At 60.7% G+C, this 56324-nt stretch carries 52 protein-coding genes and 8 tRNA genes (2 of these 60 only partly in view); 47 read left to right on the top strand and 13 right to left on the bottom strand.

What is annotated here, in order from left to right; translation table 11 throughout:
* On the bottom strand, positions 1-819 hold the 5' portion of the coding sequence (locus tag FBY10_RS11935; RefSeq protein WP_145336318.1) for an aldehyde dehydrogenase family protein. The gene continues 573 nt to the left of window position 1, outside the view; 819 of the gene's 1392 nt are visible here — the first part of the coding sequence; it begins with the start codon at positions 817-819; the stop codon falls past the left edge of the window.
* 103 nt (positions 820-922) lie between these two features.
* Here FBY10_RS11935 and FBY10_RS11930 point away from each other — a divergent pair, with 103 nt between their 5' ends.
* Positions 923-1810 carry a LysR family transcriptional regulator gene (locus FBY10_RS11930; RefSeq protein WP_145336316.1) on the top strand — a complete coding sequence of 296 codons (888 nt, stop codon included), beginning with the start codon at positions 923-925 and terminating at the stop codon, positions 1808-1810.
* Between the two features lie 6 nt (positions 1811-1816).
* Here FBY10_RS11930 and FBY10_RS11925 read toward each other — a convergent pair whose 3' ends face one another.
* Positions 1817-2026: a hypothetical protein gene (locus FBY10_RS11925; protein ID WP_074847327.1), complete on the bottom strand. Its 210-nt coding sequence runs from the start codon at positions 2024-2026 to the stop codon at positions 1817-1819.
* Between the two features lie 111 nt (positions 2027-2137).
* Positions 2138-3334 (bottom strand): amino acid aminotransferase, encoded by a 1197-nt coding sequence (locus tag FBY10_RS11920; RefSeq protein WP_145336314.1) that lies wholly within the window; start codon positions 3332-3334, stop codon positions 2138-2140.
* 342 nt (positions 3335-3676) lie between these two features.
* Here FBY10_RS11920 and uvrB point away from each other — a divergent pair, with 342 nt between their 5' ends.
* The 13 genes from uvrB (at position 3677) to FBY10_RS11855 (ending at position 15300) form a co-directional block, all read left to right on the top strand.
* Positions 3677-5692: an excinuclease ABC subunit UvrB gene (gene uvrB / locus FBY10_RS11915; protein ID WP_131699742.1), complete on the top strand. Its 2016-nt coding sequence runs from the start codon at positions 3677-3679 to the stop codon at positions 5690-5692.
* Positions 5693-5891: 199 nt separating this feature from the next.
* Positions 5892-7373, top strand: a complete 1482-nt coding sequence (gene gltX, locus FBY10_RS11910; RefSeq protein ID WP_046068947.1) for a glutamate--tRNA ligase — start codon at positions 5892-5894, stop codon at positions 7371-7373.
* Between the two features lie 147 nt (positions 7374-7520).
* Positions 7521-7596: transfer RNA gene (locus FBY10_RS11905), tRNA-Ala, on the top strand.
* A gap of 78 nt (positions 7597-7674) precedes the next feature.
* A tRNA-Glu gene (locus tag FBY10_RS11900) sits at positions 7675-7750 on the top strand.
* 50 nt (positions 7751-7800) lie between these two features.
* Positions 7801-7876 (top strand) — tRNA-Ala (locus tag FBY10_RS11895).
* An 80-nt stretch (positions 7877-7956) separates the two neighbouring features.
* Positions 7957-8032 (top strand) — tRNA-Glu (locus FBY10_RS11890).
* Positions 8033-8213: 181 nt separating this feature from the next.
* On the top strand, positions 8214-8753 hold the full coding sequence (locus FBY10_RS11885; protein WP_131699741.1) for a TetR/AcrR family transcriptional regulator: 540 nt from the start codon (positions 8214-8216) through the stop codon (positions 8751-8753).
* 14 nt (positions 8754-8767) lie between these two features.
* The gene (locus FBY10_RS11880) at positions 8768-9601 is read left to right on the top strand and encodes an alpha/beta hydrolase (protein WP_131699740.1); all 834 of its coding nucleotides are present in this window, start codon (positions 8768-8770) and stop codon (positions 9599-9601) included.
* Positions 9602-9640: 39 nt separating this feature from the next.
* Positions 9641-10075: a thioesterase family protein gene (locus tag FBY10_RS11875; RefSeq protein WP_042571801.1), complete on the top strand. Its 435-nt coding sequence runs from the start codon at positions 9641-9643 to the stop codon at positions 10073-10075.
* Between the two features lie 55 nt (positions 10076-10130).
* Entirely contained in the window at positions 10131-11090 is a 960-nt protein-coding gene (locus FBY10_RS11870) for a tRNA-dihydrouridine synthase (protein WP_131699739.1), read from the top strand.
* A 481-nt stretch (positions 11091-11571) separates the two neighbouring features.
* A complete protein-coding gene (locus FBY10_RS11865; protein WP_145622921.1) occupies positions 11572-12891 on the top strand; it encodes a hypothetical protein in 1320 nt (439 codons plus the stop codon).
* Positions 12892-13185: 294 nt separating this feature from the next.
* Positions 13186-13956 carry a hypothetical protein gene (locus tag FBY10_RS11860; RefSeq protein ID WP_371920973.1) on the top strand — a complete coding sequence of 257 codons (771 nt, stop codon included), beginning with the start codon at positions 13186-13188 and terminating at the stop codon, positions 13954-13956.
* A gap of 87 nt (positions 13957-14043) precedes the next feature.
* Positions 14044-15300: a hypothetical protein gene (locus tag FBY10_RS11855; RefSeq protein WP_145336310.1), complete on the top strand. Its 1257-nt coding sequence runs from the start codon at positions 14044-14046 to the stop codon at positions 15298-15300.
* A gap of 3 nt (positions 15301-15303) precedes the next feature.
* On the opposite strand, the gene FBY10_RS11850 is transcribed toward FBY10_RS11855, so the two are convergent.
* Both FBY10_RS11850 and FBY10_RS11845 read right to left on the bottom strand, forming a co-directional pair.
* A complete protein-coding gene (locus tag FBY10_RS11850) occupies positions 15304-18582 on the bottom strand; it encodes an EAL domain-containing protein (protein WP_145336308.1) in 3279 nt (1092 codons plus the stop codon).
* Positions 18583-18648: 66 nt separating this feature from the next.
* Complete coding sequence (locus FBY10_RS11845; protein WP_145336306.1) at positions 18649-19539, bottom strand: LysR family transcriptional regulator; 891 nt, start codon at positions 19537-19539, stop codon at positions 18649-18651.
* A gap of 140 nt (positions 19540-19679) precedes the next feature.
* Between FBY10_RS11845 and leuC the strand changes: the two genes are divergently transcribed.
* The 19 genes from leuC (at position 19680) to FBY10_RS11750 (ending at position 38441) form a co-directional block, all read left to right on the top strand.
* A complete protein-coding gene (gene leuC / locus FBY10_RS11840; RefSeq protein ID WP_090406677.1) occupies positions 19680-21098 on the top strand; it encodes a 3-isopropylmalate dehydratase large subunit in 1419 nt (472 codons plus the stop codon).
* Positions 21099-21108: 10 nt separating this feature from the next.
* Positions 21109-21753, top strand: a complete 645-nt coding sequence (gene leuD / locus FBY10_RS11835) for a 3-isopropylmalate dehydratase small subunit (RefSeq protein WP_090406674.1) — start codon at positions 21109-21111, stop codon at positions 21751-21753.
* Between the two features lie 128 nt (positions 21754-21881).
* Entirely contained in the window at positions 21882-22646 is a 765-nt protein-coding gene (locus tag FBY10_RS11830; protein ID WP_131700513.1) for a class I SAM-dependent methyltransferase, read from the top strand.
* A gap of 53 nt (positions 22647-22699) precedes the next feature.
* Positions 22700-23782, top strand: a complete 1083-nt coding sequence (leuB, locus tag FBY10_RS11825; RefSeq protein ID WP_017530190.1) for a 3-isopropylmalate dehydrogenase — start codon at positions 22700-22702, stop codon at positions 23780-23782.
* A gap of 64 nt (positions 23783-23846) precedes the next feature.
* Positions 23847-24959: an aspartate-semialdehyde dehydrogenase gene (gene asd / locus FBY10_RS11820; protein ID WP_027604071.1), complete on the top strand. Its 1113-nt coding sequence runs from the start codon at positions 23847-23849 to the stop codon at positions 24957-24959.
* 162 nt (positions 24960-25121) lie between these two features.
* Positions 25122-26132, top strand: coding sequence for an aspartate-semialdehyde dehydrogenase (locus FBY10_RS11815; protein ID WP_145336303.1), 1011 nt, complete (start codon positions 25122-25124; stop codon positions 26130-26132).
* Positions 26133-26295: 163 nt separating this feature from the next.
* Positions 26296-28857, top strand: coding sequence for a FimV/HubP family polar landmark protein (locus FBY10_RS11810; RefSeq protein WP_131700516.1), 2562 nt, complete (start codon positions 26296-26298; stop codon positions 28855-28857).
* 141 nt (positions 28858-28998) lie between these two features.
* Complete coding sequence (truA, locus tag FBY10_RS11805) at positions 28999-29823, top strand: tRNA pseudouridine(38-40) synthase TruA (RefSeq protein WP_131700548.1); 825 nt, start codon at positions 28999-29001, stop codon at positions 29821-29823.
* Between the two features lie 64 nt (positions 29824-29887).
* On the top strand, positions 29888-30520 hold the full coding sequence (locus tag FBY10_RS11800) for a phosphoribosylanthranilate isomerase (protein WP_131700517.1): 633 nt from the start codon (positions 29888-29890) through the stop codon (positions 30518-30520).
* Positions 30521-30763: 243 nt separating this feature from the next.
* Entirely contained in the window at positions 30764-31684 is a 921-nt protein-coding gene (gene accD / locus FBY10_RS11795; protein ID WP_027604076.1) for an acetyl-CoA carboxylase, carboxyltransferase subunit beta, read from the top strand.
* Positions 31681-32988 (top strand): bifunctional tetrahydrofolate synthase/dihydrofolate synthase, encoded by a 1308-nt coding sequence (gene folC / locus FBY10_RS11790; RefSeq protein WP_145336301.1) that lies wholly within the window; start codon positions 31681-31683, stop codon positions 32986-32988. The genes accD and folC overlap by 4 nt, the downstream gene beginning before the upstream one ends.
* Complete coding sequence (locus tag FBY10_RS11785) at positions 32972-33625, top strand: SPOR domain-containing protein (protein WP_145336299.1); 654 nt, start codon at positions 32972-32974, stop codon at positions 33623-33625. Before folC ends, FBY10_RS11785 begins: the two co-directional genes overlap by 17 nt.
* Before the next feature lie 161 nt (positions 33626-33786).
* Entirely contained in the window at positions 33787-34344 is a 558-nt protein-coding gene (locus tag FBY10_RS11780; protein WP_003192538.1) for a CvpA family protein, read from the top strand.
* Between the two features lie 41 nt (positions 34345-34385).
* On the top strand, positions 34386-35891 hold the full coding sequence (gene purF / locus FBY10_RS11775) for an amidophosphoribosyltransferase (RefSeq protein WP_027604079.1): 1506 nt from the start codon (positions 34386-34388) through the stop codon (positions 35889-35891).
* Between the two features lie 65 nt (positions 35892-35956).
* Positions 35957-37168 carry an O-succinylhomoserine sulfhydrylase gene (locus FBY10_RS11770; RefSeq protein WP_131700520.1) on the top strand — a complete coding sequence of 404 codons (1212 nt, stop codon included), beginning with the start codon at positions 35957-35959 and terminating at the stop codon, positions 37166-37168.
* A gap of 11 nt (positions 37169-37179) precedes the next feature.
* Positions 37180-37944, top strand: a complete 765-nt coding sequence (locus tag FBY10_RS11765; RefSeq protein ID WP_131700521.1) for an SDR family oxidoreductase — start codon at positions 37180-37182, stop codon at positions 37942-37944.
* Positions 37945-38051: 107 nt separating this feature from the next.
* Positions 38052-38127: transfer RNA gene (locus FBY10_RS11760), tRNA-Val, on the top strand.
* Between the two features lie 55 nt (positions 38128-38182).
* A tRNA-Asp gene (locus FBY10_RS11755) sits at positions 38183-38259 on the top strand.
* A 105-nt stretch (positions 38260-38364) separates the two neighbouring features.
* Positions 38365-38441, top strand: a tRNA-Asp gene (locus tag FBY10_RS11750).
* 157 nt (positions 38442-38598) lie between these two features.
* On the opposite strand, the gene FBY10_RS11745 is transcribed toward FBY10_RS11750, so the two are convergent.
* Positions 38599-39882 carry an FAD-binding oxidoreductase gene (locus tag FBY10_RS11745; RefSeq protein ID WP_145336297.1) on the bottom strand — a complete coding sequence of 428 codons (1284 nt, stop codon included), beginning with the start codon at positions 39880-39882 and terminating at the stop codon, positions 38599-38601.
* A 184-nt stretch (positions 39883-40066) separates the two neighbouring features.
* Here FBY10_RS11745 and FBY10_RS11740 point away from each other — a divergent pair.
* A tRNA-Val gene (locus FBY10_RS11740) sits at positions 40067-40143 on the top strand.
* A gap of 163 nt (positions 40144-40306) precedes the next feature.
* Complete coding sequence (locus FBY10_RS11735) at positions 40307-40741, top strand: hypothetical protein (RefSeq protein ID WP_131700523.1); 435 nt, start codon at positions 40307-40309, stop codon at positions 40739-40741.
* Positions 40742-40771: 30 nt separating this feature from the next.
* Here the strand turns inward: FBY10_RS11735 and FBY10_RS11730 are convergent, their stop codons facing one another.
* Positions 40772-42202 (bottom strand): DHA2 family efflux MFS transporter permease subunit, encoded by a 1431-nt coding sequence (locus FBY10_RS11730; RefSeq protein ID WP_145336295.1) that lies wholly within the window; start codon positions 42200-42202, stop codon positions 40772-40774.
* Positions 42203-42550: 348 nt separating this feature from the next.
* On the opposite strand from FBY10_RS11730, the gene FBY10_RS11725 reads away from it, so the two are divergent.
* The 5 genes from FBY10_RS11725 to FBY10_RS11705 all read left to right on the top strand — a co-directional run bounded on the left by FBY10_RS11725 (position 42551) and on the right by FBY10_RS11705 (position 46148).
* The gene (locus FBY10_RS11725; protein WP_145336293.1) at positions 42551-43267 is read left to right on the top strand and encodes a DUF969 domain-containing protein; all 717 of its coding nucleotides are present in this window, start codon (positions 42551-42553) and stop codon (positions 43265-43267) included.
* Positions 43264-44214, top strand: a complete 951-nt coding sequence (locus FBY10_RS11720; RefSeq protein ID WP_065927250.1) for a DUF979 domain-containing protein — start codon at positions 43264-43266, stop codon at positions 44212-44214. Before FBY10_RS11725 ends, FBY10_RS11720 begins: the two co-directional genes overlap by 4 nt.
* 7 nt (positions 44215-44221) lie before the next feature.
* Entirely contained in the window at positions 44222-44827 is a 606-nt protein-coding gene (pcp, locus tag FBY10_RS11715) for a pyroglutamyl-peptidase I (RefSeq protein ID WP_145336289.1), read from the top strand.
* A 63-nt stretch (positions 44828-44890) separates the two neighbouring features.
* Positions 44891-45337, top strand: coding sequence for an anti-virulence regulator CigR family protein (locus FBY10_RS11710; RefSeq protein WP_145336287.1), 447 nt, complete (start codon positions 44891-44893; stop codon positions 45335-45337).
* Between the two features lie 133 nt (positions 45338-45470).
* Positions 45471-46148: an HAD-IA family hydrolase gene (locus FBY10_RS11705; RefSeq protein WP_145336285.1), complete on the top strand. Its 678-nt coding sequence runs from the start codon at positions 45471-45473 to the stop codon at positions 46146-46148.
* A 19-nt stretch (positions 46149-46167) separates the two neighbouring features.
* On the opposite strand, the gene FBY10_RS11700 is transcribed toward FBY10_RS11705, so the two are convergent.
* The 3 genes from FBY10_RS11700 to csrA all read right to left on the bottom strand — a co-directional run bounded on the left by FBY10_RS11700 (position 46168) and on the right by csrA (position 47216).
* Entirely contained in the window at positions 46168-46464 is a 297-nt protein-coding gene (locus FBY10_RS11700) for a hypothetical protein (protein ID WP_145336283.1), read from the bottom strand.
* A gap of 99 nt (positions 46465-46563) precedes the next feature.
* Positions 46564-46809, bottom strand: coding sequence for a hypothetical protein (locus tag FBY10_RS11695; RefSeq protein WP_145336281.1), 246 nt, complete (start codon positions 46807-46809; stop codon positions 46564-46566).
* Positions 46810-47021: 212 nt separating this feature from the next.
* Positions 47022-47216 (bottom strand): carbon storage regulator CsrA, encoded by a 195-nt coding sequence (csrA, locus tag FBY10_RS11690; protein ID WP_003192511.1) that lies wholly within the window; start codon positions 47214-47216, stop codon positions 47022-47024.
* A gap of 263 nt (positions 47217-47479) precedes the next feature.
* Here csrA and FBY10_RS11685 point away from each other — a divergent pair, with 263 nt between their 5' ends.
* A complete protein-coding gene (locus FBY10_RS11685) occupies positions 47480-47845 on the top strand; it encodes an SPOR domain-containing protein (RefSeq protein ID WP_167656391.1) in 366 nt (121 codons plus the stop codon).
* Between the two features lie 30 nt (positions 47846-47875).
* Here FBY10_RS11685 and FBY10_RS11680 read toward each other — a convergent pair whose 3' ends face one another.
* The 3 genes from FBY10_RS11680 to FBY10_RS11670 all read right to left on the bottom strand — a co-directional run bounded on the left by FBY10_RS11680 (position 47876) and on the right by FBY10_RS11670 (position 50101).
* Positions 47876-48565, bottom strand: a complete 690-nt coding sequence (locus FBY10_RS11680) for an endonuclease (RefSeq protein ID WP_145336279.1) — start codon at positions 48563-48565, stop codon at positions 47876-47878.
* A 4-nt stretch (positions 48566-48569) separates the two neighbouring features.
* Entirely contained in the window at positions 48570-48821 is a 252-nt protein-coding gene (locus tag FBY10_RS11675; protein ID WP_178116737.1) for a DUF1654 domain-containing protein, read from the bottom strand.
* Positions 48822-49012: 191 nt separating this feature from the next.
* Entirely contained in the window at positions 49013-50101 is a 1089-nt protein-coding gene (locus tag FBY10_RS11670; protein WP_131700534.1) for an asparaginase, read from the bottom strand.
* Positions 50102-50654: 553 nt separating this feature from the next.
* On the opposite strand from FBY10_RS11670, the gene FBY10_RS11665 reads away from it, so the two are divergent.
* The 6 genes in view from FBY10_RS11665 to rbsD are tightly spaced (at most 57 nt apart) and all read left to right on the top strand, a layout consistent with a single transcriptional unit that may run on beyond the window.
* Positions 50655-51614, top strand: coding sequence for a sugar ABC transporter substrate-binding protein (locus FBY10_RS11665; protein WP_131700535.1), 960 nt, complete (start codon positions 50655-50657; stop codon positions 51612-51614).
* Between the two features lie 57 nt (positions 51615-51671).
* The gene (locus tag FBY10_RS11660) at positions 51672-53225 is read left to right on the top strand and encodes a sugar ABC transporter ATP-binding protein (protein ID WP_131700536.1); all 1554 of its coding nucleotides are present in this window, start codon (positions 51672-51674) and stop codon (positions 53223-53225) included.
* Positions 53222-54199: an ABC transporter permease gene (locus FBY10_RS11655; RefSeq protein WP_131700537.1), complete on the top strand. Its 978-nt coding sequence runs from the start codon at positions 53222-53224 to the stop codon at positions 54197-54199. Before FBY10_RS11660 ends, FBY10_RS11655 begins: the two co-directional genes overlap by 4 nt.
* A gap of 3 nt (positions 54200-54202) precedes the next feature.
* Positions 54203-55225: a LacI family DNA-binding transcriptional regulator gene (locus tag FBY10_RS11650; protein ID WP_145336277.1), complete on the top strand. Its 1023-nt coding sequence runs from the start codon at positions 54203-54205 to the stop codon at positions 55223-55225.
* A gap of 23 nt (positions 55226-55248) precedes the next feature.
* Positions 55249-56166, top strand: a complete 918-nt coding sequence (gene rbsK, locus FBY10_RS11645) for a ribokinase (RefSeq protein ID WP_131700539.1) — start codon at positions 55249-55251, stop codon at positions 56164-56166.
* Positions 56163-56324 carry the beginning of a D-ribose pyranase gene (gene rbsD, locus FBY10_RS11640; protein WP_131700540.1) on the top strand. Its footprint extends 243 nt past the window's final position, so only the first 162 of its 405 coding nucleotides appear in the window; its start codon is at positions 56163-56165; its stop codon lies beyond the right edge, outside the window. Before rbsK ends, rbsD begins: the two co-directional genes overlap by 4 nt.

The following is a 56324-nucleotide window of genomic DNA, read 5'->3' as shown; positions in this document are numbered from 1 at the left end:
CTTGGCGGCGGCGCAGACCTGGCCGCTGTTCTGGAAGCGGCCGATCACGGCGGCCTGCACGGCGGCGTCGAGGTCGGCGTCGTTGAGCACGATGAACGGGTCGGAGCCACCCAGTTCCAGCACGCATTTTTTCAGCGCGGCGCCGGCCTGGGAGCCGATGGCCATGCCGGCGCGTACGCTGCCGGTGAGGGTGACGGCGGCGATGCGCGGGTCGGCGATGGCCTTGGATACGCCGTCCTGTGTCACGTTGATGACTTCGAACAGGCCTTCAGCGAAACCGGCTTTCTGCAACGCCGCTTTCATCAGGTAGGCGCTGCCCATTACGTTCGGCGCGTGTTTGAGCACGTAGGTGTTGCCGGCGAGCAGGGTCGGCACGGCGCCGCGCAGTACTTGCCACACCGGGAAGTTCCACGGCATCACGGCGAGGATCGGGCCCAGCGGGCGGTATTCGATCTGGGCGCTGCCGTTGTCCACCAAGGTGGGTTCCGGGGCCAGCATGGCCGGGCCCTGGGCGGCGTACCACTCGCTGAGCTGGGCGCATTTTTCGATTTCGGCACGGGCCTGGGTGATGGGCTTGCCCATTTCCAGGGTGATCATCTGCGCCATCTCTTCGGCCTGATCGCGCAGGGCGCCGGCCAGGGCCAGCAGCAATTCGGCACGCTGGCTGACCGGCTGGCGGCGCCAGGTGCGGAAGGCTGCGGTAGCACGGTCGAGGGCGGCATCCAGCTGCGCGGCGGTTTCGTAGGGGTAGCTGCCGACGGTTTCGCCGGTGGCGGGGTTGATCGACAGGGCGTGGGTCTGGGGAGAAATAGCGTTCATGGCACCGTCCGGCTGAATGAGTGGAATGGGTTCAGCCTACGGGGATGCATGTTTTCTGGAAACTGAATAATATTGAGCAATACATTCACGATTGGAGAATGATTTGGATTTGGTGCAGCTGGAAATCTTCAAGGCCGTTGCCGAGCAAGGCAGCATCAGCGCCGCCGCGCAGTTGATTCATCGGGTGCCGTCGAACCTGACCACGCGCATCAAGCAACTGGAGCAGGATTTGGGCGTGGAGTTGTTTATCCGCGAGAAGAGTCGCCTGCGGCTGTCGCCCGCCGGGTGGAATTTTCTCGGCTATGCGCGGCGTATTCTCGACCTGGTCCAGGAGGCCCGCGCGACGGTGGCGGGGGAGGAGCCCCAGGGCGCGTTTGCCCTCGGTTCCCTGGAAAGCACGGCGGCGGTGCGGATCCCGGCGCTGCTCGCGGCCTATAACCAGAAGCACACTAAGGTCGAGCTGGACCTGAGCACCGGGCCTTCAGGCACGATGATCGAGGGTGTGTTGTCGGGGCGGCTGGCGGCGGCGTTTGTGGACGGACCGGTATTGCATGCCACCCTGGAAGGCGTGGCGGTGTTCGAGGAGGAGATGGTGGTGATTGCGCCGCTGCACCACGCGCCGATCACGCGAGGGCAGGATGTGAACGGGGAGAGCATCTATACCTTTCGCTCCAACTGTTCCTACCGGCACCATTTCGAGCGCTGGTTCGCACAGGACGGCGCGGTGCCGGGGAGGATCTTCGAGATGGAGTCCTACCACGGCATGCTCGCCTGCGTCAGCGCCGGGGCCGGCCTGGCGCTGATGCCACGCAGCATGCTCGAAAGCATGCCGGGGTTTACCACGGTGAGCGTGTGGCCGCTGACGGACAGTTTTCGCACCTTGCATACCTGGCTGATCTGGCGCCGTGGCACGGTGTCGCAGAGTTTGAACAGCTTCGTCAAGCTACTGGAGGAGTGCGCTCTTCAAAACTCCGCGCCTCCCACATTTTGATCGCTATCAGCCGCCGAACTGGAAGGTGCCCATGGCCAATTTGGCCATGATCGCGGTCGCGCCCAACTGCACCAGCCACAACGCCAGGCCGCCCAGGAACACACCCAACGCCACTTGCAGCACCAGGCTTTTCTGGCGCTTGGCTTGTGGCGCGCGCGGGGTGAAATGCTCCTGGTCGTCGGGGTCGGCGTGCAGGTTCAGGTCGTCGTTTTTCATAGGGCTCTCATAACAAAAGGGCAATCGCTGCTCAGTCTAGGGGAGCAGGGGCTTTTCCGACAGGCATTAAAAAGGGAAGCCACGGCTTCCCTTCGTATAACGCCGTCAGGCTTATAGAACCTGAACAATTGCCTTTGTTACCGCAGCAATGTTCGACTGGTTCAAGGCCGCCACACAGATACGCCCGGTATCCAGCGCGTAGATACCAAACTCGCTGCGCAGGCGGGTGACTTGCTCAACGGTCAGGCCGGAGTAGGAGAACATCCCGCGCTGGCGACCGACGAAGCTGAAGTCGTGGCCAGGAGCAGCCTTGGCCAGCTCGGCAACCATCTGCTCACGCATGCCACGGATGCGCAGGCGCATCTCGGCCAGCTCGGCTTCCCACTGGGCGCGCAGCTCAGGGCTGTTCAGCACTGCGGCAACAATCGCTGCGCCATGGGTTGGCGGGTTGGAGTAGTTGGTGCGGATCACGCGCTTGACCTGGGACAGGATGCGCGCACTTTCTTCCTTGGAGTCGCCGACGATGGACAGTGCGCCCACACGCTCGCCGTACAGGGAGAACGACTTGGAGAACGAGCTGGAGACAAAGAAGGTCAGGCCCGATTCGGCGAACAGGCGCACGGCTGCGGCGTCTTCGTGGATACCGTCGCCAAAGCCCTGGTAGGCCATGTCGAGGAACGGCACCAGATTCTTGGCCTTGACCACGTCCAGTACTTGTTGCCAGTCGGCCGGGCTCAGGTCGACGCCGGTCGGGTTATGGCAGCAGGCGTGCAGCACCACGATGGACTGGGGCGGCAGGGCGTTGAGGTCTTCGAGCAGGCCGGCGCGGTTCACGTCGTGGGTGGCGGCGTCGTAGTAGCGGTAGTTCTGCACCGGGAAGCCCGCGGTTTCGAACAGGGCGCGGTGGTTTTCCCAGCTTGGGTCGCTGATGGCGACGACGGCGTCGGGCAGCAGCTGCTTGAGGAAGTCAGCACCGATCTTCAGGGCGCCGGTGCCGCCAACGGCCTGCACGGTCACGACGCGGCCAGCTTCGAGCAGGGGCGATTCGGTGCCGAACAGCAGGGTTTGCACGGCCTTGTCGTAGGCCGCGATGCCGTCGATCGGCAAGTAGCCACGGGCGGCGTGTTGCGCCACGCGAATGGCTTCCGCTTCGGCAACGGCACGCAAGAGTGGAATCTTCCCCTCCTCGTTGCAATAAACGCCCACGCCAAGGTTGACCTTGGTGGTTCGTGTGTCGGCGTTGAATGCTTCGTTGAGGCCCAGGATTGGATCGCGTGGTGCCATTTCGACAGCGGAGAACAGGCTCATTTTGCGGCGGCTCTATGGGGGAAGGGAGGGACGTGTCGCGCTCCAGCCGAATGCACTAGAGCGGTGCACAAACGGGGAGCTAGTATAGAGGCCATCACGGCTGAGGGCGACAACCGAAACGGCTTTTCGGCCAAGTTTTTCGGTTTATTTGCCGACCGTTAGTCTTATTGCAACATTGGTCAATGACGGCAGGCGGGACGATTGCCTTGAAACCCGTCACATTCGCCACCACTTCTACAGCTATCATGGTTTTTTCCTACGATCCGCTCTGAAACTTCGCGGGTTGTGGTCTTTTTCGTCCCCGACGGGTTTACAGTCTGGGGTGACTTCAAGAGGTACGTTATGTCGGATTTCCAACTAGTCACCCGCTTTGAACCTGCCGGCGACCAGCCCGAGGCCATTCGCCAGATGGTCGAAGGCATCGAGGCCGGCCTGGCGCACCAGACGCTGCTCGGGGTGACCGGTTCGGGCAAGACGTTCAGCATCGCCAACGTGATTGCGCAGATCAACCGCCCCACGCTGGTGTTGGCCCCGAACAAGACCCTGGCCGCGCAGTTGTATGGCGAGTTCAAGGCGTTCTTCCCGAACAACGCGGTGGAGTACTTCGTTTCTTACTACGACTACTACCAGCCCGAAGCGTATGTGCCGTCCTCCGATACCTTTATCGAGAAGGATGCGTCGATCAACGACCATATCGAGCAGATGCGGCTGTCGGCGACCAAGGCATTGCTGGAGCGCAAGGACGCGATCATCGTCACCACGGTGTCGTGCATCTATGGCCTGGGCAGCCCGGAAACCTATTTGAAGATGGTGCTGCACGTCGACCGCGGCGACAAACTCGACCAGCGCGAGCTGCTGCGCCGCCTGACCAGCCTGCAGTACACGCGCAACGACATGGATTTTGCCCGCGCCACCTTCCGCGTGCGTGGCGATGTGATCGACATCTACCCGGCCGAATCCGACCTGGAGGCGATCCGCATCGAGCTGTTTGACGATGAAGTCGAGAGCCTGTCGGCCTTCGACCCGTTGACCGGCGAGGTGATCCGCAAGCTGCCGCGCTTCACCTTCTATCCGAAAAGCCACTATGTGACCCCGCGCGAAACCCTGATGGGCGCCATCGAGGGCATCAAGGTCGAGCTGGCCGAGCGCCTGGAGTACCTGCGCGCCAACAACAAGCTGGTGGAGGCCCAGCGCCTGGAGCAGCGCACGCGCTTTGATCTGGAGATGATCCTCGAGCTGGGCTACTGCAACGGCATCGAAAACTACTCGCGCTACCTCTCGGGCCGTGACTCCGGCGCGCCGCCGCCGACCCTCTACGACTACCTGCCCGACGACGCACTGCTGGTGATCGACGAATCTCACGTCAGCGTGCCGCAAGTGGGCGCCATGTATAAGGGCGACCGCTCGCGTAAGGAAACCCTGGTGGAGTACGGCTTCCGCCTGCCTTCGGCGCTGGACAACCGGCCGATGCGCTTCGACGAGTGGGAAGCCATCAGCCCGCAGACCATCTTTGTGTCGGCCACGCCGGGCAACTACGAGGCCGAGCATGCCGGCCGTGTGATCGAGCAACTGGTGCGGCCGACCGGTCTGGTCGATCCGGAAATCGAAATTCGCCCGGCGCTGACCCAGGTTGATGACCTGTTGTCGGAGATCCATAAGCGTGTGGCCCTGGAGGAGCGGGTGCTGGTCACCACGCTGACCAAGCGCATGTCCGAAGACTTGACCGATTACCTCGCCGACCACGGCGTGCGGGTGCGCTACCTGCACTCGGACATCGACACCGTGGAGCGCGTGGAAATCATCCGCGACCTGCGCCTGGGCACCTTTGATGTGCTGGTGGGCATCAACCTGCTGCGCGAAGGCCTGGACATGCCGGAAGTGTCGCTGGTAGCGATCCTCGATGCGGACAAGGAGGGGTTCCTGCGCTCCGAACGCTCGCTGATCCAGACCATCGGCCGCGCAGCCCGAAACCTCAATGGCCGGGCGATTCTCTACGCGGATCGCATCACCGGCTCCATGGAACGGGCGATTGGCGAGACGCAACGCCGTCGCGACAAGCAAATTGCCTTCAACCTGGAAAACGGCATTACGCCTAAAGGCGTGTTCAAGGACGTTGCCGACATCATGGAAGGCGCCACCGTGCCGGGCTCGCGCAGCAAGAAGCGCAAGGGCATGGCCAAGGCTGCCGAGGAAAGCGCCAAGTACGAGAACGAACTGCGCTCGCCGAGTGAGATCACCAAGCGGATTCGCCAGTTGGAAGAGAAGATGTATCAGCTGGCGCGGGATCTGGAGTTTGAGGCGGCGGCGCAGACCCGCGATGAAATTGGCAAGTTGCGTGAGCGCCTGCTGGCGGTTTGATTGGCGGTGACTTGACCGGCCTCATCGGGGGCAAGCCCCCTCCCACACTTTGATTGGCGAACACCGTCAAATGTGGGAGGGGCGGTGCGACGATTCGACTTGCCCCCGATGGCTGCCCTCGGTTTTCCAGAAATCACCCAGGCTGTTACCATTCGCCCCTTGTTTCAATTTCAGTTACATCGCCCATTCGAGACCTGCCATGACCACCGTCCGCACGCGCATCGCGCCATCGCCTACTGGGGATCCCCACGTCGGCACTGCCTACATCGCCTTGTTCAACTACTGCTTTGCCAAGCAGCACGGCGGTGAATTCATCCTGCGGATCGAAGACACCGATCAACTGCGCTCCACCCGCGAGTCGGAACAGCAGATTTTCGATGCTTTGCGCTGGTTGGGCATCACCTGGGCCGAAGGCCCGGACGTCGGCGGTCCGCACGGCCCGTATCGCCAGAGCGAGCGCAGCGACATCTACAAGCAGTACACCCAGCAACTGGTCGACATGGGCCATGCGTTCCCATGCTTCTGCACCGCTGAAGAACTCGACCAGATGCGCGCCGAGCAACAGGCCCGTGGCGAAACCCCGCGCTACGATGGCCGCGCGTTGCTGCTGTCGAAAGAGGAAGTGGCTGCCCGCCTGGCCGCCGGTGAACCTCACGTTATCCGCATGAAAGTGCCGAGCGAAGGCGTGTGCGTGGTGCCGGACATGCTGCGCGGTGATGTCGAGATCCCGTGGGACCGCATGGACATGCAGGTGTTGATGAAGACCGATGGCCTGCCGACGTACTTCCTGGCCAACGTGGTCGACGACCACCTGATGGGCATCACCCACGTGCTGCGCGGCGAAGAGTGGCTGCCGTCGGCGCCGAAGCTGATCCTGCTTTACGAGTACTTCGGTTGGGAACAGCCGCAGCTGTGCTACATGCCGCTGCTGCGCAACCCGGACAAGAGCAAGCTGTCCAAGCGCAAGAACCCCACATCGGTGACGTTCTACGAGCGCATGGGCTTCATGCCGGAAGCGATGCTCAACTACCTGGGCCGCATGGGCTGGTCGATGCCGGACGAGCGCGAGAAGTTCTCGCTGCAGGAAATGGTCGACAACTTCGACCTGTCCCGCGTATCGCTGGGTGGGCCTATCTTCGATATCGAGAAACTGTCGTGGCTCAATGGCCAGTGGCTGCGTGATCTGCCGGTGGAAGAATTCGCCAGCCGCGTGCAGCAATGGGCGCTGAACCCTGAATACATGATGAAGATCGCGCCGTTGGTGCAGGGCAGGGTGGAGACGTTCAGCCAGGTCGCACCGTTGGCCAGCTTCTTCTTTGCCGGTGGCGTGAACCCGGATGCCAAGTTGTTCGAATCCAAGAAGCTCTCGGCTGACCAGGTTCGCCAACTGATGCAGTTGATCCTGTGGAAGCTGGAAAGCCTGCGCCAGTGGGAGAAGGATGCGATCACCGCGACGATCCAGGCGGTAGTTGAATCCCTGGAGCTGAAATTGCGCGATGCCATGCCGCTGATGTTTGCTGCGATCACCGGGCAGGCCAGTTCGGTCTCTGTGCTGGATGCGATGGAAATTCTTGGCCCGGACCTGACGCGTTTCCGCCTGCGCCAAGCCCTTGATTTGCTTGGTGGTGTATCGAAGAAAGAAAACAAAGAGTGGGAAAAGCTGTTGGGCGCTATCGCTTAAACAGTCCGTTGCAGCGACGAAACCCAGGTTTTCCGGGGTTTCGTCGGTAAGTGATTGTTATCCTGGCAAAAAACTTTGAAAAATGTTGAAAATAAATTTGACACGTTTCCAAACCGCCATTAAGATTCGCCCCGTCCTCACCGATGAGGGGCTATAGCTCAGCTGGGAGAGCGCTTGCATGGCATGCAAGAGGTCAACGGTTCGATCCCGTTTAGCTCCACCAATTTACAGGTTCAAGGTCTGGCCACACCGTCTTTGAATCGATCAGCTCTCAGCGCTGATCAGGTGTACAGAAGGTTTTGTCCCCTTCGTCTAGTGGCCTAGGACACCGCCCTTTCACGGCGGTAACAGGGGTTCGAGTCCCCTAGGGGACGCCAGTTTCAACAAGCAGTTCGAAAGGTCTGCTGCGCCGCGAGGCGAAAAATCCGGGGCTATAGCTCAGCTGGGAGAGCGCTTGCATGGCATGCAAGAGGTCAACGGTTCGATCCCGTTTAGCTCCACCAATTTACAGGTTCAAGGTCCGGCCACACCGTCCTTGAATCAGATCAGTTCTCAGCACTGATCAGGTGTATAGAAGGTTTGTGTCCCCTTCGTCTAGTGGCCTAGGACACCGCCCTTTCACGGCGGTAACAGGGGTTCGAGTCCCCTAGGGGACGCCACGATTACCCGCTTTGCGGGATTTTTAAGGGTCATTCAATTATTGAATGGCCCTTTTGTTTGTCTGGCGTTTGGCCAATTCTCTCTTCCATTCCCTTTTTTGTGCTGACCAGTGGTCATGTCTGTCGCTTGCTAAATATTATTATGGTAATAATATTTAACTCAGGAAAGTCGGAGGCAACGATGAGCGATAAAAAAGCGCAAACCCGCGAACGTATTCTGCAAGCCGCCAGCGCCGCGTTGATCCAGCGTGGTCCAGCCGAGCCTAGCGTGGGTGAAGTCATGGGCGCGGCGGGGCTGACCGTCGGTGGTTTTTACGCGCACTTTGAAAGCAAGGACGCCTTGATGCTGGAGGCCTTCACCCAGCTGTTGGCGCGCCGTCGTGCCGCTATCGACGATATGGACGCACAACTGACGGGAGAAGAGCGCAGAGGCCTGGTGGCGGCATTTTATCTGTCGCGCAAGCATCGCGATTCAACGGTTCAAGCATGCCCGATCCCAGCTACCGTGGGCGAGATGGCGCGGCTGCCGGACGCCTTTCGCGAAGTGCTGAACGAGCATGTGGAACTGATGGTTGCCCAGCTCGCCGCCAGTCCTGAAGACACCGACAAAGCCTTGGCTGATATGGCGTTGATGATCGGTGGACTGGCCTTGGCGCGTGCCCTGGGGCCGGGCGAGCTGTCGGACCGAGTGTTACGTGCGGCCAAGTCGGCTGTGCGCTAAAAGAGGGTGCGAGGATGGGCGCGTTAACCTGGCTTCGTCGCTTCAACGGCACCGTGGGACACCTGGCACCGCAAACCGTGGCCAATAAGATGCGGCGTGTCTTCATGACGCCACGCGACCTGCCGCCGCGTGACTGGGAACTGCCGCTGCTGGCGCAATCGGAACGCATTACCTTGCGTTTCGGCCTGTCCGCCCTGCGCTGGGGTCAAGGCCCTGCGGTGTTGTTGATGCACGGCTGGGAAGGTCGTCCAACCCAGTTCGCCAGCTTGATCACCGCGTTGATAGACAACGGATACTCCGTGATTGCCCTGGACGGCCCCGCCCATGGTCGTTCGCCGGGACGGGAGGCTCACGTGCTGCTGTTCGCCCGGGCCATGCTGGAGGCGGCTGCCGAACTGCCGCCGCTGCACGCTGTGATCGGCCATTCCATGGGCGGTGCCAGTGCGATGCTGGCAGTGCAGTTGGGGCTGCGTACCGAGGCGTTGGTGAGCATCGCCGCCCCGTCACGCTTCCTGGATGTGCTGCGCGGCTTTACCCATATGGTCGGTTTACCGGCGCGTGCACGCTCGGCATTTATCCAGGGGGTGGAGTTGACCTTCGGAATGCCGCTCAAACACCTGGATGTGGCCCATTACCAGATGAATATCCCTGGCCTGATCGTGCACGCCGAAGACGATACCTTCGTTCCGGTCAAGGCGTCTCAAGCCATCCACGAAGCCTGGTTCGACAGCCGCCTGCTGCGCCTGGAGCAGGGCGGGCACCAGAAAGTGCTGGCCGATCCCCGGGTGATCGAGGGCGTGCTGGCGTTGTTGGCGGGGCGCCGTCTACAGGACCGGCAAACCGCCTGATACACTGCCCCCGCCGACATTAATCGACTGGAGCAAGGCATGGGCTGGGATTTGGCAACGCCGTTTATCATCGATCTGCAGGTCGCGCCTGAAGACATCGACGGCCTGGGGCACGCCAATAACGCGGTGTACGTGTCCTGGCTGGAGCGCTGCGCCTGGCGCCACTCCCAGCGCCTGGGGCTGGACCTCACCGAATACCGCCGCCTGGACCGTGCCATGGCGGTGGTGCGCCATGAAATCGATTACCTGGCGGCAGGCTACGAAGGCGACGAGCTGCAGTTGGCCACGTGGATCGTCGATTGGGATCAGCGCCTGAAGATGACCCGCCGTTTCCAGTTGGTACGCCCGCGTGATGGTGCGACCTTGCTGCGGGCGCACACCACCTTTGTCTGCATCGAATTGTCCACCGGCAAGCCCAAGCGCATGCCGGCCGAGTTTCTCGACGGTTATGGCCCCGCCCTGACAGGGGGTTAACGGTTGCCGCGGGAAACCCAGTAAACTGCGCCACGATTTTTGTTGAGTGTTTTCCATGCAAATTGCTTTGGCGCCCATGGAGGGGTTGGTCGACAACATCCTGCGGGACGTGTTGACCCGCGTGGGCGGTATCGACTGGTGCGTGACCGAGTTCATCCGCGTCAACGACCGCCTGCTCACCCCGGCGTATTTCCACAAGCTCGCCCCGGAACTGCTGCACGGCGCCCATACCGCAGCCGGTGTGCCGTTGCGCGTGCAATTGCTCGGTTCCGACCCGGTGTGCCTGGCGGAAAACGCCGCGTTGGCCTGCGAGCTGGGCTCCGAAGTCATCGACCTGAACTTCGGCTGCCCGGCCAAGACCGTCAATAAATCCCGTGGCGGTGCGGTGCTGCTCAAGGAGCCGGAGCTGCTCAATCGGATCGTCGAACACGTGCGTCGTGCCGTGCCTGCCCATATCCCGGTCACCGCCAAGATGCGCCTGGGCTTCGACAGCCCGGATGGCGCGCTGGTGTGTGCCACGGCACTGGCCGAAGGTGGTGCGGCGCATATCGTGGTGCATGCGCGTACCAAGACCGATGGCTACAAACCGCCAGCCCACTGGGAGTGGATTCCGCGTGTACAGGATGTGGTCAAGGTGCCGGTGTTCGCCAATGGCGATATCTGGAGTGTAGAAGACTGGCGGCGCTGTCGGGAGATCAGTGGTGTCGAAGACATCATGCTCGGTCGTGGCTTGGTGGCGCGCCCAGACCTGGCCCGGCAAATCGCCGCCGCACGTGCAGGTGGAGAGGTGGTGGAAATGACCTGGGCTCAACTGCAGCCTATGCTTCAGGGCTTCTGGACCCAGTGCGTGGCGCAGTTGACTGATCGTCAGGCGCCTGGTCGCTTGAAGCAGTGGCTGGCGATGCTAACGCGCAATTACCCGGAAGCGGTGGAACTGTTTACCGCTCTGCGCCGGGAAACCGAATTGGACCACGTCAGTCGTTTATTAGGGATGAGTCCTTTGGGCGCGGCCTGACACTGGAAACTGTCTGCCTGTATTTTAAGCGAATGCTCCTTATCGAAAGATACGGAGCATTTTGCATTTTAAGGTATTTAAACGTTACTGCTGAATCACTCTGTAAGTTCCTGTCATTTTTTTAGCGGGGCGGGCTAGTCGTGCTGATGGTATTCCTGTGCGCGTGAACTAGCACAAACATTGATTTAATGGGGCGGCTAATGATTTCGCTTAATGACATGCGCGGCGGTTTATTAGTGCTTGTGTCTACCGGCAATGCGCGCATGCGGGTTGAATCGCGGATTTCTGGGGATAGCGATGAGGCAAAGTCCGAAAGTTTGGTTTCCTTTCCTTATGTGAACCGCGATTTCTGGAACTTGATGGCGTCAGATTCCACGAATGAAGGGACTGAGATGCAACACTGTTGTTTTCGGCCTCCATAAATCCTGTCGCTGTCCTATGTGCTCATGCTCATGGCGGCGCTGACTAAGGAATATTGATAATGTCTTTCTCGATTAATAATTCGCCTTTTGTGAAGTTTGATGCAACACCCAATGATTCGCAGGTACCAGTACTTTCTAAAACGGGGGGCTCACCCGGTACCGCCACTAATGATTCAAAAGTTATTCCGCCCACTATTCAGCAAGACCTCTCCCGAGGTTCGCAGGGCGAGATGATGATTAGCGCAGGGGCGCTGTCTAAGTTGTTTGACATGCTTGAACAAGTTTTCAGGGCCATGCGGGAAATGGTAACGGGGAAAAATATAACTCCTGACCTGAAGACCAGCTCTGATACGTCGGCCAAGGTTAACTCGGGTACAGACCCTCAGAAAAAAAACAGCACGGACTCAAGCCCGTTGCCGAAGGTGGCGCCGAACGCCGCGGATCAGGCGAAAGTGCAGCCAGACGCCAGCCCGTTGCCGAAAGTGGCGCCGAACGCCGCGAATCAGCCGAAAGTGCAGCCAGACGCCAGCCTGTTGCCGAAAGTGGTGCCGAACGCCGCGGATCAGCCGAAAGTTCAGCCAGACGCCAACCCGTTGCCGAAGGTGGCGCCGAACGCCGCGGATCAGCCGAAAGTTCAGCCAGGCGTAAACCCGTTACCCAAGACCGCGCCAAATGGGGACGATCAGATGAAGGTCAAGATCAAAACGGATGATGGCGTGTTTCAGGTGATACCGCCTAAACCGACCCCTCGTTATCTGCCTCCAGTTCCCCAACCTGGCATCCACGTCACCAACGATGCGAATGCGCAGGTGAAGGTGGAAGTCAATGTCGGCCATTGCCACTGTCCAGATACCAGGGCCGAGCACGACAAAGGCAGGCAAACCACGGTGACACCGCAGCCCAAGCCTGACGCTACGCCGCAAACCACGGTAACGCCGCAGCCCAAGCCCGACGCTACGCCGCAAACCACGGTGACGCCGCAGCCCAAGCCCGACGCTACGCCGCAAACCACGGTGAAACCGCAGCCCAAGCCCGACGCTACGCCGCAAACCACGGTAACGCCGCAACCCAAGCCCGACGCTACACCGCAAACCACGGTGAAACCGCAGCCCAAGCCCGACGCTACGCCGCCAACCACGGTAACGCCGCAGCCCAAGCCCGAGGCTACGCCGCAAACCACGGTGAAACCGCAGCCCAAGCCCGAGGCTACGCCGCAAACCACGGTGAAACCGCAGCCCAAGCTCGAGGACACACCGCAGCCGCCGGTTAACCCAGTCGTGCCAAAGCCTGCACCTGATGTGACTAGCCCGGGCCCAGCCGAATCTCACGCAGATATCAAAGGTTGGAGCTTTATCAATCGTCGCCGCGCAAGGACCTGATGCCTGGCGTCGTATTTCGACCTCTTCGATAAAAACAGCGTTCTCCGGACGTAATCTTCGGAGAATCGCTAAGAATGTAGAGAGACAATCATGTCATGCTACCCAATTAATAATATTGCTCGCACAGTGGATGTGCGTCAGGTGTTGCATAGGGAGTTACCGACCGCTATCAATGAAACTGTGCTGCCTTCCAAGCCGGAAAGTGCTGGCTTTAGAGCAGGCTCCGTATCTACGCCTGTAAGTGTTCGGCCAAATAGCGTTGCGATAGGAGATCACTTAGCTCCGATTGCAAACTTGATCACGTTGTTCAACTCATTAGTCACTCAATTGATTAACCTGGTCTCGGTTAAACCGGATAAGAGTGATCGCGATGTTGCGCCGAAACCGGAAGTCACCCCTCCATTTGTACCTGCACCGATACCTGCACCAATACCTGCACCGGAACCGAGACGAAATGTCCCGGCCCATATTCCGAACTTGTCCGATAAGCGTAATGGCGCCAAGCCCGACAATATCTGGAGTGGCTTCCGCCAAGGGCCGGATGGTAACTGTGTCACGGTATCGGCCATCAAGGCGGCGATGTACAAGTTTGGCCAAAGCCCCACGGATATTTATAAGGAGGTACTTAGAGTCGGCGATGGCTATCGGATAACGATGCGCGATGACTATGTCCTTACCCTGAGCGACCAGGAGTTGCGAATAGGCGCGGCCGGTTCGAAATTCATCGGCCCTGATAAAGGCATGCTCAAGGATGCGCAATTCCTGTTCGCCGTGAGTGCCAAGCGCGCACAACTGGAAAATAACGACGGCCGGGCTCGCCGCAGTTTTCAGGCTGGCGTGAGCAGCTTGAACGATGGTGAGGATGAGCGTGGCCCCGGTGAAGGCTTCGAGCGCTTGGGTTTGAGAAAATACATGAGGACGGTCAGCGTGCGAGACCTCGCCAACGGTCAGTTGGGCATGTGTAACCGATCCCTTCATTCAGTGGCTGTGATCAATGGTCGCGAGGAGTTATACGGGCGACCAGGTGGCGCGCCGACACACGGGCAGGCCATCGCACTGGTTTGAGCGGCGCGTACTTGTTTCCTGGTCAAGGGATGCAGCCAGGGTTTCTGGCTGCATATTTTCCAGCAGTCCTGCTTTAGGAGCAGATCCATGAACGCTTCTGTTGATGGCCGTGGCACCGGCATGGCGATTCGCTTGCCTGAGCACCTTTCAAATATGTCCAGCATGAAGCCCGGCGCGAAAGGGGATGACCCTGTGAGTGCACTTCATGGCGCCGGGCGTCGATTCGGCGAAAACGTTGACTGCAGTACTCACGTGGCCGTTATCAAAATGATGATGATGACCCTCGGCTCGCGTCCCACCGATGTTTTCAACGAAGTAACCCCTGTGGGTGAAGGATATGCCGTCACCATGAAGGATCAACACAGGGTGTATGTGTCCCAGGCAGAGCTTGAGCGGGTCACACAGGCTTCAGGGGTCACGGGGCCGGACCCTGACGTGGTCAGGCATGCCAACTTCATGTTGGCGGCCTTTATAAAGCGCAAGCAAAAGTCGGGTGGTTACTCGACGTTTGAGGCGGCCCTTGCAAAGAGCCTTGAGGGCGAGACAAGCAAGCGTTGTCTGGAGGGAATGGGCGTGTACGGGCTGTCGCGGTGGGTGGCCGCCCGCGACTTGGCTGACAGGAATTCGGCCTGGGTGCGTCAAACCCATGACTTTGGCGCTGAGCTCGTGGTGGGCGGAGCCAATCACAACCACGGCGAAGGCTACGGGTATGTGCTGTTTGATGATCGTCAGACGCCACCGCAGCGTGACGGGGTGCTGGCTCAAGTGTCGGAAAGCATCCGGCATGCCGATATCTGGGGCGGTTTTTATCAAGGCGTGGAGGGCAATTGTGTGACGGTGTCGGCGATCAAGGCGGCCATCACCCGTTTCCCCGAAGGCATCTACACAGCCATCCACAGAACGCCGACCGGCTGCGAAGTGAGCATGCGCGATGGCTTCCGGCTGCGCTTGACCCATGAGGAGCTGAGGCAGGCAACCGCTGCGTCGAACTTCTATGGCAGCGACCCGGTGCTGCTGGACTATGCCAATTTCCTCTACGCCTGCAGCGCCAAGCGGGCGCAGTTGGAGAACAACGATTTCCGGGCGGGGAGAAGCTTTGCGGTGGCCCTGGAAACCCTCAACGATGGCGAATACCCAGGCGAGGCGCTCCAGCGCCTGGGCCTATTCGGTTACATCCGTAACAGCACTATCGAGGAGTTGGTCAACGGTGCAATCGGTACGATTGCAGACGGTTGGCATTCTGTGGCGGTTATCGGTGGGACGCTGGACCTGTATGGGCAAAAGTACAACTTGAACGCGTCGTCCTGGAAGAGCAGAGCGCTCACCGCGTTAAAGCTGGTGTAAGGACTAGCCCAACAACCGCCGAAACCCCTCGATCGGCAGCGGTCGACTGTGCAAATACCCCTGGAACAAATGGCACCCCAGTTTTTGCAGGAACGCGAGTTGTTCCGGGGTTTCCACGCCTTCGGCGATCACCGCCAGGTTCAGGCTGCGGGCCATGGCCACGATGGCGCGGATGATTTCGGCGTCGTTGGGGTCATGGGTCGCGTCGCGTACAAAGGACTGGTCGATCTTCAGCGCATCCACCGGCAGGCGCTTGAGGTATGTCAGCGATGAGTAGCCGGTACCGAAGTCATCCATGGCAAAACTGACGCCGAGCTTTTTCAGGCGGCGCATCTTGGCCACGGTGTCGTCCAGGTTTTGAATCACGATGCCTTCGGTGATTTCCAGTTTCAGCAGGTTGCAGGGCAGTTGATGCCGCTTGAGGCTGCGCTCCACCCGTTCCACAAAGTCGTTCTGGCGAAACTGCCGGGGGCTGATGTTCACGCACAAGCTGAAATTCAGCGGGTCCACCAAACCGTCAGCAATAAGTTGTGCAAAGGCGGCGCAGGCCTCGTCGAGGATCCAGGTACCCACTTCGAGGATCAGGCCGCTGTCTTCCAGGACCTTGATAAATTCGGACGGCGACTGCGCGCCCAGCTGCGGATGTTGCCAACGCACCAGGGCCTCGGCGCCGACGATCTTGTTGCCTCGCGCATCCACCTGGGGTTGGTAATGCACGCTGAACTCGCCGCGTGACAGGGCCAGTCGCAGGTCGGTTTCCATGCGCAGGCGCTCGCTGGCAGCTTTTTGCATGCTGTTGTGGAACATCTGCGTGGTATTGCGCCCCGAATCCTTGGCTCGGTACAGGGCGATGTCCGCGCGCTTGAGCAGGTCCGCCGGGGTCGTGCCATGGTCAGGAATCAACGCCACGCCGATGCTCGGGGTGACCTGCAGGCGATGGCCGTCGAGGAACATCGGCTCCGAAAGCAGTTCGCGCAGGGTATCGGCCAGTTCCTGCACCTGGGCGCTGACTTGCGTGCGCGTGCCGTCCAGGCCGCTGAGCAGTACCACGAACTCATCGCCGCCCAGGCGTGCCACCGTGTCCTCCAGGCGCACACTGGCCTCCAGGCGCGCGGTGACGATTTTCAAAACAGTGTCGCCCACCGGGTGGCCGAGGGAGTCGTTGATGTGCTTGAAATGGTCGAGGTCAAGAAACAGCAATGCGCCGCGCAGGTTATGGCGCTTGAGCAAGGCAATCTGCTGGCTCAGTCGATCCATCAGCAGTGCACGGTTAGGCAGGTTGGTCAGCGGGTCGTGATACGCCAGGTGACGGATCTGCGCCTGGGCGTTTTTCAGCAGGCTCACGTCCCGTGCGGTCAGCAGCAGGCACGGGGTTTCATTGAGGGTGATCGGCTCGACCGACACTTCAACCGCCAATACGTCGCCGCGCTTGTTGTGCCAGAGCATTTCCAGGTGAGGGATACGCCCCTTGATCTGCAATTCGGCCAATAAGGCCGCACGCTGGTTTTCATCGGCCCAGATGCCGATCTGGTACAGCGTCAGGCCGATGGCTTCTTCGGCGCGATAGCCGGTGAGGCGGCAGAAGCCGTCGTTGACCTCGACATAACGGCCGGTATCGCGTTCGGTGATGGAGATGGCGTCGGGGCTGGAATGGAAGGCCTTGGCGAACTTCTCTTCGCTGGCCTTCAGCGCGGCCTCAGAGCGTTGTTGCTGGGTGATGTCGCGCAACGTGGTGACGATGCACGGCTGGTCGCCCACCTTGATCAAGCGGCTGGAAATCATGCAGGTCAGGGGGTGGCCGTTCTTGTGATGCACCACGACGGCTACATTGCTCAGTGTCTGATCGCGAATGACCTGTTCGATACGTTGCAGGCGTTTGCTTGATTCGTCCCACAGGCCAATCTGCTCGGCGCTCTTGTCGATCACCTCGGCCGCTGTCCAGCCAAAGGTCTGGGTAAAGGCGGGGTTGATCTCGATGAACGCGCCGCTGTCCAGGCCGGTGACGCAGATGGGATCAGGGCTGGCCTGGAACAGGCTGGCGAATTTTTCTTCCGAGGCGGTCAGGCGTTGTTCGCGCTCCACTTGGTCGGTGATGTCCAGCAGGGTGCCGGCCATGCGCAACGGCGCCCCTTGTTCGCCGCGGTAGAGGCGGGCGCGGCTTTCCAGGTAGCGCGAGCTGCCGTCTTCCAGTTGTACGCGGTAAGTCAGTTGATAATTGCCGGCCGGGCCTTCGCGCAGGGTGCGATAAGCGTTGCGCATGTTCTCGCGCTCTTGCTTGGGCATGCCCTCGAAAAAAGCTTCGAACGATTCATGGAAGGATTCGGGCGGCAGGCCGTGCAGTTGCGCGGCGCGGGCCGAACCGTAGAGCATACCGGTGGGAATATGCCAGTCCCAGGTGCCCAGTTGCGCCGAGTCCAGGGCCAGGTCCAGGCGCTCCTGGCTGTCCTTGAGAGCGCTTTCGGCGTTTTTGCGCTCGGTGGTGTCGAGAAAGGTGCTGATCAAGTAGGCCTCTCCCTCCAGCTCGACCTTTTGTGCACTGAGGGTGCCATCGTGGATCTGGCCGTTGCTGGCGCAGAACTGCACTTCCATGGTGATGGGTTCGCCTTTGCGCTGGGTGGCCTGGACCAGCTGCGCGCGTTGTTCGGGGTGGCACCACAGGCCTAGGTCCAGGGTGGTGCGGCCAATGGCATCAGCCACCGGCCAGCCGAAGAGCATCTCGAAATACTGGTTGGCTTCGCTGATCAGGCCGTCGCGCTGACGGGTCAACAACACCATATTCGGGCACAGGTGAAACAGCGTGGCGAAGCGTTTTTCCGAATGGCTGAGGGCGTGCTCCCGCTCGCGTTGGCGAGTGGTCTCGCGGATCACGCCGATCATGCGGCGCCGGCCGGCCTTGTCCGGTGCCAGGCTGCCATTGATTTCCAGCCAGTGATGCGTACCGTCCGGCCATTGAATTCGATGGTGCATGGCCTGCTCGAACGGCTCGCCGGCCAGCACTGCATGAAAGGCGCGTACCACCCGGGAGCGATCCGACGGCGCCAGCAGGTCGAGGTAATCCAGGTCCTTGGGCAGCGGTTGGCGTGGGTCGAAGCCGAACAGCGCCTGGGTGCCCCGTGACCAGCTGATACGGCCCGTGTCGATTTCCCAGCACCACGCGCCCAGCCGGGCAGCATTCAGGGCTGCCAGCAGTTGCGGGGCACTCTCCCAGCTTTGTTCCGCCTGTTGAGGGTCCAGGGCGTAAATGCGGGGCAGGGGAGGTAGAGGGTCGACAGGGTTGCGCATTATCAAAGGGCCTTGGCTCAATGGGCAAACAGCGCGGTTTTATTCACAACCTGGGGCCGCACAGCGTCATACCGGTATCACTGGCAGATCCACCTGTGCATCCAACAGGCTCATGAACGCCCGCGCAGCGTTCGACAGCGTCCTTTCGGTGTGCACGATATAGCCTAGCTGGCGACTGAGTTGTATGCCCGGCAAAGCGATACTCGCCACCTGATCGTCCAGCATGGTGCGCGGCAAGACGCTCCAGGCCAGGCCGATCGAAACCATCATCTTGATGGTTTCCAGATAGTTAGTGCTCATCGCGATGTTCGGCGTAAGGCCCTGGGCCTCGAACAGTCGGCTGACAATATGATGGGTAAAGGTATTACCGCCAGGGAAAACCGCCGGGTGGCCGGCAATATCGGTCAGGCTGACGTCGCGGTTGCCGGTGAGGCTGTGCTCCGGCGCCACCACGAAATCCAGCGGGTCGTCCCACACCGGAGTAGCGCGTACCAGGTGATGGGGGGCGGGCGCCAGGGTGATCACCGCCACTTCGGCGCGGCCGTGGAGGATTTCTTCGTAGGCCACTTCCGAATCGAGAAACTGAATATCCAAGGCCACGTTCGGGTATTCCCGGGTGAAGGTACGCAGGATCGGTGGCAAACGATGCAGGCCGATATGGTGGCTGGTGGCTAAAGTGAGGCGGCCGCTGACTTCTCCGGTGAGATTGGTGAGGGCGCGGCGGGTGTCGTCCAGCACGTTAAGGATCTGATAAGCGCGCGGCAGCAGGGCCCGACCGGCTTCGGTCAAGCCGACTTCACGGCCCAGGCGATCAAACAGTCGCACCTTCAATTGCTGTTCCAGGCCGGCGATGCGCTTGCTGATGGCCGGTTGGGTCAGGTACAGGCGTTCACCGGCGCCGGAGAAACTGCCGGTCTCGGCGATGGCAATAAAGGCATTGAGGTTGGCCAGGTCCATGGTGGTATTCCAGTTGGTAATCCAAAGCATAAAAAATATGAATTTGAGTTATTTAATGTAGCGCCATACCATCAGCCTCACAAGCCAAAGGGTTATTGAAAAGCCCGGCGCATAGAAATACCGCTGATGAGGACCGACTGATGGCCGGCAAAACGCTTTACGACAAGCTTTGGGATTCCCATGAAGTGAAACGGCGCGACGATGGCTCGTCGCTGATCTATATCGACCGTCACATCATCCATGAAGTGACCTCGCCACAAGCGTTCGAAGGCCTGCGCCTGGCCGGGCGCAAGCCTTGGCGCGTCGACTCGATCATCGCCACCCCGGACCACAACGTGCCGACCACTCCGGAGCGCAAGGGCGGGATTGATGCCATTGTCGACACCGTGTCGCGTTTGCAGGTCCAGACTCTCGACGACTACTGCGACGAATATGGCATCACTGAGTTCAAGATGAATGACGTGCGTCAAGGCATCGTGCATGTCATCGGCCCGGAGCAGGGCGCCACCTTGCCGGGCATGACCGTCGTCTGCGGCGACTCCCACACCTCCACCCACGGCGCGTTCGGCGCCCTGGCCCACGGCATCGGCACCTCGGAGGTGGAGCATGTGTTCGCCACCCAGTGCCTGGTCGCCAAGAAAATGAAGAACATGCTGGTGCGCGTCGAAGGCCAATTGCCGTTTGGCGTGACCGCCAAGGACATCGTGCTCGCCGTGATCGGCAAGATCGGCACCGCCGGCGGTAACGGCCATGCCATCGAGTTCGCCGGCAGTGCCATTCGCGACCTGTCCATCGAAGGCCGCATGACCATCTGCAACATGTCCATCGAGGCCGGTGCCCGCGTGGGCATGGTGGCGGCGGACGAGAAAACCGTTGAATACGTCAAAGGCCGTCCTTTCGCCCCGGCGGGCGCCGATTGGGACGCGGCGGTTGAAGCCTGGAAAGACCTGGTGTCCGACGCCGATGCGGTGTTTGACACCGTGGTTGAACTCGACGCTGCCCAGATCAAGCCGCAAGTCAGCTGGGGCACTTCGCCGGAAATGGTCCTGGCCGTCGACCAGAACGTGCCGGACCCGGCGCAGGAAGCCGACCTGGTCAAGCGCGGTTCCATCGAGCGCGCCTTGAAGTACATGGGCTTGAAGGCCAACCAGGCGATCACCGACATCCAGTTGGATCGTGTGTTTATCGGCTCCTGCACCAACTCGCGGATCGAAGACCTGCGCGCTGCGGCGGTGATAGCCAAAGGCCGCAAAGTTGCCTCGACCATCAAGCAGGCCATCGTGGTCCCGGGCTCAGGCCTGGTTAAAGCCCAGGCTGAAGCCGAAGGCCTGGACAAGATCTTCCTCGAAGCCGGTTTTGAATGGCGTGAGCCGGGCTGCTCAATGTGCCTTGCGATGAACCCGGACCGCCTGGAGTCGGGCGAGCATTGCGCGTCGACCTCCAACCGTAACTTCGAGGGGCGTCAGGGCGCCGGTGGCCGTACCCACCTGGTGAGCCCGGCCATGGCCGCCGCCGCTGCCGTCAACGGTCGTTTCATCGACGTTCGCGAATTGATCTGAGGAAAACCCGATGAGAGCTTTTACCCAACACACCGGTTTGGTCGCGCCGTTGGACCGTGCCAACGTCGACACCGACCAGATCATCCCCAAGCAGTTCCTGAAGTCGATCAAGCGCACCGGTTTCGGCCCCAACCTGTTCGACGAGTGGCGCTACCTGGACGTGGGCTACGCCTACCAGGACAACTCCAAGCGCCCGCTGAACAAGGACTTTGTGCTCAACGCCGAGCGCTACCAAGGCGCCAGCGTGTTGCTGGCCCGGGAAAACTTCGGTTGCGGTTCCAGCCGCGAGCACGCGCCGTGGGCCCTGGAAGAATATGGCTTTCGCAGCATCATCGCGCCGAGCTATGCCGACATCTTCTTTAACAACAGCTTCAAGAACGGCCTGTTGCCGATCATCTTGAGCGATGCGGAAGTGGATGAGCTGTTCAAGGCGGTGGAAGCCGATGTGGGTTACCAACTGACCATCGACCTGGCCGCGCAAACCGTGACCCGTCCGGACGGCAAGGTGTACCACTTTGAAGTGGACGCCTTCCGCAAGCACTGCCTGATCAACGGCCTGGACGATATCGGCCTGACCTTGCAGGACGGCGATGCGATTGCCGCGTTTGAAGCCAGGCACCGGGCGAGCCAGCCCTGGTTGTTTCGTGACGCCTAAATCGATGTAGGCAGGACCGCCGCTATCGGGGGCAAGCCCCCTCTCACAGGGGGAACGCATTCCAAATGTGGGAGGGGGCTTGCCCCCGATGAGGCCAGTGTTAACAACACACACCCAGGGGAAACACCATGACCAGCACCGCCCACACCCAAGTCGTGCAAAAACAATTCGGCGAACAGGCGTCTGCCTACCTGAGCAGTGCCGTGCACGCCCAAGGCACCGAATTCGCGCTGCTTCAGGCTGAACTGGCCGGGCAGGGCTCTGCGCGACTGCTGGACCTGGGCTGCGGTGCCGGCCATGTGAGTTTCCATGTGGCGCCGCTGGTCAAGGAAGTGGTGGCCTACGACCTGTCCGAGCAGATGCTCGACGTGGTTGCTGCCGCCGCCAAGGATCGTGGCTTGGGCAACATCACCACCGTGCACGGCGCCGCCGAGCGCCTGCCGTTCGCCGATGGCGAATTCGACTTCGTGTTCAGCCGTTATTCGGCGCACCATTGGAGCGACCTCGGCCTGGCCCTGCGCGAAGTGCGCCGGGTGCTCAAGCCGGGCGGCGTGGCGGCGTTTGTGGATGTCTTGTCACCGGGCAGCCCGCTGTTGGACACTTACCTGCAAACCGTCGAAGTGCTGCGCGATACCAGCCACGTGCGCGATTATTCCGCCGGGGAGTGGATGCAACAGCTCAGCGAGTCCGGTCTGCACGTGCGCACTAGCAGCCGCCAACGCTTGCGCCTGGAATACACCTCCTGGGTCGAGCGCATGCGCACGCCAGAGGTATTGCGCGCTGCAATCCTTGAGCTGCAGAAGGCCATGGGCCAGGAAGTGCGCGATTATTACGAAATTCAGGCCGACGGCACTTTCAGCACCGACGTACTGGTGGTCTTCGCCGAACGCTGATCGATTTTTCCCGACCTGCCCACGGGCGGGTCGCTTGATGAAATGAGGAACGCATGAGCAAGCAGATTCTGATTCTCCCTGGCGACGGTATTGGTCCGGAAATCATGGCCGAAGCGGTCAAGGTGCTGGAACTGGCCAACTCCAAGTACAGCCTGGGCTTCGAGCTGAGCCACGACGTGATCGGCGGCGCGGCCATCGACAAGCACGGCGTGCCCCTGGCCGATGAAACCCTGGACCGCGCCCGTGCGGCCGATGCCGTGCTGCTCGGCGCCGTGGGTGGCCCGAAATGGGACAAGATCGAACGTGACATCCGCCCTGAGCGCGGCCTGCTGAAAATCCGTGCGCAGTTGGGCCTGTTCGGCAACCTGCGCCCGGCGATCCTCTACCCGCAACTGGCCGACGCGTCGAGCCTCAAGCCGGAAGTGGTCGCGGGCCTGGACATCCTGATCGTGCGTGAACTGACCGGCGGTATCTACTTCGGCTCGCCACGCGGCGTGCGTGAGCTGGAGAATGGTGAGCGCCAGGCCTACGACACCCTGCCGTACAGCGAGAGTGAAATCCGCCGTATCGCCCGCGTCGGTTTCGACATGGCCCGTGTGCGTGGCAAGAAGGTCTGCTCGGTGGACAAGGCCAACGTCCTGGCCTCCAGCCAACTGTGGCGCGAAATCGTCGAAGAGGTGGCCAAGGACTACCCGGACGTCGAACTGAGCCACATGTACGTCGACAATGCCGCCATGCAACTGGTACGTGCGCCGAAGCAGTTCGACGTGATCGTCACCGACAACCTGTTCGGCGACATCCTGTCCGACCAGGCCTCGATGCTCACCGGTTCCATCGGCATGCTGCCGTCGGCGTCCCTGGATACCAATAACAAGGGCATGTACGAGCCTTGCCACGGCTCGGCGCCGGACATCGCGGGCCAGGGCATTGCCAACCCGCTGGCGACCATCCTGTCGGTCTCGATGATGCTGCGTTACAGCTTTAACCTGAGCGACGCTGCGGACGCGATCGAGAAAGCCGTGAGCCTGGTGCTGGACCAGGGCTTGCGCACCGGCGACATCTGGTCGCAGGGTTGCACCAAGGTGGGTACGCAAGAAATGGGCGACGCAGTAGTCGCCGCGCTGCGGAATCTGTAATCTCTCGGGCCCGCTTGCAGTTGTTGCTGCAAGGCGGCCCACTTTTTAACAAGGTGTAGTTGCGATGAAACGTGTAGGTCTGATCGGTTGGCGCGGTATGGTCGGTTCCGTGCTCATGCAGCGGATGCTGGAAGAGCAGGATTTCGATCTTATTGAGCCGGTGTTTTTCACCACTTCGAATGTAGGTGGCCAAGGGCCGTCCGTGGGCAAGGATATTGCGCCGCTCAAGGACGCCTACAGCATTGAAGAGCTGAAAACCCTCGACGTGATCCTGACCTGCCAGGGTGGCGACTACACCAGCGAAGTCTTCCCCAAGCTGCGTGAAGCCGGCTGGCAGGGTTACTGGATCGACGCCGCCTCGAGCCTGCGCATGCAGGACGACGCCGTCATCATCCTCGATCCGGTCAACCGCAAGGTCATCGACCAGCAACTGGATGCCGGCACCAAGAATTATGTGGGCGGCAACTGCACCGTCAGCCTGATGCTGATGGGCCTGGGTGGCCTGTTCGAAGCCGGCCTGGTCGAGTGGATGAGCGCCATGACCTACCAGGCGGCGTCCGGTGCCGGCGCGCAGAACATGCGTGAGCTGATCAAGCAGATGGGCGCGACCCACGCCGCTGTCGCCGATCAACTGGCCGATCCGGCCAGCGCGATCCTCGACATCGACCGCCGTGTGGCCGAAGCCATGCGCAGCGATGCCTACCCGACCGAGAACTTCGGTGTGCCATTGGCCGGCAGCCTGATTCCGTGGATCGACAAAGAGCTGCCGAACGGCCAGAGCCGCGAAGAGTGGAAGGCCCAGGCCGAGACCAACAAAATCCTCGGCCGGTTCAAGAGCCCGATCCCGGTGGATGGCATCTGCGTGCGCATCGGCGCCATGCGCTGCCACAGCCAGGCGCTGACCATCAAGCTGAACAAAGACGTGCCGATCGCCGATATCGAAGGGCTGATCAGCCAGCACAACCCCTGGGTCAAGCTGGTGCCGAACAACCGCGACATCAGCATGCAGGAGCTGAGCCCGACCAAGGTCACCGGCACCCTGAATGTACCGGTGGGCCGTCTGCGCAAGCTGAACATGGGCACCCAGTACCTGGGCGCGTTCACCGTCGGCGATCAACTGCTGTGGGGCGCGGCCGAGCCGCTGCGTCGCATGCTGCGGATTCTGCTGGAGCGTTGATCGCGTAAGGCGATAAGAGAAACCCGCGTTCTGGTGACAGGCGCGGGTTTTTTATTGTTCTTTCGGGCGCTATCGGCCACTCGATCAGCCCCAGGCTAATTGCCTCCCCCCCAGCCACCCGGTAAAGTGCCGCTCCCCCCGCCATGCCCGAGGTAGCCCCCCATGACCCAGACCTTTGAAATTGCCGTGATCGGTGCCACTGGTACGGTCGGCGAAACCCTGGTGCAGATTCTCGAAGAGCTGGAATTCCCGGTGGGCACCCTGTACCTGCTGGCGGGCAGTAACTCTGCTGGCGCCTCGGTGCCGTTTCGCGGCAAGAACGTACGGGTCAAGGAGGTCGACGAATTCGATTTCAGCAAGGCGCAATTGGCCTTCTTCGCCGCAGGCCCGGCGGTCACCCTGAGCTTCGCGCCGCGTGCCACGGCGGCGGGTTGCGCGGTGATCGACTTGTCGGGAGCCTTGCCCGCCGAGCAGGCGCCTCAGGTGGTGCCGGAAGCCAATGCCCACGTCCTTGAGGGGTTGAAAAAGCCGTTCCAGCTAGGCAGCCCGAGCCCGTCCGCCACTAACCTGGCGGTGGTGCTGGCGCCGTTGCGCGGCTTGCTGGACATCCGGCGTGTCGCCGTCACTGCCAGCCTGGCGGTGTCTGCCCAAGGCCGCGAAGCCGTCAGCGAATTGGCACGTCAGACCGCCGAGCTCCTGAACGTGCGCCCCCTGGAACCGAAGTTCTTTGACCGGCAAATGGCCTTCAACCTGTTGGCACAAGTCGGCACGCCAGACGCCCAGGGTCATACCGCCTTGGAAAAACGCCTGGTTCACGAACTGCGCGCAGTCCTGGAATTACCTTTGCTAAAGATTTCCGCAACGTGCGTTCAAGCCCCGGTGTTTTTTGGCGATAGCCTGACTGTGTCACTGCAGTTGGGCGCGGCGGTCGATCTCGCCGCCGTCAACCGGGCATTGGAGGCCGCGCCGGGTATCGAACTGGTAGAAGAAGGTGATTACCCTACAGCCGTGGGCGACGCAGTGGGCCAGGATGTGGTTTATGTAGGCCGGGTGCGCGCGGGGGTGGATGACCCGGCTGAACTAAATCTGTGGCTGACGTCAGATAACGTACGCAAGGGCGCAGCCCTTAACGCCGTGCAACTGGCGCAGTTGTTGATAAAACGCCTTGCGTAAAAGATACTTGGCGGCAATTTGTAGATTGATTCTAACCAGGCGCTATGCTTGGCCCCAAGCAGGAACAATTGCGCGTCGGTGACCTATCGGCTCGCCATGCCTTATGGCAAGCGGTTACCAACCTTCTCGCAGGCCGGGGAGTGTTCAAACAAAGGATGAGGCTATGGTTCAAGTTCGCAAACTGGTGTTAGCAATAGCGGCCGCCTCGGCGCTGTCCTCCGGTATGGCGCAGGCGCTGCAGCTGGGGGAGATGACCCTAAAGTCGACGTTGAACCAGCCGTTGTCGGTGGAAATCGAATTGCTCGATGTCGGTGGCCTCACGGCGTCCGAGATCACCCCGAGCCTGGCCTCATCCCAAGCGTTCGTGGACGCGGGCGTCGATCGCCGGGCGTTTCTCGATGACCTGACGTTTACCCCGGTCATCAATCCCAGTGGTCGCAGCGTGGTGCGCGTCACCTCCAGCAAGCCGCTGCCGGATTCCTACGTACGTTTCCTGCTGCAGGTGCAATGGCCCAATGGCCGCCTGATGCGCGACTACAGCGTGTTGCTCGACCCGAGCAAGTTTGACCAGCCCGCTTCGAGTGCCGCAGCACCTGCTCCGCGCTTGGGAGCGCCTGCCAATGCTGCGCCCGCTGTGAGCAAGCCGGTTCAGCACACCACCACCTCCCGCGACACCCTGTGGGAAATTGCGCAGAAGCACCGCAATGGCGGCTCGGTGCAGCAGACCATGCTGGCCATTCAGGCACTCAACCCCGGCGCCTTTATCGATGGCAATATCAACCGCCTGAAAACCGGCCAGGTGCTGCGCCTGCCGGACACCGTACAAAGCACTGCGTTACCGCAACCTCAAGCAATCGCCGAAGTGACGGCGCAAAATGCCGCCTGGCGCCAGGGTCGGCGCGCGGCTGCCAATCAGGTAGCCGGCAAGCAGCAACTGGACGCCACCAAGCGCGCCCAGGCCGGCAATGCGCCGTCGACCACCAATGCCAAGGACAACCTGAGCCTGGTCTCGGCTGAAGCGGCCAAGAAGGGCGGCAAAGGCAAGGCCGGTGACAGCCAGGTCCTGAGCGACAAGCTGGCGATGACCCAGGAGCAACTGGACACCACTCGCCGCGATAACGAAGAACTCAAGAGCCGTGCGGCAGATTTGCAAAGTCAGTTGGATAAACTGCAAAAGTTGATTCAACTGAAAAACGATCAACTGGCCCGTTTGCAGGCAGACAAAGGCGACCCGGCGGTACCGGCGACGGCAGCGATGCCCGCACAGCTGACAAGCGACCCGGCCGCCACGCCGACAGCACCCGCTGCACAGGCCGCCGCGCCAACGCCAACCCCGGCTGCGTCGGCACCTGAGGCGGCTAAACCAGCCGCCGCACCTGATACCACCGAAGGCAAGTTCAATGATCTGCTGACCAACCCGGTTGTCCTCAGTGTGATCGGTGGCGCGGCTGGCCTGGTGGTGTTGCTGCTCCTGCTGCTGTGGGCGCGCCATCGCAACGCCCGCCGTGAAGAGGAAAAGCACTTGCGCATGGCGCGGGCGCTGGCTGAAGAGCCGGAATTTACCTCGAACATCGAACAGGACCTGCCGTCGGACAGTTTCGAAGGCCTCGAAGTGCCGCCGCCGAACGTCAAGCTGGCAGCCGCTCCGGCCCCTGCTCAAGTGGTTGCGCCAGCGGTGGCGGTTCCGACGGTTGCCTCCGTGCTCGCACCGCTGGCCGCTGCCGTGGCCCCGCAAAACGCCAACGATGCCCTGGCGCAAGCCCAGTCCCATATCGACCGTGGTCATTTGAACCAGGCCGCCGATGTGCTGGAACAAGCGATCAAGCACGAGCCCAAGCGCAGCGACCTGCGGTTGAAGCTGATGGAAGTCTACGGCCTGCAAAGCGACAAGGACGGTTTCGTCACCCAGGAGCGTCAACTGGTGGCCACTGGTGAGAACCATGCCCAGGTCGAGCAGCTCAAGTCGCGCTTTCCTGCTATGGCCGTATTGGCCGCGGGCGTCAGTGCCGCAGTTGCCGCGGCCGCGCTTGATGCTCAGTACGTCAAGGAGTTGCTGGAAGACAAGCCGGCGGCCCCGGCCACCGAGCCCGGCGCACTCGACACCGATTTCGATTTGAGCCTGGATGACCTGGAAGCGGCTTCCCCGGCCAACCTGGACGACGAGCAGACGTTTGCCGCGCTCCTGGAGCAGCAATCGGCGCCCAAGGCCGGCGAGGAAAACCTGTCGGACTTTGACCTCGACCTGCAACTGAATGCCCCGGCGTCCGAGCAATCCGACGACGACTTCCTTTCCGGTCTTGAGGATCAGATGAAGGATGCGCCGGCGGTCGAGCCGCCGACGCTGACCCCGTCGGCGCCGGATGACTTCGATTTGCCGGAGGATTTCGACCTGTCCCTGGCGGACGAACCAGACGCAGTCGCCAAGCCTGATGCCTTCGCTTCGGAACTGGACGATGTCAACGCCGAACTCGATCGCCTGTCCCAGAGTCTGGAAAATCCGCCCATCGAACCTTCTTTTACCGCTGAAGACGCAGCGTTGGGCGATGATGAGCCGGAGTTCGACTTCCTGTCCGGCACGAATGAAGTCGCCACCAAGCTCGACCTCGCCCAAGCCTATATCGACATGGGGGATGCCGACGGCGCGCGGGACATTCTCTCCGAAGTGCTCACTGAAGGTGATGAGGCGCAGCGCGGCGAGGCCAAGGAAATGCTCGGCAAAATCTGAGGGGCGATGCAGGTCCAGTGTGGGAGGGATCAATCCCTAACAAAAGCGCACGCCACGCAGCTGCCGCATTTATAATGGCCGCCTTCGCGCAACTCATCAGGCTCTCAGTTCTTGGCAAATATAGATAACCCGGCCGCCGAAATGGCGGCCGCTGGCTTTTACCGCATCGCTCTCGGCGTGGAATACAAAGGCTCGCGCTATCGCGGCTGGCAGCGCCAGGCGTCAGGCGTGCTGACGGTGCAGGAAACCCTGGAGAAGGCCTTGTCCAAGGTCGCCGATTCGCCCGTATCGCTGATGTGCGCCGGACGTACCGATGCCGGCGTGCACGCCTGCGGCCAGGTGGTGCACTTCGACACTCAGGCTGAACGCACGATGAAGGCATGGGTGATGGGCGCCAATATCAATTTGCCCCATGACGTCAGCGTCAGTTGGGCCAAGGTCATGCCTGCGCACTTTCATGCGCGCTTCAAGGCCATTGCCCGGCGTTATCGCTATGTGATCTATAACGACCAGATCCGTCCCGCGCACCTCAACGAAGAAATCACCTGGAACCACCGTCCGCTGGATGCCGAACGCATGGCCGAGGCTGCGCAGCACCTGGTGGGGGTGCATGATTTCAGCGCATTCCGTGCCGGCCAGTGCCAGGCCAAGTCGCCGATCAAGGAAGTCCATCACCTGCGGGTGACCCGCCACGGCAAGATGATCGTGCTGGACATCCGCGCCGGCGCCTTCCTGCACCACATGGTGCGCAACATTGCTGGCGTATTGATGACCATCGGTACCGGAGAACGCCCGGTGGAATGGGCCAGGGAAGTGCTGGAAAGCCGCATCCGCCGCACGGGCGGCGTCACGGCGCATCCGTTTGGCTTGTACCTGGTGGATGTGGAGTACCGCGACGAGTTCGAGCTGCCGCAACGCTTCATCGGGCCACACTTCCTCACAGGGTTCAGCGAACTTGACGGCTGACGCCCGGAAAAGCTTTTGTTACCATCCGGGACTTTCTCGGTCCAACCCCTGAGGTTTCTACGATATGTCTGCCGTTCGCAGCAAGATTTGCGGGATTACCCGCATAGAAGACGCGCTGGCGGCAGTCGAGGCGGGGGCGGATGCCATTGGTCTGGTGTTTTATGCCAGGAGCCCACGGGCGGTGAATGTGTTGCAGGCGCGGGCAATCATCGCTGCGTTGCCGCCGTTCGTGACCACCGTGGGCTTGTTCGTCAACGCCAGCCGCTGCGAGCTCAATGAAACCCTGGATGCCGTACAGTTGGATATGCTGCAATTTCACGGCGACGAAACCCCGGATGAATGTGAAAGCTACCAGCGCCCGTATATCAAGGCGTTGCGAGTCAAGGCGGGTGACGACATCGCGCGTGCCTGCGCTGCTTATTCCGGCGCGCGTGGCATTCTGCTGGACACGTATGTCGAAGGCGTACCGGGTGGGACCGGCGAAGCGTTTGATTGGTCGCTGATCCCCGAGGGGCTGAGCAAGCCGATCATCCTCGCCGGTGGGCTCAATCCCGCGAATGTCGCGGCGGCTATCGAGCAGGTTCGGCCGTATGCCGTGGATGTCAGCGGTGGGGTAGAGCAAGGTAAGGGCATTAAGGATCACAGCAGGATTCGCGCATTCATGCAGGCCGTGCGCAACAGCAGTGGCGGGATGTGACGGCTGGCAGTCTGCCGCCGTCCATAACTACCACTGTGTAAAACAGCCCGGTGCCGCCTGAGGGAGGCCCGGAAATGAAGTGGCAACCTGCACTGGCAGGCTGTCTGGAAGGCTGAGGATGCAGGCTGGAAATGGCAGGTCGAACGTCTGACCCCGTCCAGCCTGTGTCATCGCCACATATGAATTTAGCTCAAGGGCATACGCGGGGCTGTGTTCAAGCCACCGGTACTGGAGAAAGAAAGCATGAGCAACTGGTTAGTAGACAAACTGATCCCTTCGATCATGCGTTCCGAGGTGAAAAAAAGCTCGGTTCCTGAAGGTCTGTGGCACAAGTGCCCATCCTGCGACGCGGTGCTGTACCGCCCCGAGCTGGAAAAGACCCTGGATGTTTGCCCCAAGTGCAACCACCACATGCGTATCGGCGCCCGCGCCCGCATCGACATCTTCCTCGACGCCGACGGCCGTAACGAGCTGGGCGCCGACCTGGAGCCGGTTGACCGTCTCAAGTTCCGCGACGGCAAGAAGTACAAGGACCGCCTGACCGCTGCGCAAAAGCAGACCGGTGAGAAGGACGCGCTGATTTCCGTCAGTGGCAAGCTGCTGGGGATGCCGGTGGTGGTGTCGGCGTTCGAGTTCTCCTTCATGGGTGGCTCCATGGGGGCCATCGTCGGCGAACGCTTCGTGCGCGCCGCCAACTACGCCCTGGAAAACCGTTGCCCGATGATCTGCTTCGCCGCCTCCGGTGGTGCGCGGATGCAGGAAGCGTTGATCTCCCTGATGCAAATGGCCAAGACCTCCGCGGTGCTGGCGCGTCTGCGCGAAGAAGGCATTCCGTTCATCTCCGTGCTGACCGACCCAGTCTACGGCGGCGTTTCCGCCAGCCTGGCGATGCTCGGCGACGTGATCGTCGGTGAGCCAAAAGCCCTGATCGGCTTTGCCGGCCCGCGCGTGATCGAGCAGACCGTGCGCGAGAAACTGCCGGAAGGCTTCCAGCGCAGCGAGTTCCTGCTGGAGCACGGCGCAATCGACCTGATCATCCCGCGCGGTGAACTGCGTCCACGCCTGGGTAGCCTGCTGGCGCAGATGATGGGCCTGCCGACACCTGTTTACGTCGCGCCTAAAGTCGAGCCGATCGTTGTACCCCCGGTGCCTGCGAACCTATGACCCAACGTACCCTGGGCGAATGGCTCGCCTACCTTGAGCAGTTGCATCCGTCCGCCATCGACATGGGCCTGGAGCGCTCGCAACAGGTAGCGGCCCGCCTTGGGTTGGGCCGGCCGGCACCGCGAGTGATCACGGTGACCGGCACCAATGGCAAAGGCTCTACCTGCGCCTTTGTTGCCGCGCTGCTGCAAGCCCAAGGGCTGAAAGTTGGCGTGTACAGCTCGCCGCACCTGCTGCGTTACAACGAGCGGGTGCAACTCAATGGCGTCGAAGCCACTGATGAGCAACTCTGCGAAGCCTTCGCTGCACTCGATGCCGGGCGAGGCGAGATTTCCCTGACTTACTTCGAAATGGGCACCCTGGCGGCGTTCTGGCTGTTCGAGCGTGCGCAACTGGATGTGGTTGTATTGGAAGTGGGCCTGGGCGGACGCCTGGACACCGTCAACGTGGTGGATGCCGACCTGGCGCTGGTCACCAGTATTGGCGTGGACCATGCCGACTACCTGGGGGATACCCGCGAGTCCGTGGCTTATGAAAAGGCCGGGATTTTCCGCCAGGGTAAGCCTGCGCTGTGCGGTGATCTGGATCCGCCGCAGCCCTTGCTGGACAAGGTGCGTGAGCTGGATTGCCCATTCTTCCTGCGTGGCCGCGAATTCAATCTTGATGTCGGTGACCGGCACTGGCAGTGGCGCGGGCGGGATGCGCGTGGGCTGGCTGTAGAGCTGCGCGATCTGCCCTTGCTGAATCTGCCGATGGAAAACGCCGCGCTCGCGCTGCAAGCCTATCTGTTGCTGGACCTGCCTTGGCATGCTGAGCAGATTGCTGCGACGTTGCTGGCGACTCGCGTGGTGGGGCGTCTGGACCGTCGCGGGTTCGACTGGCACGGTAAGCGCCTGAACCTGCTGCTGGATGTGGGGCATAATCCCCATGCAGCGCAGTACCTGGCAAAACGCCTGGCGCGCACGCCGCCGGTGGGGCGTCGCCTTGCTGTATTCGGTTTGCTCGCCGATAAGGACTTGGAGGGCGTGGTTGCGCCGTTGCTGGACAGCGTCCAGGCATGGGCGGTCGCGCCGCTGGACACGCCCCGTAGTCGTCCGGCCCATGAGCTTGAGATCGCGTTACAGAACCTTGGTGCGCCCGTGGCGTCGTATGCAAGCGTGACTGCTGCCCTGGAGGCTCAGTGCGCGGTGGCGACGGCCGAGGACGAGATTCTGTTGTTCGGATCATTTTATTGTGTTGCCGAGGCGCTTGAGTGGTTGGCCCGGCGCTCCACGGAGGAAGCTGCACATGGCATTACTGGATAGCGCATACAAGCAGCGAATGGTTGGAGCCCTGGTGCTGGTGGCATTGGCGGTGATTTTCCTGCCGATGCTGTTTTCCCGTCAGGACGAGCAGCGCCAGGTGGTCGTCGAGGCCCCGGCTGCGCCCCAGCCCCCGGCGGTACCGCAAGTGCAGGTTGAACCGGTGGTAGTACCGGAGCCGCAGGCATTGCCGGAAGAAGAGCCGGTGCCGACTGATGATGAGGTGGCCGCGCAACAGGCGCCGTCGATGCCGGTTCAGCCAAGCGTCCCGGTGGTCAAGCCGACACCTGCTCCGGCGGTCGCCGCCAAGCCTGCGACGCCTGCGCCCAAGCCTGTAGCGCCGCAGCCTGCCGCGCCGGGCAAGCCGGATGTGGGTCAGAGCCGTATCGATCCGAATGGTTTGCCGATCAGTTGGTCGATCCAGGTGGCCAGCCTGGGCAATCGCGAAGGCGCTGACGCCTTGCAGAAAAAGCTGCGTGCCCAGGGTTACAACGCCTACATCCGTAGCGCCGACGGCAAGAACCGGGTGTTTATCGGGCCGCTGATCGAGCGCGCAGAGGCCGACCGGCTGCGGGATTTGCTGGACCGTCAGCAGAACCTGAAAGGCTTCGTGACCCGTTTCCAGCCTGAGCGCGGCTGAGCCCGCATCGATTCCAGCCTGGAATGCAATCAAATGTGGCGGGGTTGAAATCGGGCCGGCCCGCCACAAACTATTGATTTGCAAAGCAGCCGCAATCACAGCTTACCGACAGCCCGACGCTCTGCTAAAATGCGCCGCCTTATCCGTCCGTAGGCTCAAACGTGCCATTTACCTGGGTTGACTGGGCGATCGTTGCAATCGTCGCCATCTCTGCTTTGATCAGTCTAAGCCGAGGCTTCGTAAAAGAAGCACTGTCGTTGCTGACCTGGATCATCGCAGGAGTCGTAGCCTGGATGTTCGGCGGTTCATTGTCGGTCTACCTGGCCGGATACATCGAGACACCTTCGGCTCGTGTCATCGCGGGCTGCGCCATCATGTTCATCGCCACGCTGCTGGTGGGGGCAATGGTCAATTATCTTATTGGCGAGTTGATACGTGTCACCGGCCTCTCCGGGACCGATCGATTTCTCGGCATGGCCTTCGGCGCTGCGCGTGGCGCGTTGCTGGTGGTCGTGGCGGTCGGGCTGTTGAGCCTGGGGCCGGTACAGCAGGATTCGTGGTGGCAGGAGTCGGTACTCGTGCCAAAATTTCTATTGGTTGCAGATTGGTCCAAGAACCTCATATTGGGGTGGAGCAGTCAGTGGCTGGCCAGCGGAATCAGCGTACCCGCTGATCTTCCGTTCAAGGAACACCTCTTGCCGGCCAAAACGCCGCAGTAAGCTGTGTTCAGTCAAGATTCATTAAGTAGGGGTTGCGTCGCATGTGTGGCATCGTCGGTATCGTCGGTAAGTCGAACGTCAATCAGGCGCTGTATGACGCGCTAACCGTCCTCCAGCACCGCGGCCAGGACGCTGCCGGTATTGTGACCAGCCACGACGGCCGGTTATTCCTGCGCAAGGACAATGGCCTGGTACGTGACGTGTTCCATCAGCGTCACATGCAGCGCCTGGTCGGGCACATGGGCATTGGCCATGTGCGTTACCCGACTGCCGGTAGCTCGACCTCGGCCGAAGCTCAACCGTTCTACGTCAACTCGCCTTACGGCATTACCTTGGCGCATAACGGTAACCTGACCAACGTTGAGCAACTGGCCAAGGAGATTTACGAATCTGACCTGCGCCACGTCAACACCAGCTCCGACTCGGAAGTGCTGCTCAACGTGTTCGCCCACGAGCTGGCCCAGCGCGGCAAGCTGCAGCCGACCGAAGAAGACGTGTTCGCCGCCGTGATCGACGTGCACAACCGTTGTGTCGGCGGTTATGCCGTCGTTGCGATGATCACCGGCTACGGCATCGTCGGCTTCCGTGACCCGCACGGTATTCGCCCAATCGTGTTCGGCCAGCGTCACACCGACGAAGGCGTCGAGTACATGATCGCGTCCGAAAGCGTATCCCTGGACGTGCTGGGCTTCACCCTGATTCGCGACCTCGCGCCGGGCGAAGCGGTGTACATCACCGAAGACGGCAAGCTGCACACCCGGCAGTGCGCCGTCGCGCCGAAACTCACCCCGTGCATCTTCGAACACGTCTACCTGGCGCGTCCGGATTCGATCATCGACGGCGTTTCGGTATACAAGGCGCGCCTGCGCATGGGTGAGAAGCTGGCCGACAAGATCCTGCGCGAGCGTCCCGAGCACGATATCGACGTGGTGATCCCGATCCCGGACACCAGCCGTACCGCTGCGCTGGAGTTGGCCAACCACTTGGGCGTCAAGTTCCGCGAAGGCTTCGTGAAGAACCGTTACATCGGTCGCACCTTCATCATGCCGGGCCAGGCTGCGCGCAAGAAGTCGGTGCGCCAGAAACTCAACGCCATCGAGCTGGAGTTCCGCGGCAAGAACGTGATGCTGGTGGACGACTCCATCGTACGCGGCACCACCTGCAAGCAAATTATCCAGATGGCCCGCGAAGCCGGTGCGAAGAACGTGTACTTCTGTTCCGCAGCGCCTGCCGTGCGTTACCCGAACGTGTACGGTATCGACATGCCGAGCGCCCACGAACTGATCGCCCACAACCGCACGACCCAGGACGTGGCCGACCTGATCGGCGCGGATTGGCTGATCTACCAGGACCTGCCGGACCTGATCGAAGCGGTCGGCGGTGGCAAGATCAAGATCGAGCAGTTCGACTGCGCCGTGTTCGACGGCAAGTATGTGACCGGCGATGTCGACGAGGCCTACCTGAACAAGATCGAGCAGGCGCGTAACGACTCGTCGAAGATCAAGACCCAGGCGGTCAGCGCGATCATCGATCTGTACAACAACTGAGTAGACACCGGCCCTGAGGGGCCGGTTTTGTATCTTAAATAAAGAATTGAGTAAGGAGTCGCAGCATGAGTCAGGAATGGGATGCCGGTCGCTTGGACAGCGACCTCGATGGCGTAGCTTTCGATACCCTGGCTGTGCGCGCCGGCCAGCACCGCACCCCGGAAGGTGAACACGGTGACCCGATGTTCTTCACTTCCAGCTACGTATTCCGCACTGCTGCTGACGCCGCTGCGCGCTTTGCTGGTGAAGTGCCGGGTAACGTTTATTCGCGTTACACCAACCCGACCGTGCGTGCGTTCGAAGAGCGTATTGCGGCGCTGGAGGGTGCGGAGCAGGCGGTGGCGACGGCCACCGGCATGGCGGCTATCCTGGCGGTGGTAATGAGCCTGTGCAGTGCCGGCGACCACGTGCTGGTGTCGCGCAGTGTGTTCGGTTCGACCATCAGCCTGTTCGAGAAATACTTCAAGCGCTTCGGGATCGAAGTGGACTACGTGCCCCTGGCGGATCTGTCCGGTTGGGATGCGGCGATCAAGTCCAACACCAAATTGCTGTTCGTCGAATCGCCGTCCAATCCGCTGGCCGAGCTGGTGGATATCGCCGCATTGTCCGAAGTGGCCCACGCCAAGGGCGCAATGCTGGTGGTCGATAACTGCTTCTGCACGCCTGCCTTGCAGCAGCCCCTGAAGCTGGGCGCGGACATTGTGGTGCATTCGGCCACCAAGTTTATCGATGGCCAGGGCCGTTGCATGGGCGGCGTGGTTGCCGGTCGCTGCGAGCAGATGAAGGAAGTGGTGGGCTTCCTGCGCACCGCCGGCCCGACCCTGAGCCCGTTCAACGCCTGGATCTTCCTCAAGGGCCTGGAAACCCTCAGCCTGCGTATGAAGGCCCATTGCGCCAACGCTCAGGCCCTGGCCGAGTGGCTGGAGAAGCAGGACGGCATCGAGAAAGTGCATTACGCCGGCCTCAAGAGCCATCCGCAACACGCGTTGGCCCAGCGCCAGCAGCGTGGATTTGGCGCCGTGGTGAGCTTCGAAGTGAAGGGCGGCAAAGAGGGCGCCTGGCGCTTTATCGATGCGACGCGCCTGATCTCCATCACGGCCAACCTGGGTGACAGCAAGACCACCATTACCCATCCGAGCACCACGTCCCACGGACGCCTGGCGCCGCAGGAGCGTGAAGCGGCCGGTATCCGGGACAGCCTGATCCGCGTTGCGGTAGGCCTGGAAGACGTCGCTGATCTGCAGGCTGACCTGGCCCGCGGGCTGGCTGCCTTGTGATCGAGTGGTCCATGGAGGCCGCAACGGCCAGTAATGGGCGCGTCGCCCTGGTGACGGGCGCGGCGCGTGGCATTGGCCTCGGGATTGCCGCGTGGTTGATCAGCGAAGGCTGGCAGGTGGTCTTGACCGACCTGGACCGCGAGCGCGGTTCCAAGGTGTCCAAGGTGCTGGGCGACAACGCCTGGTTTATCACCATGGACGTGGCTGACGAGAAGCAGGTGGCCCAAGGGGTCGCCGAAGTCCTGGGGCAATTCGGGCGCCTGGACGCATTGGTCTGTAACGCTGCGGTGGCCCACCCGCACAATATCACCCTGGAAAGCCTTGACCTGGCTTACTGGAACCGCGTGCTGGCCGTTAACCTCAGTGGGCCGATGTTGCTGGCCAAGCATTGTGCGCCATACCTGCGTGCCCACGGCGGCGCCATCGTCAACCTGGCGTCGACCCGGGCCCGCCAGTCGGAGCCGGATACCGAGGCCTATGCGGCGAGCAAGGGTGGCTTATTGGCCCTTACTCACGCCTTGGCGATGAGTCTCGGGCCGGAAGTGCGGGTGAATGCGGTCAGCCCTGGCTGGATCGATGCCCGTGATCCTGCCGCGCGGCGTGCCGAGCCTTTGACCGATGCCGATCATGCCCAGCACCCGGCGGGCAGGGTGGGTACGGTGGAGGACGTGGCGGCGATGGTGGCGTGGCTGCTGTCGCGCCAGGCCGGGTTTGTCACGGGGCAAGAGTTTGTGGTGGACGGTGGCATGAGCAAGAAGATGATTTACAGCGAGTAGGGCAGGTAGCCGTCTTGAAGCAATTTTGTCTTTTTCAGAAAAACTTCAAGCAGGCTATTGACTTAGGTCCGCTACCTGCGTAAATTTCGCGGCCTCAACGAAGCAAAGGGTGATTAGCTCAGCTGGGAGAGCATCTGCCTTACAAGCAGAGGGTCGGCGGTTCGATCCCGTCATCACCCACCACTTCTTGAGAGTTTTACCTTCGGGTGAGACGCAACGTTAAAGGTTGCACCGACGCGCAGCGGTAGTTCAGTCGGTTAGAATACCGGCCTGTCACGCCGGGGGTCGCGGGTTCGAGTCCCGTCCGCTGCGCCATATTTTCCAGGTTCGATTTATCGGGCTTGAGGTTGAACAGCCAAGGCTGGTCGATCAGATGTTCAAAGACGGTTGAGGCGGTTTGCTCGGCCGGTCAAGCGATACGCAGCGGTAGTTCAGTCGGTTAGAATACCGGCCTGTCACGCCGGGGGTCGCGGGTTCGAGTCCCGTCCGCTGCGCCATATCTGCTTCAAGGCCCACTGAACGCCTTGAAGCACAAAGAAAGCCACTGGCTACTTTGATCCGATAGCAAAGACCCTGGTCGAAAGACCGGGGTTTTTTGTGTCTGCGATTCGGCAATTTTTTGCGGGAGCCGGCGAACCGGCTCCCATTGATTTGTCAGAAGCCCAGCTTATCTCGCAGCCCGTAATACCAGGCCCCCAGTGCCGCAAACGGTGTGCGCAACAGTTGCCCGCCCGGAAATGGGTAGTGCGGCAGGTCGGCAAACGCATCAAAGCGCTCTGCCTGGCCTCTCAGCGCTTCCGCCAGTACCTTGCCCGCCAGGTGGGTGTACGTCACGCCATGGCCGCTGCAGCCCTGTGAGTAGTAGATGTTGTCGCCCAGGCGGCCGACCTGCGGCAAGCGCGACAGGGTCAGCAGGAAGTTGCCGGTCCAGGCGTAGTCGATCTTTACATCCTTGAGTTGCGGGAAGGCCTTGAGCATCTTCGGGCGGATGATTGCTTCGATGTTCGCCGGGTCGCGCGCGCCATACACCACGCCACCGCCGAAGATCAGGCGCTTGTCACGGGTGAGGCGATAGTAGTCGAGCAGGTAGTTGCAGTCCTCTACGCAGTAGTCCTGCGGCAGGAGGGTCTTGGCCAGTTCATCCCCGAGTGGCGCCGTCGTGATCACCTGAGTGCCACAGGGCATCGACTTGGCCGCCAACTCCGGCACCAGGTTGCCCAGGTAGGCATTACCCGCGACGATGATGAACTTGGCCCTGACCTTGCCTTCGGCCGTGTGGACCACCGGGTTGGCACCCCGCTCGATGCGCACCGCCGCCGATTGTTCGTAGATCGTACCGCCCAGTGACTCCACGGCTGCGGCTTCACCCAGTGCCAGGTTGAGTGGGTGGATGTGGCCGCCACTCATGTCCAGCAGGCCGCCGACATAGTTGTCACAGGCCACTACCTCGCGAATGCGACGCTCGTCCAGCAACTCCAACTGTGTATGGCCGTAGCGCTCCCACAAGCGTTTTTGCGACTCCAGATGGCCCATGTGCTTGCTGTTGAGTGCCGCGAACACGCCGCCGTCCTTCAGGTCGCACTGGATCTGGTATTTGGCGACCCGCTCGCGAATGATCCTGCCGCCTTCGAACGCCATCTGCCCCAGCAACTGCGCCTGCTGGGGGCCGACACTGCGCTCGATCACATCAATGTCACGGCTGTAGCTATTGACGATCTGCCCGCCATTGCGGCCCGACGCGCCAAAACCCACCTTTGCGGCTTCCAGTACCGTGACGCGAAAACCGTTCTCCAGCAGAAACAGCGCGCTGGACAGGCCGGTATAGCCGGCGCCAATCACGCACACATCGGTTTCGACGTCGCCTTGCAGCCTTGGGCGCGGCGGAACGGCATTTGCTGAAGCGGCGTAATACGACTGGGGGTAGGGGGTGTTCGCCATCCTGGAACCTCTGTTTTATATTTTTTACGAGTGCCCCGATCCTACCTGAGTTGAAAATTGCCTGCCAGCCACCCAAAAAAGCGCGGTGCCCCGGCTGCAAATAAATAATTCGCATATTCATAGGCTTAGCTGCAAAAAAGATGTTGACACCCCTTCGGAATTCCGTAGAATGCCGCCTCACAGCAGGCACGTAGCTCAGTTGGTTAGAGCACCACCTTGACATGGTGGGGGTCGTTGGTTCGAGTCCAATCGCGCCTACCAAACAAAATCCGCTCTGCTGGGCGGTCTAGAAGGGCTCACCGAAAGGTGAGCCCTTTTTTGTTCGTGCGATTTATTACTACTCGAAAATCTTCCCACCCCCACCTAAAGTAATCGACACCCAGGCCGATAGTGCTCGCAAACCTCTTACTCTCGGACATCTGGCATGCTTATCAACATCAGCACTACCGCCTCCGTAGCAAGCACTCCAAGCACTGTCAGCTCGACGGCTACCGAAACCAAGGAAAGCACAAGCAGCGCAGGCGGCATGACCGTCAACATGCACGCTGATTCCAATGGTGCGGCAGGGGTAGGTGGTGGTGGTCAAGCCTCCTCGCTCTCGAAGGAGTCCGATACCGTCAAAGAGTTGAAGAAGCAGATCGAGCAGTTGCAAAAGCAGCTTCAAGCGCAGCAGCAAGCCTTGCAGAAAGCTCAGTCCAGCAATCAGAGTGCAGAAGCCAAAGCGGCGGCAGTGGCGGCGGCGCAGATGCAGATCGCTGGCACTGCGGCGGCGTTGCAGACAGTGACTTCCGCGCTGTTGCAGGCGGTCATTGATGAGGGCAACAGCACGTCGGGTTCGATGGTCAGTACCACCGCCTGATAGTTGCAAAAGTGTGTTGAACCTCAGCCTTCACTGTCGATTCAACACACTTTCTCCCGCTCCCACCGGCAAGCGATATACATCCACCAGCGCCCACACTCCCAGCAGCGCCACTCCGACGAACGCCACGCGAAAATCCCCGACCTGCGCGTGCATCTCATGCCCTTGCACACTCATGGATGCCCGTAGCAGCAGCGCCGCCACCGTTACGCCCATCCCCATGGCCAGCTGGAATGACATGCTGAACAGCGCCGACGCCTCACTCATGCGCGGCTTGGGCACATCCGCGAAGCCGATCGAGTTGTAGCAGGTGAACTGCATCGAGCGTGACAGACCTCCCACAAACAACACGGCCGCGATCAGTACAAATGGGGTCTGCGCCGTGAAAAGCGTGCAAGCGGCTATCGACACCACGCCGATCACCCCGTTCACCAGCAAGACCTGGCGAAACCCATGGCGGCGCATGATGGCCGTGGTGAACGGTTTCATCGCCAGATTGCCAGCGAATACCGCCAGCACCAGCAAGCCTGCGTCCACCGGGGGCAAGCCAAAGGCGACTTGAAACAGCAGCGGCAGCAGGAACGGCAGGGCGCTGATGGCCAGGCGAAACAGCGAACCGCCGTAGATGCTCACACGAAATGTATCGATGGACAGGATCTCGAGCGGCAATAAGGGGGCGCTGGAATGGCGGCAATGGTGCCGAGCCCACACTGCCAGCGCGATGCCTGCCGCGACCAGCACAGCGCCTGGAATAAGCCGCGCACCGTTCGGGTTACCCAGCCATTCCAGCCCGCCCAGCAGGGCCACACAGGCGCCTGCCAGCAGCAAAAAGCCCTTGGCATCGAACTGGCGAACCCTGGCTTCGCGGCCTTCCGGTACCAGCCACAGTGCGGCGGCCAGTGCCAACGCACCCAGCGGCAGATTCACGTAGAAGATCCATGGCCATGATGCATGAGTCACGATCAAGCCGCCGACCAGCGGCCCCAGAATCGGCGCGACGAGGCCGGGCCAGGTAATGATCGCGATCATTTTCACCAAGTCTTTCTTATCCGTATTGCGCAACACCGCTAAGCGCCCCACGGGCACCATCAATGCGCCGCCGATGCCTTGCAGGACTCGGGCGAACACGAACATCTCAATACTGTGGCTCAGCCCGCAGAGCAACGAGGCGAGGGTGAACAGGATGATTGCGCCAGCGAATACCCGGCGCGCACCAAAGCGGTCGGCGGCCCAGCTGGACAGCGGTATGAAGATCGCCACGGCGAGGATATAGGCGGTGATGCCGATGTTCATGTCGACCGGCGTCACCCCGAAGGCGGTCGCCATGGTCGGTAGCGCGGTGGCGATGACCGTGGCGTCGAGGTTCTCCATGAAGAAGGTCACGGCGACCACCAGGGCAATCAGGCGGGTTTGTAGACTGAGGCGGTTTTGCGCGGCGGAATCTGGAGTGGGTGAGCTCACCGGTGCTGCCCTTTTTCAGTGAACGGTTTGACGAAGAAGGCCGATCAACTGCCAGATGCGCCGCGCCCGATAAACGGGCGGCGTTAAGATGAGCGAATCCTTCGTGGTCTGTCCACATCTTGTTACTCGTGCGCCCCTCGATTGCCCACAAAATTTATTGGTTTGCAGCAACAATTTTTCTTGTTGGACACCTCCCGCTCCCAGGCAGCACAGTTGCCGCCACTGACGCTCGCCCTGACGGGTCAACAATAAAAAACCGAGCCGACTGCACGCCACTTCCTGCTGTGAACCCTTTGTTCACATCCTGCTGTAATGGCGCCGCAGCGCGCACTTAAGGACCTCTCCGCCATGCAAACTGTTGTGAACTTATGGCCGTTGATCGGCGTACTTGTGATCGTGGTTGGCTTTGTTTTGCGTTTCAATCCGCTGTTGGTGGTCACCGCCGCGGCTATCGCCACCGGGCTCGCTGCCCACTTCCCCCTGGAGAAAATCCTCGCCACTATGGGTGATGGTTTCCTACAGACTCGCGCCCTGCAATTGATCCTGTTGTTGCCTCTCGCAGTCATCGGTTTGCTGGAGCGCCACGGCTTGCGCGTGCACGCGCAGAACTGGATTGCGCGGTTTGAGCGCGCCACGGTCGGACGCCTGCTGATCATCTATCTGTTTGTGCGCGAATCCACCGCAGCCATGGGCTTGACCAGCCTCGGCGGGCACCCGCAGATGGTGCGCCCGCTGCTGGCACCGATGGCCGAAGGCGCGGCGGAAAAGCGCTACGGCAAACTGCCTGACAAACTGCGTCACAAGGTGTTGGCCATGTGCGCTGCCACCGATAACGTCGGCCTGTTTTTTGGTGAGGATATCTTCGTCGCCTTTGGTGCGATTGCGTTGATGCATACCTTCCTGCTGGGTTCGGGGATCGACGTAGAGCCGCTGCACATTGCGGTGTGGGGCATTCCTACGGCGATCTGCGCCTTTATCATTCACGCGATCCGACTTCATCGGTTTGACCGAAGACTTACCCGCGAGATGACGACCGCCTTGACCCCGGTGGAGGCCGCGCAATGATCATCTCCATCCAATACCTGTACTGGCTCGCCGGGGTCCTGCTGCTGATCACCGCCGGCATGATTCTGTTGGATCGGACCCATCCCAAGCGCTGGTCCAGCGCACTGTTCTGGCTGCTGTTCGCCATCCCGTTCCTGGTGGGGGAGCGCCTGCCCTCGGTGGTTGTCGGTGCGGGGGTGGTGGTGATGGCACTGATTGCCGGTCTGGGCGGCGTCGGCCGTGGCACCCATGCTGAGTTGCATGACAAGGCTTCGCGCGCCAGTGCCGGTCGCCTCGGGCATAAACTGTTTATCCCGGCGCTGGCGATCCCCCTGACCACGGTGATTGGTTCGGTCTTGCTCAAGCACACCGAGATTGGCGGGGTACCGCTGCTGGATCCGAAAAACACCACCTTCGTCTCCCTCGGTATCGGCTGCCTGATCGCCCTCGGGCTGGCCTGCTGGCTGACCCGTGATACCCCGGTGCAAGCCTTGCGCGAATCCCGACGACTCACCGAGGCCTTGGGCTGGGCCATGGTGCTGCCGCAGATGCTGGCGATGCTTGGCCTGCTCTTCAATGAAGCAGGTGTCGGCACGGCTGTCGCCCATGTCACCACCACCTACATCAACCTGGATTTCAAGTTGGTGGCGGTCATGGTGTACGTGTTGGGCATGGCGCTGTTTACGGTGATCATGGGCAATGGCTTCGCGGCATTCCCGGTGATGACCGGGGGCGTCGGCGTGCCGGTGCTGGTGGGTATCTATGGCGGTAACCCGGCGGTGATGGCCGCCATCGGTATGTTCTCTGGCTACTGCGGTACGCTGATGACGCCGATGGCGGCCAACTTCAATATCGTGCCGGCGGCGTTGCTGGAGTTGCCGGACAAGAACGCGGTGATCAAGGCGCAACTGCCGACCGCGTTGATGATGCTGGTGGTCAATATTGTCCTGCTTTATGTGTTGATGTGAGGCCAAGATGCGAACTGTATTGCTGACGGGGTTCGAGCCCTTTGATCAAGACCTGGTGAATCCTTCTTGGGAAGCGGTGCGCCAGTTGGATGGCGTGCAACTCGACGATGATGTGCGGATTGTTGCGCGCCGATTGCCCTGTGCGTTTGCCACGGCGGGTGAGTGCCTGCTCCAACTGATCAGTGAGCTGCGCCCGGCAATGGTCATTGCCACTGGGTTGGCCCCCGGGCGCAGCGAAATATCCATCGAGCGGGTGGCGATCAACGTCAACGATGCGCGCATCCCCGATAATCGGGGGGAGCAGCCCATCGACACGGCGGTCGTGGTCGGCGGCCCTGCGGCCTACTTCTCGACGCTGCCGATCAAGGCCATGGCCAGGGCGGTGCGCGAGGCGGGGATTGCGGTTTCGGTATCGCAGACGGCGGGCACCTTTGTGTGCAACCAGGTGTTCTACCGCTTGCAACACGAACTCGCGGGCTCGGGTGTACGCAGTGGTTTTATCCACGTGCCGAGCCAGCTTGGAGCGGGCCTGGTCGATGGGCTGCGCATCGCGGTGTCGACGGCATGGAATACCCCGGTGGACGTGGTGGAGGTCGGCGGTCAGGTGAGTTGACTTCTTACGTGATGCGGTAAGCTCGACTACAGTTCAGCTACATTCCTGTGTTGGATAATCGTCATGATCAAGTGCTCGAAATTCGTATCTGTTGCGCTTACGCTTGTGTTGTTTGCCGCTGGCGGTACAGCTTTGGCTGATCCAGGCAATGGCAAGGGGCAAGGCAACGATAAAGGCAATGGTCACGGCGGGCAGGGGCATGACAAGCCCAAGGGCAAAGGTGCAGCAGGCAGTCATGGCCCCAGCGTCGACCGTGGCAGCGTGCTGAATGTGTTGGGCGGTTATCGCGACTACTGGAGCCCAGGGCCTGCCTTGCCGCCTGGTATCCAGAAGAACCTGGCACGCGGCAAGCCGCTGCCGCCGGGCATTGCCAAGAAACTGGACGGGCGTTTGTTGGGCCGTTTGCCCCATTACGATGGGTACGAGTGGCAGCAGGCGGGCACCGACTTGATACTGGTGGCCATCGCGACGGGCATCATCTACGAAGTCCTCAATGGCGCCCTCGATTGAGCTGACGTTGTCACCAGCATGGTTCTCGACGCCGCCGTGTTCTTGCCGGCGTCGGTGGCGTTTACAAGCCGCCAGGTGATCCGTAGATTGCATTGCGCCGATTATTCGTTTCAGCTCACTAGGAAACCCCGCAGTGTCCATCCGAGGTTCAGCCGTATTTGCCCGCCCTTACCGCGCCTTTCTGTTCGATATGGATGGGACTTTGCTCAATTCGATTGCCGCCGCCGAGCGGGTATGGAGTATCTGGGCTGAACGCCATGGGTTGGAGGTGGCGACGTTTCTGACCACCATCCATGGCGCCCGGGCAATCGACACCATCACGCGCCAGGCTTTGCCCGGCGTCGACCCAGAGGTTGAAGCACAGTGGATTACCGAGGCTGAAATCAATGACGTGGAAGGCGTCGTTGCGATTGCCGGTGCTGTCGAGTTTCTGAACCGCTTGCCCCGTGATCAGTGGGCGCTGGTCACCTCTGCACCCAGGGAGCTGGCGTTGCGTCGACTGCAAGCGGCGGGCATTGCACCGCCAGCGGTGCTGGTCACGGCTGAAGACGTGGCTATCGGTAAGCCTGACCCTGCCTGTTATGCGCTCGGTGCGCAGCGCCTGGGGGTGTCGGTGCAGGACTGCCTGGTGTTTGAGGATGCGACGGTGGGTATTCGTGCGGGGGAGGCGGCTGGAGCGGATGTGATGGTCGTGACCTCGACGCACCTCAAGCCCATGGCGACGGAGCATCCTTCGATCGATGGGTATGAACAGCTGCAGGTGCAACGCAGCGCCGATGGCTTGTTGTACTTGGCGCGCGCGAGGGGCTGACGCAGCAAGGCCGAGACGGCTAACGGCCTCGGCCTGCTTCGCGGGTGGCTGGATCAGGCGGCGCCTGCATTCGATCACTGCGCATGCCTTGGCGTGACAGCACCATCTCCCTGAGAATCTCGTTGGCGAGCCGGGCAATCGCTTCGGCACCGCGATAATGCGCGCGCACGATTCCGGTGATTGCGAAGTGATCGGTTTCCGGACCACTGAGCACGGCCGAGAGGGTACCGTCGGCGTGCAGCGTACAGGTGACCGTGTAGCTGGGCAGGCGGGCTGCCAATTCAGATTCGATTTGGGTTTTAGTGAGCGTGTCCATCTGTACCGGCACCTTTTACTGACTGTGCAAACACACCCAAGAATAGGTCCTGCTGCGAGGCTGTAAATACCAGCAATCTGATAGTGAATTACGGGGACGTCAGTGTGCGGTTTTGCGCACGATTCGCTGGCACAACTTGCGCTGCACGGCCATCTGGATAGGCTTGAGACAGAACATGAACAGGTAGCCAAACAGCAGCAATACCAGGTCCAGCCGCGAACGAGGGGCCTGGGTGCCTTCTATTTCAAGCTTCAGGCCATATTCCAAACCGACAAAGACCAGCCCTGTCAGCAGGGCGATCATCCAGGATCTGGAGAAAAATGGCTGGGTATTGCCTGGCAGCATCGACGTGCTCCCAATTGCACACTGATGGCGAGATATCAGTCAGGGGATTCGGTTGCAGAGGGTGTAATAAGTTCCAGGCGTGAAGATAGTTTCATCTTGATTCATGGATGAGCATGCGGCAAAAAACGGTTCGCGCAACAAAGACAAAAGCAGTCCGAGGAGGTTTTCGCCAGCCGTTACAGTGAACGAAAGGGCTGGCTACTGAGGGCGCTTCAAGGCGTCTGGTTTTTGTCCGGAGCGGTCAGGCCGGCCTGGATGCGCTGGTAAATCTCCTCGCGATGCACGGCAACATCCTTGGGGGCGTTGATGCCGATTCGTACTTGCTGGCCGCTGACGCCCAGGATGGTGATCGTAATGTCATCACCGATGTTTATGCTTTCACCGACTTTGCGGGTGAGTATAAGCATGGACTTCTCCTTGATTACTTTTAAGGACACATGTTTCAGACAGGGCAGGTGTCGTATGTGTGTAGCTTACTGCTAAGCGCGTCCCTGTGACTGCCTCTTTTAGGACGCATAGAGGCGACATTAATTCCCATGGCGGCATCATACAGGTCTGGGATACATCATTCGCATTGTTTAAGCCAACGTTTATGACGGCCAGAATAGACAGTGAATGATAAAGTCGCTTCTTTATCCGTTGAAGGAGCAGGGCAGTGCGTAAAGTAACGATGGCAATTGCGGTGTTGGCCTTGGCCGGTTGCGGTGAAGGCAAAAGCGTCGATGCTCCCAATGCCAAGCCTGCCGTGACCGAAAGCCAGCCACAAACCGGCGCGATTGCCGCCCAGGAATGGGACCTGCGCGTTGGCCCGCCAGACCATAAGTTGCAGGCAATCACGGACCTGACCGCCTGGTTGCTCGAACACGGGTTCAGTTTTTATATCGTGAAGGTCGACGGCAAGGACGAAGTGCTGCTGGGGCCATTTGCAACCAGGGCCGAGGCCGAAGCCAAGCAGACACTGCTCAACGAGAAGATGGCACGGGCCAAGAAAACCGACACGGTGTCCGAGATCATCGAGCACAAGGCCGCGCAGTAACAGCTGGTTGGGCGGCAGGGCCGCCCATGTTCAACCGCAGGCTTTCAGGTTAACCGGGCCGACAAACTCATTGCCGCGGCCCATCACGCACGCCACCGTCTGGTTACGCTGGCGCTCCCAGGCTTGTACCGGATAGGTCTTGTTCCAAGCTTCGTACAGCTGGCGATCCTGTTTCGACAGGCGCAAGCCGTACTGCTTGCTCATGTAGAAATAAGTGCGTGCGATCATCCCGCGAATGGACGGGCGCGGCATGACCTTCTTCGCCTTGAAATTCACCTGGGTCAGGCATGAACCGTACTGCCCGCTTTGCACCGGCAGCCAGCCAAAACTGAAGTTACTTCGATCTCCATTGACCTCGCCGATGCTCGGCACCAGGTTGTGCAAATCCGCTTCGGCGCGCTTGAACACGTCGTCATTGCGCGTGCAGTTCTTGCGTCCACCGTTCTGCCAGCACTGGCGCTGATGTCCGATCTGCCAGGCCGGAACAATGTGCTCCCACTCGATGCGCGCGGCACGGTTGGCGTTTTTGCGTGGGATGTAGCCGCAGGCTTTCAAGTCAACGCGGTTGCCGGTGTATTTGCAGCCGCAATAGAACTCGGTGGATTGTGGCGAGTAGAGCTTCCAGGCGATTTTTTTGGCTTCGCTGAAGGTTCGGGGTGCCTGTGCATGGGCAGTGACAGCAAAAAGCAGGCAGCACAGAGCAATAAAACGGGCACTCATTGAATCAATCTTCCTTCGGCACAACCCAGAAAATCTGCACGCCGCCGTCATCCCGATAGGCGAGGGTAACGTTGTCGTTCTCCGCGATTTCCTCCAGCAAGCGCTGCCACTCGTCTTCTGGCTCGTCCGGCAAGCGGAAGATCAAGGCTGCCTTGGCTTTTTGGGCGCTGGTGGAGTTGATGATCTTTTGCACACGAATGGCCAGGCGTTCGTAGGCATCAGGTGGGGTTAATGCTGCTGAGGAGGGCTTTGCCACGGAGTGTTCCTTAGTAAGCTGTACGTGCATACAGTATTTAACTGTAGGCAATTTCGCAACTGCTTAAAATTTAATAAGTTCGTCTTACGGCGGTTTAGGTGATTTGGTGTAGGGCGGGGAGGTGTTGGTTGCGGGATTTACACATGAAGTAGAGGCGGGTAAACCCGCCTCTACAGAGATGTCATCAGGAATCAATATTCCCAGAACATCCGCTGCAGTTCTTTGCTGTCCTGGGTCTTGGTCAGTGCGACCATCGCCAGAATCCGGGCTTTCTGCGGGTTCAGGTCAAGAGCGGCGACCCAGTCGTACTTGTCGTCCGGCTGTTCGGCATTACGCAGCACCATGCCCCCGGCATTCACGTGGGAAGAACGGATGATCTGCACACCTTGCTTGCGCAACTCCACCAGCGCAGGGACCACTTTGGACGACACCGAACCATTGCCGGTGCCGGCGTGGATGATGGCTTTGGCGCCAGCCTGGGCCAGTGCCTTGTAGGCGGTGTCGCTCACGTTGCCGTAGCCGTAGGCGATTTCAACATCGGGCAAGCTCTTGATGTTCTTGATGTCGAATTCCGAGTCCATGGTGTGACGCTTGGCCGGCAGGCGGAACCAGTAGGACTTGCCTTCAACGACCATCCCCAGCGGCCCCCATGGGCTCTTGAAGGCTTCGGTCTTGATATTGATCATTTTGCTGACGTCGCGACCCGATTGGATCTCGTCATTCATAGTCACCAGTACGCCTTTGCCGCGTGCGTCCTTGCTGCCGGCCACGGCTACCGCGTTGTACAGGTTGAGCATGCCGTCAGCCGACATGGCGGTGCCTGGGCGCATGGAGCCGACCACCACGATAGGCTTGTCGGTTTTTTCCACCAGGTTCAGGAAGTAGGCGGTCTCTTCCAGGGTGTCGGTACCGTGGGTGATCACGATGCCGTCCACGTCCTTGCTGTCGGCCAGTTCGGCGACGCGGCGACCCAGTTGCAGCAAGTTTTCGTTGTTGATGCTTTCGGACGCAATTTGCATCACTTGCTCGCCACGCACATTGGCGATCTGGCTAAGCTCAGGAACACCGGCAATCAATTGCTCGATACCGACTTTGGCGGCCTGGTACGTCGCACTGTTGGCGGCGCTGGCGCCCGCGCCGGCAATGGTACCGCCGGTGGCGAGGATGACCACGTTGGACAATTTGGTCTTGGATTCAACGTCCTTTGCCTGGGCGGCAACGGGGAACAGCAGCAGAAGGGCCAACGCCCCCGGAACAAAGTTCTTCAATGCAGATTTCATTATTTTTCTCTCTGGTTTTTGATGAGTGCTGTAGCAGGTTCATCTAGAACACCTGGGCAGTGCTGAATGCCGTCAGGCGCTGTGTAGGAGCAGGATCTGTACCATGCTGAATATGTTTGCGTATATAAATTAAACTGTTGATATATATAGATTTTTATCTGTTTTGTGATGGTTTTTCGGTCACTGGATGTCCGGCTTTCCGAACAACCTGGGGTGTGGCGTTCGGTTGTCCGAAAGTTATGACGAAAGAATCCTGTGTCTTGCGCCAAAACCTGTCGTTTCAGAGAACGACCGAACGCGGCAGATGTTTAAGAACGGCTCTCGGAGGACGCGAGAGCCGGGGCTAGAGGCCTTGCATGAAAGGCCATATTCTAGCGTTGACAAATCTCGACAAGGTTCTCATAGTTTGGTTAACGCAAACGTTTGCGAGATGTTTCATGGGGCTCTCACTGAGTCTCCTGTCAGCTCGTATCAGCCCCCCGGGTGGGAGGGCGCCCGAAGCACACTTCGGTGCAAGAGTTGCCCACAATAATCATAAGATCGGAGTGAACCCATGAAGCTGCCATTCGCTGGACGTCTTCTTGCTGTCGCTGTGCTTGCTGCCGCATCCGCCGCCTTACCTTTCTCCTCTGCATTCGCTGATGACGCTGCCGCCAAACCCAAGGTCGGCCTGGTGATGAAATCCCTCGCCAACGAATTTTTCGTGACCATGCAGGACGGTGCCAAGGCGTACCAGAAAGACCATGCCGCCGATTTCGACATGATCACCAACGGCATCAAGGACGAAACCGATACCAGCGCGCAAATCGGTATCGTCAAGCAGATGATCCTGGCCAAGGTCAATGCCATCGTTATCGCGCCCGCTGATTCCAAGGCACTGGTAAAAGTGCTGGAGGATGCCTCTAAAGCCGGGATCAAGATCGTCAACATCGATAACCGCCTGGATCCGGGCGTGCTGAAAAGCAAAAACCTCGATATTCCCTTTGTCGGTCCCGACAACCGCAAAGGCGCCAAACTGGTGGGCGACTACCTGGCCAAGCAACTGGCTGCCGGCGACAAGGTCGGCATCATCGAAGGTGTACCGACCACCACCAACGCCCAGCAGCGCACCGCGGGCTTCAAGGATGCGATGGACGCTGCCGGTATGAAGATCGTTTCCACCCAATCCGGCAACTGGGAAATTGACCAGGGCCAGAAAGTGGCCTCGGCCATGCTGAGCGAACACCCGGACCTCAAGGCGTTGCTGGCCGGTAACGACAACATGGCCCTGGGCGCCGTCTCCGCCGTACGTGCAGCAGGCAAGGCCGGTAAGGTCCTGGTGGTGGGTTATGACAACATCGACGCCATCAAGCCGATGCTGCAGGACGGTCGTGTGCTGGCGACCGCCGACCAGGCGGCGGCGCAGCAAGCGGTGTTCGGTATCCAGAACGCCCTCAAGCTGGTCAAGGGTGAGAAAGTCGATGCCAAGGACGGCATGATCGAAACCCCGGTCGAACTCGTCCTCAAGAAGTAATCCTGGCAGCACCCAACAGCGTCCGTCCGCCCTGGGCGGACGCCTGGAGATTTTCCTATGTCATCTTCCGCCCCGAACGCTGTCCTCTCGGTCAGCGGTATCGGTAAGACCTATGCCCAACCGGTTCTGTCCGACATCACCCTCACGCTTAACCGTGGTGAAGTGCTGGCGTTGACCGGTGAAAACGGCGCGGGCAAAAGTACCTTGTCGAAGATTGTCGGCGGGCTGGTCACGCCGACTACTGGGCACATGCAATTCAAGGGGCAGGATTACCGTCCGGCCAGCCGCACCCAGGCTGAATCGTTGGGCGTGCGCATGGTCATGCAGGAACTCAATCTGCTTCCGACGCTGACCGTGGCCGAAAACCTGTTCCTGGATAACCTGCCGAGCCATTGTGGCTGGATCAGCCGCAAGCAATTGCGCAAAGCCGCGATCGAGGCCATGGCCCAGGTCGGTCTCGACGCCATCGATCCGGACACCCTGGTCGGCAGCCTCGGCATCGGCCATCAGCAGATGGTCGAGATCGCCCGCAACCTGATCGGTGACTGCCATGTGCTGATCCTCGATGAGCCCACCGCGATGCTCACGGCCCGCGAAGTCGAGATGCTGTTTGAGCAAATCACCCGCCTGCAGGCTCGGGGCGTGGCGATCATTTATATTTCGCATCGGCTCGAAGAGTTGGCCCGTGTTGCCCAGCGCATTGCGGTATTGCGCGACGGCAAGCTGGTCTGTGTCGAGCCGATGGCCAATTACAACAGCGAACAACTGGTCACCTTGATGGTCGGCCGGGAGCTGGGTGAACACATCGACCTGGGGCCGCGCAGCATCGGCGGCCCGGCCCTGACCGTAAAGGGCCTGACGCGCTCGGACAAGGTCCGCGATGTATCGTTTGAAGTGCGTGCCGGTGAGATCTATGGCATCTCCGGCCTGATCGGCGCCGGTCGTACAGAGTTACTACGCCTTATCTTCGGTGCCGACCTGGCCGACAGCGGCACTGTGGCCCTGGGTTCGCCGGCCCAGGTGGTGAGTATCCGCTCGCCAGTGGATGCAGTCAGTCATGGCATTGCTCTGATTACCGAGGATCGCAAGGGCGAAGGGCTGCTGCTGACCCAGTCGATCAGTGCGAATATCGCGCTGGGCAACATGCCGGAAATTTCCGGCGCCGGGGTGGTGAATACGCGAGATGAGACGGCATTGGCCAAGCGCCAGATCGACGCCATGCGGATCCGCAGCTCCAGCCCGGCGCAATTGGTGTCCGAACTGTCCGGTGGTAACCAACAGAAAGTGGTGATCGGCCGCTGGCTGGAGCGCGACTGCTCGGTGATGCTGTTCGACGAGCCTACTCGCGGCATCGACGTCGGTGCCAAGTTCGACATTTATGCCTTACTGGGTGAATTGACTCGCCAGGGCAAGGCGCTGGTGGTGGTATCCAGTGACCTGCGTGAGCTCATGCTGATCTGTGACCGCATCGGCGTGCTGTCCGCCGGGCGCTTGATCGAGACCTTCGAGCGCGACAGCTGGACCCAGGACGAATTGCTCGCTGCCGCCTTTGCCGGCTATCAGAAACGTGATGCGCTGCTCAACGACGCAGTGCTTAGGGATACCCCATGAAACTAACAACTTCCCCCGGTAAAACCGGCGGCAACTTCTACGGCCTGGGCACCTACCTGGGGCTGGCCGGTGCATTGCTGGCGATGATCGCGCTGTTTTCGGTGCTCAGTGATCACTTCCTGTCCTATGACACGTTCAGCACTCTGGCTAACCAGATTCCTGACCTGATGGTGCTGGCTGTGGGCATGACCTTCATCCTGATCATCGGCGGTATCGACCTGTCGGTGGGCTCGGTGCTGGCGTTGGCGGCATCGGCCGTCAGCGTGGCGATTCTCGGTTGGGGCTGGAGTGTCTTACCGGCTGCCTTGCTCGGCATGGGTTGCGCCGCGTTGGCCGGCACTATCACCGGTTCGATCACGGTGGCCTGGCGCATACCATCGTTTATCGTGTCCCTCGGTGTGTTGGAAATGGCCCGTGGCGTGGCGTACCAGATGACCGGTTCGCGTACGGCTTACATCGGCGATTCGTTTGCCTGGCTCTCCAACCCGATCGCCTTCGGCATTTCGCCGTCGTTTATCATCGCTTTGCTGGTGATCATTGCCGCCCAACTGGTATTGACCCGCACCGTATTCGGTCGTTACCTGATCGGTATCGGCACCAACGAAGAAGCTGTACGCCTGGCCGGGATCAATCCCAAGCCGTACAAGATTCTGGTGTTCAGTCTCATGGGCCTGCTGGCCGGTGTGGCGGCGTTGTTCCAGATTTCGCGCCTGGAAGCGGCAGACCCGAATGCCGGTTCGGGCCTGGAACTGCAAGTGATCGCCGCAGTGGTGATCGGCGGCACCAGCCTCATGGGCGGACGTGGCTCGGTGATCAGCACCTTCTTCGGCGTGCTGATTATTTCGGTATTGGCCGCCGGCCTGGCGCAGATCGGTGCCACGGAGCCCACCAAGCGCATCATCACCGGTGCCGTGATCGTGATCGCTGTGGTCCTGGATACTTACCGCAGCCGCCGCGCCAGTCGGCGAGGCTGAACCATGGCAACGATCAAGGATGTGGCCGCGATTGCAGGTATTTCCTACACCACCGTATCCCATGTGGTGAACAAGACGCGCCCGGTGAGCGAGCCGGTACGGATCAAGGTTGAAGCGGCGATCAAGCAGCTCGACTACGTGCCCAGCGCCGTCGCGCGTTCGCTCAAGGCTAAGACCACGGCCACCATAGGATTGCTGGTGCCCAACAGCCTCAACCCGTATTTTGCCGAGCTGGCCCGGGGGATCGAGGACTACTGTGAGCGTAATGGCTACTGCGTGATTCTCTGCAACTCCGACGACAACGCAGAAAAACAGCGTAGCTATTTGCGGGTGTTGCTGGAGAAGCGCGTCGACGGCTTGATCGTGACCTCGGTAGGCGGTGATGACAGCGGCCTCGCCGCAGGCTTGAGCGCGGTGCGCACGCCCATGGTGATTGTCGACCGGGCGCTGGACGGTATAGATGTCGACTTGGTGCGCATCGACCATGAGCACGGCGCCTACCTGGCGACCCGGCACTTGCTTGAGCTGGGGCATCGGGATATCGCCTGCATCGGTGGCCCGGCCCATACTCGCGTCGCGCAAATGCGCCTGACGGGATACCACCGCGCGCTCCGTGAAGCGGGAGTGGAAGTGGCGGCCAATCGCACCCTGGAGAGCGACTTCACCAGCACCGGCGGTTATGCTGCTGCCGTGCAACTGCTGGCGGAAAACCCGCCCAGCGCGATTTTTGCCAGCAACGACATGATCGGTTTCGGCGTGTTGCGCGCTGCGGCGGAGCGCAATATCCGCGTGCCCGGTGAACTGTCGGTGATCGGTTTCGATGACATTCAAATGGGCCGCTACGTGTACCCGGCGCTGACCACGGTCGGGCAGTCGATCCTGCAACTGGGTGAGACGGCGGCCGAGCTTTTACTGCGACGAATTGCAACACCCCAACTGCTGATCGATCAACGCATCGTGACGCCGAGCATCGTATTGCGCGAGTCCACGGCGCCAGTCGCCAGCGTATTCGCCCAATACCGCTGAATCGAATTGATGAGTACTGATGTATGCCAGCAAAAGTAGTGGTAATAGGCAGCTTGAACATGGACCTGGTCACCCGCGCGAGTCGGCTGCCCCGTGCCGGTGAGACCCTGATCGGCCAGACGTTTTCCACGGTGCCTGGTGGCAAGGGCGCCAACCAGGCCGTGGCATCGGCGCGACTGGGGGCCGATGTGGCAATGATCGGTTGTGTCGGTAGCGATGCCTATGGCACTGAACTGCGTGGCGCCTTGCTGGTGGAAGGTATCGATTGCCAGGCGGTGAGCACCGTGGACGGTTCCAGTGGCGTCGCCTTGATTGTGGTGGACGACAGCAGCCAGAACGCGATTGTGATTGTTGCCGGCAGCAACGGCGAGCTGACCCCCGTCTCACTGCAGGCGTCTGATGCGGTGTTGCAGGCCGCCGATGTGATTATCTGTCAGCTTGAAGTGCCGATGGATACCGTGGGCTACACCCTCAAGCGCGGTCGTGAACTGGGCAAGACCGTGATCCTCAACCCCGCGCCGGCCAGCGGCCCGTTGCCCGCTGACTGGTACGCCTCGGTCGACTACCTGATTCCCAACGAAAGTGAAGCCAGCGCACTGAGCGGCGTGACAGTCGACTCCCTCGACAGTGCAAAGGTCGCGGCGACTCGGTTGATCCAGGCGGGAGCTGGCAAGGTCATTATTACCCTGGGTGCCCAAGGTGTGTTGTTTGCCGATGGCCAGGGCTTTGAGCACTTGGTGGCGCCCAAGGTCAAGGCGGTGGATACCACGGCTGCCGGCGATACCTTTGTCGGTGGTTTTGCCGCAGCACTCGCCAGTGGCAAAAGTGAGGCCGAGGCCATCCGTTTCGGCCAGGTCGCGGCAGCATTGTCAGTCACCCGTGCCGGTGCCCAACCCTCCATTCCTACGCTGCATGACGTTCAAGGTTTTGTACCTTTATGAAAAAGACCCCTCTGCTCAATATCGCCTTGTCGCGGTTGATCGCATCCCTGGGCCATGGCGACATCCTGGTGATCGGTGACGCCGGCCTGCCAGTGCCGCCGGGGGTTGAGTTGATTGACCTGGCGCTGACCCAGGGCATTCCCGACTTCATCAGTACC

It is taken from the genome of Pseudomonas sp. SJZ103 (genome assembly GCF_007828335.1).
Classification (GTDB): domain Bacteria; phylum Pseudomonadota; class Gammaproteobacteria; order Pseudomonadales; family Pseudomonadaceae; genus Aquipseudomonas.
This window is presented reverse-complemented; position numbering and strand designations above follow the sequence as displayed.

What these genes read in the sequence shown, in the direction of transcription:
- FBY10_RS11925 (WP_074847327.1), bottom strand. Translation starts at nt 2,026, where the DNA reads ATGAAAAACGACGACCTGAACCTGCACGCCGACCCCGACGACCAGGAG.
- FBY10_RS11920 (WP_145336314.1), bottom strand. Translation starts at nt 3,334, where the DNA reads ATGAGCCTGTTCTCCGCTGTCGAAATGGCACCACGCGATCCAATCCTG.
- uvrB (WP_131699742.1), top strand. Translation starts at nt 3,677, where the DNA reads ATGTCGGATTTCCAACTAGTCACCCGCTTTGAACCTGCCGGCGACCAG.
- gltX (WP_046068947.1), top strand. Translation starts at nt 5,892, where the DNA reads ATGACCACCGTCCGCACGCGCATCGCGCCATCGCCTACTGGGGATCCC.
- FBY10_RS11885 (WP_131699741.1), top strand. Translation starts at nt 8,214, where the DNA reads ATGAGCGATAAAAAAGCGCAAACCCGCGAACGTATTCTGCAAGCCGCC.
- FBY10_RS11880 (WP_131699740.1), top strand. Translation starts at nt 8,768, where the DNA reads ATGGGCGCGTTAACCTGGCTTCGTCGCTTCAACGGCACCGTGGGACAC.
- FBY10_RS11875 (WP_042571801.1), top strand. Translation starts at nt 9,641, where the DNA reads ATGGGCTGGGATTTGGCAACGCCGTTTATCATCGATCTGCAGGTCGCG.
- FBY10_RS11870 (WP_131699739.1), top strand. Translation starts at nt 10,131, where the DNA reads ATGCAAATTGCTTTGGCGCCCATGGAGGGGTTGGTCGACAACATCCTG.
- FBY10_RS11865 (WP_145622921.1), top strand. Translation starts at nt 11,572, where the DNA reads ATGTCTTTCTCGATTAATAATTCGCCTTTTGTGAAGTTTGATGCAACA.
- FBY10_RS11855 (WP_145336310.1), top strand. Translation starts at nt 14,044, where the DNA reads ATGAACGCTTCTGTTGATGGCCGTGGCACCGGCATGGCGATTCGCTTG.
- FBY10_RS11850 (WP_145336308.1), bottom strand. Translation starts at nt 18,582, where the DNA reads ATGCGCAACCCTGTCGACCCTCTACCTCCCCTGCCCCGCATTTACGCC.
- FBY10_RS11845 (WP_145336306.1), bottom strand. Translation starts at nt 19,539, where the DNA reads ATGGACCTGGCCAACCTCAATGCCTTTATTGCCATCGCCGAGACCGGC.
- leuC (WP_090406677.1), top strand. Translation starts at nt 19,680, where the DNA reads ATGGCCGGCAAAACGCTTTACGACAAGCTTTGGGATTCCCATGAAGTG.
- leuD (WP_090406674.1), top strand. Translation starts at nt 21,109, where the DNA reads ATGAGAGCTTTTACCCAACACACCGGTTTGGTCGCGCCGTTGGACCGT.
- FBY10_RS11830 (WP_131700513.1), top strand. Translation starts at nt 21,882, where the DNA reads ATGACCAGCACCGCCCACACCCAAGTCGTGCAAAAACAATTCGGCGAA.
- leuB (WP_017530190.1), top strand. Translation starts at nt 22,700, where the DNA reads ATGAGCAAGCAGATTCTGATTCTCCCTGGCGACGGTATTGGTCCGGAA.
- asd (WP_027604071.1), top strand. Translation starts at nt 23,847, where the DNA reads ATGAAACGTGTAGGTCTGATCGGTTGGCGCGGTATGGTCGGTTCCGTG.
- FBY10_RS11815 (WP_145336303.1), top strand. Translation starts at nt 25,122, where the DNA reads ATGACCCAGACCTTTGAAATTGCCGTGATCGGTGCCACTGGTACGGTC.
- FBY10_RS11810 (WP_131700516.1), top strand. Translation starts at nt 26,296, where the DNA reads ATGGTTCAAGTTCGCAAACTGGTGTTAGCAATAGCGGCCGCCTCGGCG.
- truA (WP_131700548.1), top strand. Translation starts at nt 28,999, where the DNA reads ATGGCGGCCGCTGGCTTTTACCGCATCGCTCTCGGCGTGGAATACAAA.
- FBY10_RS11800 (WP_131700517.1), top strand. Translation starts at nt 29,888, where the DNA reads ATGTCTGCCGTTCGCAGCAAGATTTGCGGGATTACCCGCATAGAAGAC.
- accD (WP_027604076.1), top strand. Translation starts at nt 30,764, where the DNA reads ATGAGCAACTGGTTAGTAGACAAACTGATCCCTTCGATCATGCGTTCC.
- folC (WP_145336301.1), top strand. Translation starts at nt 31,681, where the DNA reads ATGACCCAACGTACCCTGGGCGAATGGCTCGCCTACCTTGAGCAGTTG.
- FBY10_RS11785 (WP_145336299.1), top strand. Translation starts at nt 32,972, where the DNA reads ATGGCATTACTGGATAGCGCATACAAGCAGCGAATGGTTGGAGCCCTG.
- purF (WP_027604079.1), top strand. Translation starts at nt 34,386, where the DNA reads ATGTGTGGCATCGTCGGTATCGTCGGTAAGTCGAACGTCAATCAGGCG.
- FBY10_RS11770 (WP_131700520.1), top strand. Translation starts at nt 35,957, where the DNA reads ATGAGTCAGGAATGGGATGCCGGTCGCTTGGACAGCGACCTCGATGGC.
- FBY10_RS11765 (WP_131700521.1), top strand. Translation starts at nt 37,180, where the DNA reads ATGGAGGCCGCAACGGCCAGTAATGGGCGCGTCGCCCTGGTGACGGGC.
- FBY10_RS11745 (WP_145336297.1), bottom strand. Translation starts at nt 39,882, where the DNA reads ATGGCGAACACCCCCTACCCCCAGTCGTATTACGCCGCTTCAGCAAAT.
- FBY10_RS11735 (WP_131700523.1), top strand. Translation starts at nt 40,307, where the DNA reads ATGCTTATCAACATCAGCACTACCGCCTCCGTAGCAAGCACTCCAAGC.
- FBY10_RS11725 (WP_145336293.1), top strand. Translation starts at nt 42,551, where the DNA reads ATGCAAACTGTTGTGAACTTATGGCCGTTGATCGGCGTACTTGTGATC.
- FBY10_RS11720 (WP_065927250.1), top strand. Translation starts at nt 43,264, where the DNA reads ATGATCATCTCCATCCAATACCTGTACTGGCTCGCCGGGGTCCTGCTG.
- pcp (WP_145336289.1), top strand. Translation starts at nt 44,222, where the DNA reads ATGCGAACTGTATTGCTGACGGGGTTCGAGCCCTTTGATCAAGACCTG.
- FBY10_RS11710 (WP_145336287.1), top strand. Translation starts at nt 44,891, where the DNA reads ATGATCAAGTGCTCGAAATTCGTATCTGTTGCGCTTACGCTTGTGTTG.
- FBY10_RS11700 (WP_145336283.1), bottom strand. Translation starts at nt 46,464, where the DNA reads ATGGACACGCTCACTAAAACCCAAATCGAATCTGAATTGGCAGCCCGC.
- FBY10_RS11695 (WP_145336281.1), bottom strand. Translation starts at nt 46,809, where the DNA reads ATGCTGCCAGGCAATACCCAGCCATTTTTCTCCAGATCCTGGATGATC.
- csrA (WP_003192511.1), bottom strand. Translation starts at nt 47,216, where the DNA reads ATGCTTATACTCACCCGCAAAGTCGGTGAAAGCATAAACATCGGTGAT.
- FBY10_RS11685 (WP_167656391.1), top strand. Translation starts at nt 47,480, where the DNA reads ATGGCAATTGCGGTGTTGGCCTTGGCCGGTTGCGGTGAAGGCAAAAGC.
- FBY10_RS11680 (WP_145336279.1), bottom strand. Translation starts at nt 48,565, where the DNA reads ATGAGTGCCCGTTTTATTGCTCTGTGCTGCCTGCTTTTTGCTGTCACT.
- FBY10_RS11670 (WP_131700534.1), bottom strand. Translation starts at nt 50,101, where the DNA reads ATGAAATCTGCATTGAAGAACTTTGTTCCGGGGGCGTTGGCCCTTCTG.
- FBY10_RS11665 (WP_131700535.1), top strand. Translation starts at nt 50,655, where the DNA reads ATGAAGCTGCCATTCGCTGGACGTCTTCTTGCTGTCGCTGTGCTTGCT.
- FBY10_RS11660 (WP_131700536.1), top strand. Translation starts at nt 51,672, where the DNA reads ATGTCATCTTCCGCCCCGAACGCTGTCCTCTCGGTCAGCGGTATCGGT.
- FBY10_RS11655 (WP_131700537.1), top strand. Translation starts at nt 53,222, where the DNA reads ATGAAACTAACAACTTCCCCCGGTAAAACCGGCGGCAACTTCTACGGC.
- FBY10_RS11650 (WP_145336277.1), top strand. Translation starts at nt 54,203, where the DNA reads ATGGCAACGATCAAGGATGTGGCCGCGATTGCAGGTATTTCCTACACC.
- rbsK (WP_131700539.1), top strand. Translation starts at nt 55,249, where the DNA reads ATGCCAGCAAAAGTAGTGGTAATAGGCAGCTTGAACATGGACCTGGTC.